Raw genomic sequence first — 48,979 nt, forward strand, 5'->3', positions numbered from 1 at the left:
AAAAATTGGATTGTGCTGCCTAGATACGGATTGAATTGCTTGGCGTGAAATGCCGTGATTTCAGCGGTTTATCTTAGCTAGGAGCTTATCGATTCTAGGGGATTGAAGACGAAGATATTCTTAAAAAGGGTTTTTTTGAAAAAAGTTTAGCCTGTCAAGAAAAAATACTTTACATTCACTTGAATGACTGGTATATTATTAGCTGTTAGAAAAAATCAAGGAGGTGTGAATCAATGTCAGTAAAGATCCGTTTAAAGCGTATGGGTTCTAAGAAGCGCCCATTCTACCGTATCGTGGTTGCCGACTCACGTTCACCACGTGATGGCCGTTTCATCACGACGCTGGGTACTTACAACCCACTGACCACTCCAAAGGAAGTTAAGTTCGACGAAGACGCCGTTATGGACTGGCTGCAAAAGGGTGCCCAACCTTCAGATACTGTTCGCAACATGTTCCAAAAAGCTGGTATCATGAAGAAGCTCCACGAAGCCAAGTACGCTTCCAAGAAGTAGTGGTAAATAGTCATGACTGAGACAAATCTAGAGACACTGATTCGTACCCTGGTCACGCCGTTGGTCAAGCATCCGGATGCGGTTCGCATCACCGAATCAGAGACTGATCGGTATCACCGGTACGTCCTCGACGTTCATCCGGCTGACGTCGGTCGCGTGATTGGTCGGCAGGGACATGTTGCTTCCGCGCTGCGTACCGTAGTCGAAGGCATGCGTTCTAAGCGGCCCAACTCTAAGAAAGTCCGGTTGGTGATTAATGACCATCGACATTAAATAAAAACTCCCACACCAACTCTGTGGGAGTTTTTCTATTATTCGGAGGATTTTTAAATGCAATATTATAATGTTGGTAAAATCGTCAATACGCATGGAATTCGCGGCGAGGTTCGCGTGATTGCCACGACTGATTTTCCTCAAGAGCGTTTCCAAAATGGCGCGGTCCTTTATCTAAAGCAGTCTGCCGGTGAGCCATTACGCCTGGAAGTTGCCGGCGCGCGTCAGCATAAGGGAATGTGGCTGGTTAAGTTTAAAGGCTATGACAATATCAATGACGTGCAGAGCTTCCGTGACCACGAATTAATGGTAACTGAAGACGAACAGCAGCCCTTAGAAGAGGGTCAGTACTACTACCATCAAATCATTGGCTTGACGGTTAAGACGCTGGAAGGACGCGAATTGGGCGTAATCAAAGAGATTCTTTCGCCAGGTGCCAATGACGTCTGGGTCGTCAAACGAACCGGTCAAAGCGATCTTTTATTGCCGGTAATTGATGATGTTGTCAAAAACGTTGATCTGGACAAGGGCGAAGTCGACGTTGAATTAATGGAAGGACTGGAATAATGCGAATTGATGTTTTAAGTCTGTTTCCGGACATGTTTAAGCCAACGCTGGGTCAGTCAATCGTGGGGCGGGCTCAGGATGATGGTTTTTTGGATATTCATGTAACTGATTTTCGTCATTTTACAACCGACAAGCACAATCATGTCGATGACGCGCCGTTTGGTGGTGGTGCCGGCATGCTGCTGCAGGCTCAGCCGATTTTTGATGCGATGGCGGCAATTGATGAGGAAGCTCAAAAAGAAAACTATCCGAAAGGCCGTGTCATCTTAATGGATCCAGCGGGGCGCAAGTTCGATCAAGACTACGCTCAGGAACTGGCCCAAGAAGAACACTTGACGTTTATCTGCGGTCACTATGAAGGCTATGATGAACGAATTCGCCAGCTGGTAACCGATGAAGCCTCGCTAGGTGACTACGTGCTGACCGGTGGTGAATTGGCGGCCATGGTTATGATTGATGCCACGGTGCGATTCGTGCCAGGTGTCTTGGGCAATATGTCTTCTTCAATGGGCGACTCGTTCAGCAATGGGCTGCTGGAATATCCTCAATACACGCGGCCAGCTGAGTTTCGCGGGATGAAGGTGCCAGAAGTGCTGACCAGCGGCAATCATGAAAAAATTCGACAGTGGCGGATGTATCAATCGTTAAAGCGCACCTGGGAACGCCGCCCCGATCTGCTTGAACAGGCCAAACTGTCCCGTGAGCAGCAGATTATGCTGCAAGACATTAAATTGGGTGAAGACCCAACAATGCAGTAGGCGACGCGCATGATCAAGAATAAGTTTTTAAAACGACTGCTGGCAAAAGAAGATCCGACCGTCTATCAGCTCAAGGATGCCTCGCTGGAGCCTTCATTGACGACTTTGGATCTGATCGGTCTGGGGACGGGGATGGTCGTGGGGACGGCGATCTTTACCCTGCCAGGGATCGTAGCTGCTGAACATACCGGACCAGCCGTGCCATTGGCGTTTATCGTGGCGGCGATCGGAGCGGGGCTTTCTGCCTTGGCCTACGCAGAAACGGCCTCAGTGCTGCCGTTTGCCGGTTCGGCGTTTTCTTGGATGAACGTTTTGTTTGGTGAGTTTTTTGGCTGGATCGCGGGCTGGGCGCTGCTGGCGGAATATTTTATCTCCGTAGCGTTCGTTGCCTCGGGCTGGTCGGCGTATATGCAGGGCTTTTTGGGCAGTTTCGGCGTTAAATTGCCAGTTGCCCTGACTGGTGGCTTTAATCCAGCTAAGGGCTCGTATGTCGATATTTTGGCGGCGGTGGCGATACTGATCGTTGGCTGCTTGATCGCGCGTGGCATTCATCAGGTCAGCCGCGTCGAGAATACGATCGTGGCCGTCAAGCTGATCGTGATTATCATGTTTGTCGTAATTGGCGCGACTGCCATTCATCCGCAAAACTATGTACCGTTTATCCCCGCACACCAGCCAGGAACGACTTTCGGGGGCTGGCAGGGGATCTTGGCTGGCTCTTCGCAGATTTTCATCGCCTATGTGGGCTTTGATGCAATTGCGGCCAATACTGCTGAAACCAAGGATCCTCAGCATACGATGCCCAAAGGATTGATTGGCACGCTGCTGTTGGGAACAGGCTTTTTTATTGCCGTTTCGCTGGTTTTAGTGGGGATGTTTAAATACAGCCGCTATGCCAATAATGCCGAACCGGCTGCCTGGGCACTGCGGCATTCAGGTCATTATTTAACGGCCAACCTGCTTTCGGTGGTAGCCTTGATTGGGATTTTTTCAGCTTTGATCGCAATACTGCTGGCCTCATCGCGTCTGATTTATGCGTTCGGACGGGATGGTCTGCTGCCAAGCCGTTTGGGGCACATTGACGATAAGCACGTTCCCGATCACGCATTGTGGCTGATCACGGTTCTGGCGATGATTCTCGGTTCTGTATTCCCATTTACGTTTTTGGCGACGCTGGTTTCGGCCGGGACCTTGATTGCCTTTATCTTTGTCTCGTTGGGAATCTATGCGTTAAGGAAACGGGAAGGCGTCGACCTGCCGGAAGCCAAGTTTAAGATGCCAGGCTATCCGATTTTGCCAGCCATCTCGGTTGTCTATTCAATCGTTATTTTTGTTGGCTTGAATATTGATGCCAAACTGTTGATGATTGGCTGGTTCGTCATTGGCTTGATAATCTACTTTGCCTATGGAATCAAGCATTCGAATCTGAATCAGCAGCTTAAAAAGGTTGTCAAGTAAATTACCCTTGCAGTCGCTGGGGGAATATGTTATATTATGTCTTGGCTTTTTATGGCCATAACAACGGTATTCCGCTGCTGAAATCGGGCAAGAATATCGACGAAAGGAAAAAATATTATGCGTCAAAACCAATTGATTGAAAAGATCACCGCCAGCCAACTGCGCGATGACATTCCAGAATTCCGCGCCGGTGACACGGTTCGCGTCCACGCCAAGATCGTTGAAGGTACGCGTGAACGTATCCAGATCTTCCAAGGTGTCGTTATCAAGCGTCACGGTGCAGGCATTTCTGCTACTTACACTGTTCGTAAGATTAGTAACGGTGTCGGTGTTGAACGTACTTTCCCAGTTCACTCCCCACGTGTTGCTAAGATCGAAGTTGTCCGTTACGGTCGCGTTCGTCGTGCTAAGCTGTACTACCTGCGTGAACGTACTGGTAAGTCCGCTCGTATTCCTGAACGCCGTCGCGACGTTAAGTAGTCGAGTGTCGACCAAAACCCTTGCTATGCAAGGGTTTTTCTTTTTGCCTAATTTTTAAAATGCTGATTGAGTTTGTGAATTTTTGCCAATTATTTGCTTGTGGTAGCAAAATGGTAGCAAACTGGTCACAAATTTTCCAATTGACCACGATTTTTCACAAGCGCTTCGTGAGTAACGTGTGTGTAGATTTCTTGAGTAACCCGACTGTTAGAGTGACCAACCCGCTGCTGGATTACATACATCGGCACGCCTAGCTCAGCCAGCTTAGAGATATGAGTGTGGCGAAAGATGTGTGAGCTGACTGGTTTGTCAATTTTTAGCTTTTTAGCTGCATTACGTAAAAAAGTATTGAACGCTGAAATTTGAATTGGTGTATGATGTTTGGTAGTGAATAAATAGCCGTGCCCGTCAGCATAGGCGTATCGGTCATGATATATTTCGACAGCCCGCTTGGATAGCGCCACATCGCGCATTCCGGCGGGCGTTTTTGTTTGATCGGTTTTATGCCATTCATTCATTTTAAGCTTTGTATATTCCATTGTGCCATTGACGTGAGCTACCCAGCCATCACTCGTGTTCTCAATATCTTTAACATCGAGCGCTAGTGCTTCGCCACAGCGCATTCCAGTCTGATATAGCCATTCGCAAAGCGTGGCATAGTTATGATTGTGGGCATACGCATATTCAAGCAGCTTGTTAAGTTCGTCAGTTTCCAAAAACTTGTTGCGAGTTGAGCTGCCACCTTCACTAGGACGATAGGCGATTTCCAGTTTTTCTGCAGGATTGTCGCTTAGATATGATTCTTTGACCGCAAAAGCAAACAGCTGATGCAAAAAGATTTTAAATTTAGACGCATAAGCATTCGAGATGTGTCGTGGGCCATAGATCATGTCTTCAATGGTCCGCGTTAAGATTAGCGGGGTGATTTTTTCAATCAGCGCGTCCTTATCTAATGATTTGACTAGCGATCTGCACATCATCTCGGCATTTGCGTAGGTGGAACGGCGGACACGGGGCTTGTAATTGGTTAAATAGTCATCAACTAGTTTTTGCAAGGTAATCCCATGAATCGTTTCAATATGATTAACCTGGCTCATTATCTTAGCAATCTTAGCCTGTAAGATCATTTGCGCTTGATGTTGGGCCTGTTTAGTATTTTTAGTCATTGTAACGGAGACAGCTTTGTACTTGTTGGTCAGGGGATCACGATAGCGCTCAAAGAATCTATATTTTTGGTTTCTTTCTTCAACATACATGGTATCCTTCCTTTACTATTAAACGTATGTTCGATTAATGTGCAAAAATTAAGCTCGGCGCTGTGCCGGGCTTTTTTTAGAAGTTAATGTTCATATCATAAGTATGATATTGGTTATCATCGTCAACATTATCGGTATCGTAGTTTGCATCAAATTTAGCGCGAACGGAATTTACGCCTGAAACTTTCTGAACGGGTATCGATACCCAACCACTCTTCTTGACATGAGATGAAATTGATCCGTCCCAGTTTTCAAGACTATCAGCTTGGTGTTGTTCTCCATTGCTAAAAGAGTAAGTACCTTGAGTAGGATAAATATTTACGTCCTTACTTCCGGTCTGAATTACATAGTGCAATCTGATGAAACCGTTAATTTTAAATTTGCCATCATTTGCTGAATTATATTTATATTTTTTTGCTAGCTTAACGACTTGAATTTTGTTGACTTTTACATTTACACCAGACCAACTGCTGTCAGATGCGTTTGTTTTATAAGTCTTAATTGACTTTGCGTTATAGGTATCGTAATCAAGGGTAAATTTTTTTGCAGATGCAGGTGAGACTGTAAAAATAAAAATTGAAACAAATGCAAGAATTGGTAGTAGAAACTTACCTATTTTTTTCATAGTTATTCCTCCCAATGGTAACTTTTAACGTCGATCACGCTTGGACGTAATTCTATAAATAACGCGCATGGTCAGCTGATTTTAAATGCTATAATTAAAGAAACTAATGTTCGAGGTGTAAAAATGTCTGAGAAAAATCCGTTTGAAATTGTTGATGGGCAGGTTATATTACATGACGAATTTCAAGGAATCGATAAGACAATTCTGAATTATGAACAGGTAGCTGCGATTAAGCTGCTCATTCAAAAATGCAGTGGCAAAGAGAAGAGCCAAACGAATTAAGTTTCAAATAACATTTATTTAGTTTGAAGTTTTCATTTTCGCCTAAACTTATATCAACTTTTTGTTTAAGAATATTTTCTAAGGCTTGATAACGAGATTCATATATAGGTGAAAAAAGCCAACTATCTTGCTTGTCGGGACTCTATGATTCCTAATGAATTAAAGATGTCAATAGTTTCATCTTTTCCAAACAGATATGATTCATCGTCAGTGCTGCATAAACAATTTGTTATTTTTCTGGTGGTAGCATTCTTATCGTTTTTAATAACAAGATATCCGAATGGCATTTGTTGTAGTTGCTGTTGATAGATTATTTTGAGAAATTCAGCTTCTTTTTGGCCAAATTGTGCAACAATTAATTGTTGCTTTTTCGATTGACAATAAAATGCCAAATAAAGAACATTACCCCAATAATCAAAATGAGCCATGCCCATATTTGAAGATCTTTGTAGATTCCAACATTAAAAGCGCCAAGCATCCATGCAATGATGGCAATTACTAAACCAGCAATATCACCACCCATTTTTGGACTCTTACGAGTTGCTAAATAAACAATTCCGATAACAATATATAGAATGGCAACAAAGACTCCAGCAGAGCCGCTGTGCGAATTGCTGTTAGCAAGAGCATTGCCGACACCGGCAAGCATGGATTGAAAGAAAATAATAACGCCTAATACAATCATGATGATTCCAGAAACTAATTTTGTGGTTTTCATGATTTCCTCCTAATAGCTTTTAACGTCGATCACGCTTGGACGTATTATTAGTATCTGTTTGAAATATAATAGTTGTGCACTTCTTCCCTGACTACATTGTCAAGGTAGCTTGGCACTTCGTATGATTCCATAAAATCGTATACGTTTATGGTTTCTTTTGGCACGCCTTGGCAATAAAAAGGAACCATAAGCTTAACTGCGCCAGTGTTTGCTTTATATTCAACGGAGTGTTTGCCTGTGAAGGTAGCGTGGTAGAAGCAAATGTCGGTTTCATCACCATTTAAGATGTGTGAAATTTCGTGAGCAAGCTGAAACGAAATTTCAGCAGGGTGATGCCAGTTAAGGTTCATGACAATGCTGCGGTAATGGAGCGAACAGCCAGGCGGAGTTTCAGGGGCTAACTTATCGGTCCAGACAATATTAATATTATGGTTAAGGGCTACCTTTTCCAGATAGCTGCTAATCTCGGTCATTTTTACCACCTCGATTCTGATAGAAGAAATAGAATGCTAAAAGCAAAGATACTTATTTAAAGTAAGTCAAATTTGACTTTACATAGGATAATGTGGATAATAATTGTAAGATAACTTGCGAAGGATTAACACTGAGTTCCCGAATGGGAGTAAGGCATTGGCCGAGAATTCTCATGTGCCTGGGGTTATCTTTATTTTTTTGCCTTCAATAATTCTTGCTTGATATGTTGGATTACTGATGGATCTTTTTCAATTTCTTTAGCTATAAGATCAACTACTTTTTGAGAGTATCCATATCGGTTTCCCAAACTATAGTGATAACACATCGTTGCATCATTTTTGATCTGATAAAATTTAATGAACAATTGAAAATCATTTGAGGTGAACTTGTCTTTGACTGGTTCGCCTTTTTTGATTTTGTCTAAAAGAATCCCTTTTTTCTTAAGCCTTCTGTTCACAAAACTTATAACTTTATTCTGCGTGTAAGCGAAAACTGAATTAGGATCCTTCATTTCACGTACTATAGCTATATTATTGTCAGAGTTTTTAGAAATGTTAACGGAAAAATCGGCTTTATTAGGGTCTTTAGTAATAACCATTTTAGTTTCAACGGGAACTGAATATCTAATGCCCTCTGTCTGACGTTCGCCATCCACTTCGTTACGCTTTCGTATCATAAGCTCAGCAACAGCTACAGAGTAATTAGCTTTTAGAGCTTTATCTGAAATATCAGAAATGTTAACACTTAGGGATAAGAAACTGGGTGCTACGTTTTTTGACACGTCGATATCATGGAACTCCTGCATTTTTTCAGCATAGTTAAAAACACAGGCTTGAAAAAGCGGAGCAAATATCTGCTCATAATCTTCTGTAATAAAGTGAGTACTAGTATTTCTTAGACTAATAATTTGTTCTAGGTTCAAGCGTAAAGGGTCATGCTTATTAGTGAAGACTTTTCTAATGGTTTCTTCCAGAGATATAGTTCTGTCTACCTTATCGTGATAGTAGATGCTTGATTCTCCGTCTCTATTAATTAGATAAGCTTTAAGCATTAATTCCCACGCGTTGCAAATAAAAAAGCTAAATCCTTCAACTCGGTATCTAATAGTTGGCTTGTTGTAGATCTCAAGGCCCAAAACAAATGATTCGACACTTTTATCTACTAAACGTTTTGATAAATTTTCCATTATTAACTAACACCTCCTTATTTTCTCCCACCGCGCAGCAGCCGTTTCATGTATTCCAAGTCCTGCTCAGGGATAGGCTTGCCTTCAAAAGTGAAGATGGTGTCATCATCAGCGAGGTCAGCAGTTTTGAGATCGTCTTCCTTGTGGTCGCGGTGAGAGTTTAATGCAATATTCGGATCAAGTCGTGGATCGATGTATTCTTCACTTACGTTGAAGAAACTAGCAAGCTTAACGACATTTTCTTCTGACGGTAATCTTTTACCTCCAAAATATCCAGTTAAAGTACTGGCAGGAAGACCCGTTTGTCTTGTGATGTCTGATTTCTTCTTTCCGCTTTTAAGCAATAATTCGTTTAAGCGAGCCGATATTATTTTCTTGTATTCCATTTCTTGAGGAGTCAGCGATTTGCCAGGCATAATAGCATCTCCTTTTTTTCATTAATAATATCATTTATTTCGCATCAATATGAAAAAAATTCTAGAAAAAAGGAAAAAAGCATTGACTTACGCATTGATGAGTAATAATATAATACTCGTAAGGTTGATCAAGACCTTAACAAGAAAGGAGCATAGGATTTGTGAGTAAACAAAAAAAGCACCTCCGAATTACGGAAGTGCGAATTAACTTCAAGCTTGGCTTTCCCTATCTGATCAAGATTGAAGTTAAGGTCAGCATGAAGCTGATCTAATATAAACCCAAAGAGTGAGGCTTAGCCTCCTCCTCTTTGGTGTATAGTTTACCACAGATCGAAATTATTATGGACTGGAAAAAGATTTTAATTGGCTCACTCAGCCACACAAAGGAACAGCATGGCGATGAAGTTAGCCACACGTTTGATGGCAATATCGGGCTAATCCCGGTTGCTGTCGTAGTAGGAGTAATCGTATGGCTCTGCGTTCACTAGGAGATGATAAGTTGACTATGACGATCAAAGCAGCTCGAGTTAATGCTGGGTTAACTCAAAGAGAAGCTGCGGAAAAGCTGGGTATCTCGTACCAGACGTTGAGCAGATACGAGAACAATCCAGGACAGATGCCAGTTAAGATGGTCCTAGATATGTGTGATCTATATCACATCAATGTGGACTCTCTTTTTTTACATTAAAATTACGCATTGATGAGTAAGAAGAGGTGTAGATAATGCAAAACGTAAATACAGAATCAGTGATTCGCTATGTTGACGAATCCAAACAACAAGTGATCGATAGTCGGGATGTTGCCAAGATGATTGGCAAGACTCACAAGAACCTAATGCGTGACATTCGCAGTTATATCAATGATTTAGAGCCCGGCTCAAAATTGAGCCCGGTTAAATTCTTCATCGAATCTACGTACGTTGATCAGAATAACCAAGAACGTCCATGCTATCTGCTAACGAAAAAAGGCTGCGAATTCGTGGCCAATAAGCTGACTGGGCGCAAAGGAACGATCTTCACCGCAACGTACGTATCACTGTTCAACGAATACGAAGCAGAGCATAACGGCAAAGTAGCAGCTATTGATAACGGGCTTGAGCATGAAAAGCTCGCATACAAGCGAGAATGGCTGATTGAAATGCGAAAACAGAACGTCAACAAGGCACACGAGCTGCGCAATCAAGACGTCAAGCTGTATCTGGAGCTTGGCAAAGTTGCTGACGATTACCAGCGACCACATATGGCAGTTGATTTCCGTAATGAAGCCATTCGTGCCATGCAAGCATTGCCAGTTGGTGCACGCCGCGAATACTCGGCTACTGAGATTGGCAACATGATTGGCGTGTCGCCGATTGCTATTGGCAAATGGGCCAACAAGCTTGGTGTCAAGCGTGATGCTGACATGAGCTACCGTGATCACGATGGAGCTTGGCGATACTTTCCTGAAGCGTTGAAGGTATTTCAAGACAACGCACTGGAGATTCAAGACGACGACTTAGGGCTGTAGGAGGTGAACAATGAGGCTACAGCATAAACTTTCTGAACTGCAAAAAAAGTACCCGCAACATAAATTACGGGCACTAGTAATTGAAGATAGCAACTTAAATTTTGCTATCACTGGTAGAAAAGAGGTAGGCGTATTAACTATTGAAAGCAATGTCTATAAGGGTATTTGGTGGCAACAAATCACCCAAGACAAAACGGCTCAAAACGATCATTCGGCCTTAAGGGTTGAATTAATCGTTGACGAGCAAGAGTTTATGCTTTCTTCTAGTCGGTCACTATACCTTATTCGGGAATACGGAATTTGATGTAAATTCCGTCATTTTGATATGAAAGGCCCTTGTTATTGGCAAATTGAATAATATGTTGCCGATATTCAGGACTGCTGGGACTAGAAAGGGAGGAAATAACGATGATGAAAATTAAGAAGGGTAATGCGGGATTAAATTTAAGCATAAAAAAAGGGTTATCTCAATCAACGATCAAGATAACCGCTAAAGGCTTAGAAGCTACAGTTAGGCGTCAACCAAGTGTAGATTCCCATCATCACCAGGTTTGAACTCACGATTAGTTCTGATAACAGTTCTACCAGGGTAGACATCTACAAAAACTACAAGGCCTGTACTGTATACGAGCATAGTTACGGTGTGGCTATCAAATTTTGCTGTGTACGTAGTTACATTAACTGATTGATCGTAACCAGTAACTAGGTTTTTAGTAACTTCAGCACCTGGAAAACCATTATTTGAATAATCGTATTCCAAATTAACATGTTCAAACATGATGTTCACCTCCTTTCATTAGGAGATGAATCAAGTATACAACTGGAAAGGAGGGAGCATAGCTATGAGAACTGTTGAAGAATTTGAGAAGGCAACTGCTAAGTGCCAAAAGCCAATGTCCGATTACTCACGGATCATTGTTGAGACAGACGAAAAAAGCCCCAAGACCTTGGCGGTGATCACAGATGACGACTGCGAAACCGTAGAAGGCCTCAGGGTGCGGTTTATGCCGGTTTATAAAGATTAGTCCTTTGTAGCAGAAAGGGGATGCAGGAATGAGCCCGTATCGGTATCAGCTGAACAAAGCAGAGTTCATGTCTGAATGGCATGACAGCAATGGTCAGCCAATGTCTGAGTCAACGTATCAGCGAAGGCGGCGAGAAGCAACTGACTATCCAGACGGATGGCGTGTTTTCCTGCCAGATGGTCGCGTTGATATTCAAGAGTATCAACGCTTTATGACCTGGTTGGCAAAGAAGAAACACGATAAGAAGCAAGACCCTCGCTTAGTCGCATATCAGAAGTATTAGGAGGAACGATGATGGACTTGTTTGGGCCAATTTTTGGGATCCTACTGGTAGCTCTGCTGCTAGTGGACCACAGCATCTTAGCTAATCGCATCGCTAAATTAGAAAAGGAGTTGAAGCGCTATGAGCAACGTTACCCGGATTAACTGGTTTGTACTTGTCTACCTGACCATCTGGTGCTGGGTAGACGGTTTCACTACGACCGCCTTTGGATTAACGGTTCTAGTGCTCACTGAAGCACTGTGGAAGCCGTTCATCAAGTCAAAGCTGGCAATCAAGCTCTTTGGGGCTGACACGATGGCAGAAGTTTTAGGACAACAAAAAAGCGCAACTAGCCGCCACTAGTTACGCATCAATCTAAAAAGCTTACAGGAGAAATTATATATGAATGACAAGCAATTGGAAACATTATTAGCCATTTTACCTATCGGTGTAATGGCTGACAATCCGGACATCGCTAATTGGCTCTTTAATGAGGAGGATTTGCGCAAGATGCGCAATAGTAATCCAGATCTCATTTTTGAGCCGGAGATTGGATTTGACTCATGGCCGAAGTAACGCACTGCAAATGGTGTGGCAAGCCATGCATCAAGCCTATCTATCTGCCACATGGCGGGGCTTGTTGCAGTTTAAACCACGCTATCTTTTACCAACGATTATTAGTAGCTAATGAAATCAGGAGGGCTAGACATGACTGAAGAAGCACAAGAACAACAGACCCAAGACGGGCGTATTCAGAACGAAGATGAACTATACAAGAAGCTCTACTACTTGCGCTGCTTAAAGAAAGAGCAGCAACAAGCTGATGAACGGCGTGATCGTGAGCTGGCTGAAACTGATGCTTGGTACAAGCCAGACAAAGAAACACGCAGCATGCAGATTGCTAACGTAGAAGCGCTGATCAGCGACTTCTACATGCGCCAATACGAGCAGAACCCGCATTACCGGTTCAAGAGCCGGAATGGGAACGTCTCCAAGCGGAAGAGTACGGATTATGACCGTGATGATGCCAAGCTGCTTGAGATGGTCGATGACAAATATGTTAAGACCACCAAGAAGCTAGACTGGTCGGCTTACAAGAAAACACTGACCGTTATGGACGATGGCCGTTGCGTCAATGAGGACGGCGAGATTGTTCCAGTTACGGCACATGAAGTAATCAAAGTCATGATCAAGACACCAAAGGAAGATGATGAATGATGAAATTCTACGAAAGCGGAAAGATTCCGCCTATACCGCATATGTACTTCATCTACGGTGATGGTGGGACGGGAAAGACGAGTCTTTTTAAGGACTTTCCTGGCAAGAAGCTGCTATTCAGTTTCGACCTGTCAACCAACGTTTTGATTGGCGATGAATCGATTGATGTGTTCAAGTTGGAGGAACGTGACATGCCGATCATGCAACAAGAGCTAGGCGACCTGTTAAGCCGAGCGATTGGTTCTGGACGCTATCAAGCGATCTGTTTGGACAACGTTACCGCATTGCAGAACATGGTGCTGGAGAACATTGACGGAGCGTCTAAGGATAATCGCCAAAATTACCAAAAATTGCAACTATGGTTCCGCCAATTAGGGACCTATCTGCGTGACTGTGGGCTGACTGTCTATGCAACGGCTCATCAGGTCGACAACGGGCCAGACAAGATGCAAGGCCGGTTTGCAGCCGATATGAACGAGAAGACGTTCAACGCCTTCACGTCAATGTTTGACCTGGTTGGCCGAATCTATGTAAAAGACGGAGAGCGGCTCATCGATCTGGATCCTGAGCAGGGCAACCACGCGAAAAACCGGATCGATGACAGGAAGCTGATTAAAGCTAACGAACTGATTAAGAAAGAAGAGGACTAAGCATGTTATTTACTACCGATGAAAACAATGTTTTTGGCAAGAGTTTGAAGGAAGCTGGCACGTACAACGTGCGCGTCACCAACGCAGAAGCCAAGAACAGCAAGAGCGGAAACCCAATGGTCGAATTCAACTATGAAGTACTGGACGGACAATATGCAGGTGCGCCAATCCGCTATGACTATGCTGTCTGGAATGACGATGAAGATCACTTTGACTTATCGGTCCGCCGGTTCAACACGATCATGATTGCATCTGGCATTCCTAGCGGTAAGGCGGTCGATAATCTGCCACAGGTAGCCAGTGTCATGAAGAACCGCAAGCTTGCGGTGAGCGTTGACTGGGAGGAGTCACAAAACGGCAACTGGTATCTGCGGGTAAAGAGCTACCACAAGCTACTGCAAGAAGGCAGTCAGCCAAACGGCAAGACGCGGCCAGAATCCGGCCAAAATAAGCGTCAGAGCAACTTTGGCAACAGCCGTAATCAATCAGCTGGATATCGTCAACAAGCCCCACAGGCTCAAAACAACGGCTTTAACAGCCAAGCCAACTTCAATGCGGCTATGCCTACCAATGGTCAACCGCAACAACCACAACAACCACAGCAACCAAACGCAGATGATCTGCCGTTTTAACTAATCATTAGTCGTCAGTGAACGTAGAACACCGAGTGGCTGGAAGGGCCATTAATAAGGAGACGATTTTATGGAAATTTGGAAAGATATTCCTGGTTTTAATAGATATCAAATTTCTTCTTATGGACGCGTCAAATCGCTAAAAAAACGCATATTACAGAAGAACGGTCATCCGATGACTTTTCCTGAAAAAATATTGAAACCGACTGTTTCTGACGGTGGATATCTTTATGTGACGTTGACAAACAACGGAAAACATAAAGCAATAAAAATCCACCGATTAGTAGCGAACCAGTTTCTTTACCGGCGGAAAGGGACGAGCGTGATTCACCATATAGATCATGATAAAACCAACAATCGAGTTTCTAATCTCATCTGGACTACTCAGCAAGAAAATATGAAGTTCGAAAGAATCAATTGGGATTTTGTTAAACGAGATAAAAATGGAAGATTCACGTCTTAGCTTTGAAACTAGAAAGGAGCAGAGAAATGAGCAACCTTCTACTAGATGAACGACCGCTAATTGTCTTGCCAAGCTTAGCTGCAGGATTACAAAGCTTAGATGAAGCAGTGATCTTACAGCAGATTCACTACTGGATCGAAAAAAAGCAAAACTATCGTGAAGGCCGATACTGGGTCTACAACTCAATGGAAAACTGGATGCAGCAGTTTCCTTGGATTAAATCCAGAACCACGCTTACTAGATACTTTAACAACCTAGAGAAAAAAGGACTGCTTATCACTGGGAACTACAACAAAGCTGGCTTCGATAAAACCAAATGGTACACGATTGACTATTCTGCGTTGTCGAATTTTGAACAACGATTGTACAGAACCTGTACAACGAGTGACCAGAATCTGGTCAATGGAACGTACAGATCCTGTACAACCAATACCATAGACTACCAGGAGAATACTACACAGACTACAACACCAGCTAGCTGGCCGGCTGGTCAATCGAATGCAGTATCTCAGCAATCAGATGATGGCAGTAAAGTGCTCCGAAATACTCCTGAAGGCATGGATGAAGTCTTTAATTCCTGGACAAATGCATGGGGATGGCCGAACGGTATCATCACCACTGATCTGACAGAGTGGGTGCATAAGTATGGTGCAGACATTGTGCAGCATGCAATTAAGCAAGCAGCAGAAACAACAGGGCTGAAGAAGCCGTCTAAGTATGTGGCCAGTATCTTAGACCGATACGAAAGAGAACATCTACTTACGATTGATGACATCAAAGCAGATGAGCAACGATATAAGCAGCCTAAACAAGGCAGAAAGAAGCAACCGCCTGTCGATCCAGACTGGCAGTTGATCGATCATTTCAGCTAAGGAGGAAAGCAGCATGAAGAAACTAAAAGCACTGGTTAACTTTTTAGCCATTAAGAAGGCCTACAAGGACAAATGGGGAGAAGACATCCCGTTTGATCTATCCGACCAAGACTGGTGTAAGAACTATCTTGCTGAAGAAAATAAAAAACGCACGACAGCAGATAATGCCGTCATGCGTAAACGAAATAAATACCGCTACTATAATAACTCACTTTGGAGCGGTGATCCAGTGAAGTTTACATTTGCTGACTGGGACGTACACAAACAGCCTGACATTGAATTAGCGAAGCTTACCTGCACAAAGGCACACGCATTAACAGAAGAAATCGCTAAAAAGCCAATCAACGTGTTAATGCTTGGTAATCCAGGCACAGGCAAGACATCACTGGCAGTAGCGATGATGCACAGACTGCAAGAAGAATTTGACATGACGACAATGCTTGTCTCTACGGATTCCATGAGCCGGATGTTTAGCCATATGTATGATGCACCAGATGCTGCCAAAACCAAGTATCGGATGAAACTGTTGATCAAAGCGATGATTGAAGTAGATGTGCTGGTATTGGACGATTTTGGCACGGAAGGTGGGATGCGTGGCGCAATCCGTGAAGTGCGCAAAGACATGCAGGAACGTCTGTATGACGTAGCCGATGCACGTTTCGGCAAGAAGTCAACCATTGTCACCAGCAACAACACCACTGCTGAACTGGCGCAGATGTACAACGCAAAACTGCTCAGCCGTCTGCTAACCAGGAACGATGACCACAAGATCACATTTGATGGCATGGAAGACGTGCGGGCAAGCATGATTTAAAGGAGAATGGCAACAATGACTAATCAAGAATTTATTAACAAGTGCAAATGGCGCGTATCCGACTATCTCAACAAGCTGGTCGGAAAGGAAACGGCCTGCAAGCCGGAAAACGTGTTTGTCGTGTGGCAAGCTAAGGCTCTGCAGAATCACAAGGCCATGCTTGCAGCACCGGGCAGATACAACGACAAGGACTACTACTTCGAGTTTACCTATAATGGCAATCTCAACGAAACATACATGGACGTGTACACGAAAGACAAAAACGTTCTGTTTAAGGAGGCACGCGATGGTCAAGACAAAAATGTTTACCGATCTGGTCAACGATATTGATCCCAGCGTGCAGATCAATCGTTGGCTAGACAAACATCCCGACTATATCGTTATGGACGTCAAACTGTCGACTGATTTTATCGAGGAAGACAATCAGTTATGCTGCACGGCGTTGGTCATCTACAGGGAGTATGAAAATGTGTGAATTTTGCGAAAAACATAAAGCACTGCTGTCTTGCCGGTTTGACGGCATCGGTGTGACGGTTAAGATCATCAACCACACGCAGCTCGATGCGATGGCGAAGGTCAAACGTGGCGAAAGTGTGATCAGCGTCGGGCAGTCTAATCGCATCAAGTACTGCCCGGTGTGTGGAAAGGAACTGAAAGATTGAAAAACTACTATGGCAAGAAGGTTAAGCTGGACGGCTACACGTTTGACTCAAGAAAAGAGGCGTCTTTTTACGCAGCTTATATCAAGAGCTGTGGCAAGAAGTACCAGGTGCATCCCCAGTACGAGTTGTTACCAATCTATGATGCCGGCGAAGTCCGCGTTGGTGGAATTTACTATCGTCCTGACTTTGTTGTGTATGGTGTTGACGGGGCCATAGAGCACGTTTACGACGTTAAAACGGGAATTGCCTATCGAGCAACCGACACGAGTGCGCAGCTAAGATTTAAGCTGTTCTGGCGCAAGTATGGCATCCCGGTTGAGGTGGTGACGCCGTTCAGGAGCTACTTTAAAGTCAAGATCTTAGGCACGACCACCAAAACACAGCCGATGCATCAGCGCATCAAGCGTGACGGGACGATCGTCAAGGACTACTACGACATCAAAACTTCAATTGATTACAAAGTAGAAGAATTACTGGAAGGAGAAAGAGATGGAAAGCAAAGAGGTTGAGCGGGCATTCCGTAACAGCAGAGCAGTGACACTTGGTGACTCAAAACTGTACCTGATCATTGAAGCTAATCACATTAACGAAACGGTCATGTTAGATGAGGTATACCAGGACGGGCAGAGCTACGTATCAAAGAAGCTGCCGAGAATCGGGGCAAGGTTTGATATGCTGCGAAAGCCAACGTTATACAGGTGACCACAATGAAAAGAAAGTGGAATGGATTAGGGATGACGGTAATGGTTTGCCTGCTGTTTTGGGCAGTCGTGATTGTGTTGCTAGCACGCGTGTTGGGAGGATAGATATGCGTAAGGAAACGGTATTGGGAACACTGGTGGTTGGATTTAAGTATACGGCGATCGCATCAATTACTATTGCAGTGATCATGACGGTTAAAAGTGCATGGATTAAGTTCCTATGCTTCTGGCTTAGCCTTTGCTTTCTATGAGGCAGTCTGATGGCAGTAAAAAAGAGCCGCACCACGATGGCACGACCCTCTAATGAATCAACACCATCAATTATAGCAGAGGAGAGTGGCATTGTGGTTCAGCAGCAGACGATAAATGACAGTGAATTCCGTCCCATTGACCGTGCAGCAACGGTACAGGCCGTTAAGTCCTTTTTTAGCGATCGAGAATGTTATGATGGCTATAATTATCAAGAACTGAAACGGATGTCTGGGGCGTGGGGAGAACTGAAATCGCCAGCTCTCAGCGCAACTGGTGGCGGTAGCGGTATTGATAATGGAGTTGAGCAGCGTTTTATCAAACATGCTGAGTGTTTAAGAGCCGTTCAAGCAGTTAACCATGCATTAGAGGGATGTGACCGTATGTGCCGTGATATTCTGGTGCAACACTATATCAAAAATGAGCCAGTTCGAAACGTACGGGATGCACTGCATATTTCAGGCAACGCAACCTGGTCGAATCTTGATAAGCGAGCCTGTTATCAATTTGCTCAATGCATGGAATATGCAATTGATTTGTACAAGGTTAATCGTGGCCTGGTTCCGCCATTACAGATATTTTTATAGCAAAAAAACCGACAGTTTATGCCGGTTTTTTGTTGTTCTGTTTTGTTTGTGCGTATGTTAGGCGTATAATATAGATATTCTAATAGAAAGGAGGCCTGCCTATGGTAGAACATAAAGCGGGCGATGTTGTGAAGATGCTTCGTGAGTTGCATTACGAAGAAATCCGTATCAGCGGAGACCATCACATGTTTCGCGGACCAAAGGGAAATTTAATCCCAGTTGCGTATTCTAGCAGAAAAACGCTAATTCCCGTTGGTACTTACAAACATATTCTACACCAGGTAGAAGAACATCGCTAGCTAATAGCAAAAGGCGCCAAGAATTATCTTGACGTCTTTTATTTACTTTATACGTATAAAGGCGTATTATTTAAGAGAAATAAAGGTATGTTTAGGGAGTGTAATTATGGGAAAGTACAAAAAGAATGCAGTTGTCTATCCTGCTATTCTAGATGACAGTGAAAATGGCAAAGGAATTTATACAGTATCATTCCCAGATGTTCCAGAAGCATTCACGAGTGGTACTGGAATGGCAGAAGCGATTCTTATGGGCTCTGAGGTTTTGGGTGCTGTTCTGGTACTGCACGATAAATTACCTAAACCATCTGACTGGAAGACCGTTCAAAGCAAAAACATAGATAAAACTGTTATTCCAATTGCTGTTAATTTAGACGAAGCCAAAGCTAAGTCTAAGCCTGCTAAAGTAAAGAAAAATACTACTATTCCAGGAGATGTAGCACGTAAGGCTGAAGATGCTGGTATCAACTTTTCTCAAACTTTAACTGAGGCTCTAGAAGCTAAATTAGCAAAAATGTAAATTGCGATACACCGTACATTATTCCAAGTACAGTGTATCGTTTTTTATTTTACTGCAATCAAAACTAGGGGATTTCTAGGGTCAAACTAGGTAACTGCTAGGCTCTAACCGGTGCGATAATAATAGAGTGATATTGTATCACGAAGCCTAATTACTCGGTTTTTTCAAAGGGTGTCTTTCCTACTGGAATTGATTAGAACTTCTTCCAAAACAGGCGCTACGGCGTCTGCTTATGCATCATCACCGGGAACGCAGCTTTTATGCCAATTTTGCCAAGACGATATTACATCAGTGAAACAACCGCGATGAAGGCTAACGATTAGTTCAATTCAATCCATATGTCATATGGAACCTCCTTTCAAGTATTGTAGGAACAAACGAGTGAATGATTAATGTGCGTTTCAAATACGGCTGCGAGTGGGTCCGACTCCCACATGATGCTTTCCCGTTAATGCGGGAACCTTTTCCCAACCATAAGCTAGGCACCGCAAACGGTTCGAATCCTGCTGCTTCCGTTGAGAGTAGCGCAATTCACTCTCTTGTCTTTCGATCGATTTAGGCTTTAGACGAAAGACAGACGGCACGGTCATCCCTGTACTTCCGATAGGGATGCCACGGTTCGACTCCGTGAGCCGTCATCCCGCTAGTGGTCAGCGGTGTGCACGCATCATTTCAAATAAAAATATGCTTGCATTAGCTCAGCTTTGGCTGGGCTTTTTATTTTGCTAGGGAGGTGACTTGATGAGAGTGTACAGAGACTGGGGCATCTGCTCATACGAAGAACATAAGATGCTAGTGTTAGCTGATAAGGTCTATCGCAAACAGCATCCAGAACGAGTCAAAGACAAACCGGCTGAGTACTCTATCAAGCCACCTGTCTTAAAGGCTAGACATCCCCATAGAAAGGTGGTGTGGTGAGATGCCATGAGTAAGAAGCAAGATGAAGCAATAAACGATCCTTTTTCAAGGCTGACAAAAGCTCAGCAAACCCTTGTCAGGCTTGACTTTGAAGGTGGACATAGCAATAAAGAAATTGCTCCTAAGATTGGCTTGAAGAATGAAACCACTGTTTCACATTGGCGCAAGCGCTCATGGTATGAGCCAGCCTTTAATGCTTATGCTTCCAAAGCAATTAAGGGGAAGTACAAGAGCCTGGCACTTAGGACATTAATTGATTTATTGAACGCCAAATCTGAAATGGTTCAGCTACAATCAGCAACCACCATTCTGAAAATGGCTGGTATGCTGTCTGATAATGATACGCCTGAACTTACACAGGCTAAGGTTCGTAAAGCAAACGCTGATGCGCGAGTAGCAGAAGCAAGAGCTAAAGCAATGGAAGATGGCTCCAACGATGCTGTATCCTTACTTGATCGATTCTTGGATAAATTGGAAGAGGGTGACCATCATGGTAGCTAATCTTGCTAATCTAATGACACCAAAACAACGAGAAGTTTGGCATTCATATCTTAACGATGACTGGAAGTACCTTATCAACTCCGGTGCTGTCCGTGCTGGTAAAACCTATATCGATAACATCATCTTTTTAGCTGAGATTCGTCGAGTAAAAGAAATGGCTGCTAAGCGTTATGATAAACAGCCTAAGTATATCTTGGCTGGATTCAGTTCTAATTCCATTTACGACAACGTTATTAGTGAGCTGTATACAACTTTTGGCCTTAACATCCCCATTGATAGACATGGCCATTATCACTTGTTTGGTGTTGAAATTATTCCAGCCTATACGGGTACCAAGCGTGGTATCGGTACGATTCGTGGTATGACTAGCTATGGCGCTTACGTTAACGAAGCTTCACTATCCACACAAGAAGTTTTCCAAGAAATTATTCAGCGTTGTTCAATTGAGGGCGCGCGAATTATTGCAGATACCAATCCTGATAATCCAGAGCATTGGCTGAAAAAGGACTATATCGACAAAGCTGGTAAAGAAACAGGCATTGATGCGTTTCATTTTACTTTAGATGACAATACGTGGCTGTCACATGACTATATTGATCATCTAAAGGCTATTACACCATCGGGGATGTACTATGACCGTTCAATTTTAGGACTTTGGGTTTCAGGCGAAGGGGCTGTCTATCGCGACTTTGATGAGCGAAAGATGGTTAAACAGGCCGATGAGGTACCGATTCATTTTGACAAGATTGTTGCTGGCGTTGACTGGGGCTATGAACATGCTTGTTCCATCACGGTTTGGGGGCTTAGCGATGAAGACTGGTGGCTGTTAGAAGAACACACGGAACAGTATCGTGAGATTGACTACTGGACTGATGTAGCGCACCAAATACAAAAGAAATACGGCCAAAACATTCCGTTCTATGCCGATTCGGCACGTCCGGAGCATTGTGATCATTTCAAGCATGCGGGCATAAATTGCCAGTATGGCTGGAAATCAGTCGTGCCAGGAATTGAAGAAGTGGCTAAGTTAATGAAGACTGGCCATTTTTTTATTTCTAAAGATGCACCAGTAGATTTCATGAATGAGATTTACAACTATCGTTGGGACGATAAAGCAGAAGATAAGCCTATTAAGGAAGCAGACCACGTAATGGACAGCATGCGTTATGCATTGGCTTCATACATTCACGTGCAAGATCAAAAGAAATATTATCCAAAGCCAGATCGTAAGAGCATTCTTGCTGGCATGCGTCGCTTTGGCTTGTAAAGGAGGAGAAAAGATGGCACTTGATACACAAGATTTATACAATCGTTCATTGCTGAATGGCCATCATTGGAGTTCATTAGCCAACAAAATCTACGTAATGCCACGTGAGGACTTTGATAATAGCTTTGGCTCAAATGATTTGCAAAGTATTACTGACATTGTCAGCTATTTTGTCATGCAGCATTACACAATTGATGCACCACGAATCACCAAGCTTCAACGATATTACTTGGGTGATAACGATATTCACTATTGGGCTAATACCAAGCAGGCACGTGGCAAGGCTGATAATCGTATTGCATCTGGTTTTGCTAAGTTCATCACCAACATGCGAGTAGGTTACATGTTGGGCAAGCCAATTCAATTCAAACGTAATGATGAAGATGACAGTCATGATTATGACAAGGCAGAAGAATTGTTGGATGATTTTAATGATACAAATGATGAGGCCTATCATGAAAAAGTTATGAAAACCAATCTTTCTACCACCGGACGTGCTTATGAGTTGCTATACGCGGGGCAGGTAACCGAAGATGGTGATGGCCATGCTCAAACTCCAGATGTGAAGATGCGGGCTATTGACCCGGCAACCGCATTTGTTGTTTATGATACGAGCATTGACCGCCATTCATTGTTTGGCGTGCGCTATTACACAGTTGATACGTTAGGCTATTCTGGCAAGTCTATCAGCTATGTGGATGTATATACGTCAGATGCGGTATACCATTTCAAGACAGAAGATGGTGTCAATGATCGTTCTGCTGACTACCAATTGATTGGGCAGGAAAGTACAAGCTTTGGCGCAGTACCGCTTACTGAGTATATTAACAACGAAAACCGTACAGGCGATTGGGAAAGCAAGCTGGATGAAATTGATGCCTATGATTTAGCAATGTCTGATATGGCTAATAGTGAAGAAGACTTTGCCAACGCTAAATTGATGATCAATGGTGACTTTGATTTTTCAGACAATATGAAGACATTAATTGGACCTGATGGCAATCCATTAACAGATAAGGATGGAGAGCCTATTAAAGTACCTAATATCAGTGCTGATGATCCGTTTATTTGGTTAAAGCCTTCTATCACTCCACAACCATCTGGCGGCAACACAATTATTCCAGCAAGTGCTGGTTATTTAACTAAAGAGCTAAATGAGACGGGTTGGCAAATCTATATTAAACAGCTGGCCAGTGATATTCATAAGGATACCAATACGCCAGACATGACTGATGAGGCGTTTTCTGGTCAATCATCAGGCGTAGCTTTGATGTATAAGCTGTTTGGTGAGGACCAAGAACGATCGATGCAAGAATCACTTTATTCGCGAGGGCTAAATCGCCGGCTACGCTTGTTGGGAAAATTTTGGTCCAAGAATATGGAAATTGGAAGTTCGGACGTTATGAACGCATTTAAACCGGTTTATCAACCTAACTTGCCAAAGAACAATAGTGAAATTACGTCCATGTTAGTTCAATTATCCAATACCAGCCTGTTCAGTGAAGAAACACTGCGCGAGATCGCCGCACAGGTCACTGGTGTTTCGGCAGACGCTGAAGCTAAACGAGTTGAAGAAGAGCAGCAGAGCGATCCAGACAATCCTTATGAATTTGATGGCAGTCCTTTGCAAGAAGCTAATCCGCAAGAAGTGAACGCCGCTAAACAAAAGCTGGGTTTGAGTGACAATCCTCAACCAGTTAGCCCACAGAACCTATTCACTCAATTGCGTGGTGGTAAGTGATGCTGTCTAATAAGCAAATGCGCCAGCTGATTCAAAAGGTATATGGTGTAAGCAATCAGTATGGAAAGGAAATAACTAAACTATATAAACGCGCTAGTCGGCAAATTAAAGCCGAAATTAGCGCGTTTATTCAGTCAAAAGCTAATTGGTCTGGAATACCATCAAAGGACGTTCTTGACGAAGTGAGAGAGCAACTGGAAAGCCTACAACAAGACAATCCAATTGCGCCATTAGCATCTGTTTACTTAGCGCCATTACTCGATAGCCCAGTTAACGGAGATTTGATATCAGCTCAGATAGCTTTACCAATGATTAAATTAGCCAAAGAGCAACAGCAACGTGTTCAGAAATTGAATAATGACATTCCTCGCCATCTACAAAGGGCTAATCACGAGCGCAATCAACAAGTCCCTAGTCGACACCAGATTCCGTTTGATTATGATAACTGGGTTCATGATTATGTAACTCAAAACAGTTCACAGGCTGATCAGGTATCCAATACCATCAATCGAAATATTCAGCAGACAATTGACAGACTAACAAGCGTCATTAAAGAAGCAGCGATGTCCAATGATGCCAGTATCGACTACACCAAGAAGGTTGATCGCATTCTAACCGGAAATCACATTCATAAGGGTGCAGCAGGCCATGCTAATACTATTTTGCGTACTCAGGCTTGTCATGTGTTGAATGGCAGTACAATTGAAGACTTCAAGGCACGGGGTATCAAACGCTACTGCTTCATGTCATTAGAAACTGTTAAGTCTTGCAATCGCTGTACAAGTATTAACGATAAAGTGTTTGAAGTTGCAAATGCTCAAGAAGGCGTTAATTTACCACCAATGCACCCTAACTGTCAGTGTTGGATCGTTGAGCATGAAGAAGACGAACCGATGATTAGCAGGTCAGAAGTCAATGACTTTCCTATGAATTTGCAGATGTTTGCACGGCACTTTAATTTTGAAGATACTCGGTCAATACCAGCAAGCCCAAAGGATGGTGCAAAACCAAATGAAACACTTGAATTTTATCGAAATGGTAAGCTGATACAACGTCGCTATATTGGGTCTGATGGATATGCAATCAAAGACATCGACTTCACGGATCATAATAGGCCAGACAAACATCCTTATGTGCCGCATGTTCACGATTGGGTTTATAATAAAGATAAAAGCAAGAGAAAGAGAAAAGCGGGCAGAAAACCTAGGAAAGGCGAAATAGAAGGAGGCGTTGACGATGGCTGATGCTAAGGACTTAGATAAATTCAAGGAGCGTTTAGAAATATGCGATGAAATTGAGTTTGATTTGAATGGGCAATCGTGGAACCTTGAACCAGTATATAAAGGCGATGATCAGGTTGCTTGGGAGCTGTATCAACGTGATCCAAAATATGACCAAACGATTAATACAATAGATCCTAATGAAATTTTGAGGGTAAAAATTGATGGGAAACCATTGATCGATCAATGGTCAAAAGTTAAATGTTGAGCGTCTATCGAATATGATAGGCGCTTTTATTATGCCTTTTGCGGCTTGCAGGCGTAAAAGAACACGGCTAGATCTTCGTCGCCGGACGTAAAACGAGAAGGGAGCTTGTAATTATGGCAGATGAACCAAAGAATACTGAAATGCCACAAGATGAAGCAAAAAAGGATGAGGCTAAGTTTACGCGCGAAGACTTGGCAAAACTTGTTGGTGAACAGGTAGCTCAAAAGACGGCTAAGCAGGATGCCGAATGGCAAAAGAAACTTGATGAGGCAGTGAAGAAGGCTCGCCAAGATGCAATTGATGAGGCTAAGATGTCGGCCGAGGAATTGGCTGTTAAGAAGGCTAAAGATCGTGAAGATGAAATGAAAGCTCGTGAAGCGGCGCTTGATAAACGCTTTGCTGAACTTGAACGTCGTGAACGGTTAGATAGTACCAAGCACAAATTGGCCGAACTGAAATTGCCAACCAATGCTGCTGAGTGGGTTATGGGGGATGATGATGCATCTACAGACGCAAACATCAAAGCCTACCAAGAAAGTTTCAACCAAGCGGTTCGTGATGCTGTCCATCGTGAGTCAGCACAATCTGAACCAAGCAACGGTGGACAATACAAGGCTCCACAAAAGAAGCTGTCAGAAATGACGCTGGAAGAACAGACGCAACTGTATATGAACAATCAACAGCTGTATCAACAACTGTTGTCACAAGAATAAGGAGGAATGACGCATGGCTGATAACTATGCAACGCTCAAAGACACAATTATTCCCGCTGTCTTTGCTAACTACGTTTCTAATCTTTCAACGAAAACAAATCGTTTGATTAACTCTGGTATCTTAACGCCAGATCCATCGCTGGGCAGCCAATTAATGGCGCCTGGCGATTTTATTACCTTGCCGTTCGTTAATGATATTGCTGATGCAGACGATGCACAGAGTTGGGCAGATACGCAAGATATCGAAGTTGAAGGCTTGACGACTGGCTCGCAACGGGCATTCAAATTCCGTCAGGCTAAATCATTCGGTTACACGGATATTTCTCAACTGGTTTCTGGTGCACCACTGCGTGAAATGATCGCTAACCGTTTTGGAGCATACTGGAACTTCCAAGACCAAAAATTGCTGATTGATATTTTGGCTGGTGTGTTCTCTAATACCGATATTCACACGGCTAAGGCATTTGATGATACGGCTACGTTTGGTCCTAAAGGATTTCTAGCTGCAATTGGTCGTCTGGGTGATCTGCAAGACCAAACCTTCAACAAGATTATGGTCAACTCTGCTACCTACTCTGAAATGAAGTCTCAGCAGATGATTGACACGATTCAACCTAGTGAAGCTGTTAAGCCATTTGGTACTTATAACGGCATGGAAATCGTAGTTGATGATGACTTGCCGATTGATGATAACGGGGTTGCTACCTCATACATCTTTGGCAATGGTTCGGTTGGTTACTCTACCGCTACGCCAAGTAATGCCGTTGAGATTGAACGCTTGCCACGTAAAAATGGTGGTCAAACGGCCGTTATCAATCGTCGGATTGTAACGACGCATGTTTTGGGTACTTCGGTTGCTAAGAGCTTTACCCCAACAGGTCAAACTGTTACGCCACAAGAATTGGCAACTGGCTCTACTTGGGAATCCATTGTTGACCCACGCAATATCAAGATCGTGCAATACAATGCTAAGCTGGATAAGGAATTCATCCCTGAAAAAGTAAAGAAGTCCAATACTTCCGGCACTAACGCTCCAGCAAGTACCGCTACTTCTTCTACGACGCAAGGCAAGTAAATATAAGAAGGTGATTTGATGAATAATGACCAAATTCAGACGTTGCTTACATCTGTCAAGCTTGACAAGGGCATTACTGATGATTCACTGGACGATGTATTAAGTAACTTCATTAAGCAGGCTGGTGATATTGTCTGCCTTTATGTTGGCGAGGATAAATTGCCATCCCAATTGGAAACTATTGTTATTCGAATCACCGAAGCTCATTATGTGCAAGCGATGAATGATGCTGATGGTGCCAAAACTTACTCAGAGGAAGGTGCTAGTTGGTCTTTTAGCGGGACAGAATTAGATCCTTATGTCACCTTATTGGAGAAATATATTGCTAATCGTGACGGTAAGGGAATGCAAGGTGGTGTTTACTCATGGTAGAGCATCGACAGCGACCAATCTTTTTAGTCACTAAAACATTAATGCATGGTTTGCTTGATGATACTGAAAAATATTCCTTCAAGATGGTTATGGCACACGTTACCGAAGTTAATGGTGCAGAGTTGCAGACCAACTTGTTTGGCAAGCGGTATCAGAAGACATGGATTGCACGAATACGAGGCACTCAAAAGGCGGATTATGTGACGTTTCCGGATGGCAGTAAGACTCCTGATGAACTGAAACGCTATAAGATAATTCAGCTGCGTAAACATGCCATGCGTACTGACATCTACTTTGCTGATGATACGGAGACTACTGCAAATGGCTGATAATTCTCATGTTCCAGAAATACAGTTGTCCTATGACGATATGGAAGCACGAATGACAATCGCTAGAATAGCAGCTACTTTAGATTCACAACATTTTGGTGAAAGTGGACACGTATTGCGCTCCATGATGACAGCTGCTGACATTAACCTTGGCCGTGCAACCAATAAGGCTGCTAATGAAACGGTGAAAGAAGTAGCGGACTTGATGCGTATGCGACAATATCACGGAAAGTCCGGTTATGGGCCAAACAGTAAGGCCTTTCGTCATAAAGCAAACAATCAGCATATGGTTGAACGGCTAAAAGACCATGTTAATGGCCAAGAACACCGAATTTATACAGATATTAGCAACAATGGGTACAACTACTCACAAGCATTTGAATATGGATTGTTGTCAAAAAACTACCCTGCTCACCATCCGTTTGAAGACGCAGCCAATCATTTAGGAATATCACACGTTAACGGTGGAAACTTTGAGGACTATGCTGATGAAGCAATCAAAAAGGGGTTTAGCTAATGAATAATGCACCTTTTACGCTGCTTTATGGTGCAATTGCAGCAAAAGTAAATGATCTTGGTGTGCCAACTGTTTCCGCAAGCCAAGATGCTCCAGGTAAATTACCAATGGTTCGAGTTCAACTACTTAATGGGGATGCAACTGGTCGTTTTAAGAATGCTGACGAATATCAGTATGCTTTCCAGCTTGACGTTATTACTGCCCAAGACAGTCTAGAACAGGGCTTGAACTTGGCGTATAAGATACGCCAGAACTTGCCCCAAGTGGTTGTAGAGGGCTATTTAGTTAGTGAAATTGGACGACCAAGTATCACCTCAATGATAGATAGCAGCACTAATCGGATTCTTAATCGGCAGATTCTTAGAGTTAACTACACAATGATTGAACAGACAGCATTTTAGCTGTCTTTTTTATTTGAAAGGAGAATATTATGGCAAATTCACTAAAGAAAACCGTATCGGGCCATGACTCAGACAAGGTTCTGTACTACTACCGTTTGCCTTTACACTGGGCACCAATGGCTAAGTGGCAACCACTAGGCCTGAACGGTGCTACTTCAACTACTAATACTCGGACGCTTGGCACCACTCAAACAAAAGTGGCCAACATTAAAGGCGTAGGATCTATTAATCAGCAACGAGTAGTTAACGTAATTTTGACGGATCCACAGCAGGATACGACCGATGTTGCTCGGGACCTGTACAAGACTTGGGAAGACGGGGACTGGATTGAAATTGCCCGTGTTGACTGGAATACGGTTCGCGGCACAAAGGGTTCTCGCGTGGTTAATTTCGAATACTCACGATGCTACATCGCTAACTTGCCAGAAACCGAATCTCTAGGTGCTAACACGACCGAAAACGTTACGTTTGAAGTAAATGGTGTTGCACGTCGCTATGATGATAATGGTAATCCATTTACTTTGAGTGAATCGGACTTTGAATCGGGTCAATTCGATCTGGTATCCAAATTCTACAATGTTGGCGGTGTTGGCAAGACTGGTACGTCCAATGGCACCTTCGTAGATAATTCCTCTGATGATAGTGCTACTGGAGATGCAACGGGTACGAAACCATTTGACGGCAGTCAATTGACCCCGAGCGGTTCTACGACTCCCTCATCTACCGGTGGAAAGTAAGTAATAACTAGTCGCCATTGAAATACACAATACCAAGCGGGGCGGCATTTTAGTAAGGAGTGAACACTTTGATTGAAATTGATGGTACTTCATACGAAACCAAGTTTAATTATCGCTTTTACCAACGAGTAGTAGATAACTATTCAACTAAGGAACAGGATGGGTTTACTCGGCTTTTTGGTGAATTGGTCGATGCTAACCCAGACGCATTAGTAAACGGATATCGTTATGCTATTGACGCTAAGACGCTGCCTAGCACTGAAGCAGTTGCGGAGGCACTGGCTGACAGTGGTATTTATGATGCTGAAGACCCGTTTGCAGACATGTTCAAGCAAATTAAGGCTAACGGTTTTTTAGCCCTGAAATTAAAGGGCTTGATGAATATCGAAAAGAGCGGATTGAAACGAGCGCAAGAAATGCTGTCGATCATCAAAAAGAACAAAGACGCGACAGAAGAGGATATCAAGGGAGCTCAAAATCAATTACAGATGGTCGAGCTGCAGTACAAGAGCCTCGAAAAGCGCCTAAAGGATCTCAGCAAATAGTAGCTAACTTTCGTAAGCAATTACTTGAACAGCTAAAAGCTATGAATACCATCGTTGGCAAAACAATGCCTAGTGAATTATTAGATCTGACCCCACTGGAGTATGAATACATAACTGCTGGTGGGGCTCAGCGTGCATACAATCAACTCAATGATGGATTAACCGTTGCTGGCGCTGTAATGTCAGATGAGTCTGGATATGATCAGATCCTAGCTTATATGCGTAAACGTCAAAGCCGGATTGATACGATAGCTGATCAGACTAAGCAGGAGCGGCAGAAACAGCAAGCCGATCAAGCTAAACGTTTTGCGGAACTGTTTATCTTTGGAGAAAGGAGGGATGAGGTGAAATGAGTGAAGTAATTGTTCGCAAACAGATTGTTTTGGAAGCTGTGGACAGGGTAACACGGCCACTTTCTGAAATGAATGAACGCATTAGCCAGTTAGAGCAAAAAATGAGTTCTCTAGGAATGAAATTCTCTACTGGTGCTAGTGAGCAAGGCCAATTCCGCAGTGCTTTAAGCAATACTAAGGCAACGGCTGGACAAACTGCTGAATCGTTGCAGAAGTTGAACAGTGATATTGATAAGCTTAAGACTGCTAAGCCTGACATTAAGATTAGAGTCAATGACAGCCAGGCTAATGATGAATTGAATAAGCTCAAGAATAATTTTCACCAAACAGAAAATTTGGCTGAACGGTTAGGCAATTCTAACTTCATGCAAAAATTATCCAGTGGCTTAGGAAATGTTCACTCGGCTACTGAGCATACAAAGGAGTCGTTTAGCAGCTTAAAGACAACGATTGCGGGCACGGCAATTGGCCAAACTATTGCCACAGGTATTTCGGCAGCATGGCAAGGAGTTACGACTGCCATTGGCGAATCAGTTAAAGCTGGCATTAGCTACAATTTGCAAATGCAGACAATGAACGCTACTTGGACGACACTTACAGGGTCAGCAAGCAAGGCCAAGACGATGACTGACAGTATCGTTTCTCTTTCCAATGCTTTAGGCCAAGATGTTTCAGTTACAGATGAGCTGAGCCAACAGTTCTATCACGTTTTGGATAATCAGCCTAAGACTGAGAAGCTAACCAAGTCTTTCCTGACAATGGGAGATGCTATCGGTTTATCTGGTGACCGTTTGGAACAAGTTGGTATGGATTTTACTCACATGATGTCTAACGGGAAAATCCAATTAGGCGAGCTGAACCAAATTACGGATGCGTTCCCAATGTTTGGCGAGGCACTGCTTAAATATGAGCGGAAAGTTAAGAGCAACGCTAACTTAACGATGAGCCAATTGCGTGACGATATTTCAGCCGGTAAGGTCTCCTCTCAAGATGCTATCAACACCTTTAATCAGCTTGGCGATAAGTACAAAGAGGCATCTGATAATTTGATGGGGACTCTTCCTGGTATGGCTCGGCAAATTAAAGCCAAATGGTCACAGCTGATGGGTGAGGCAATGGCACCGACTACTAATGCTGCTAATCCAATTGTTAAACAAATTTCTGAATGGATTAAGGATAAACAGACGACTCATGAATTTGAAGACTTAGGCAAAGCAGTTAATAATGGCGTTGGTTCTATTATGCAGTCATTGGCAAATACTTTTGGCAATGGTTCTGTATCACGTATGCTGGACAATGCTGTCAACGGCTTGACTAAAATGACGAAAGCAGTGAGTGGTTGGACTGCTCGAAATGCTGCTAGTATTATTTCAATGCTTTCCTCATTGGGGAGAATAGCTGGTGGTATTGGTAAAGGAGCTTTCGATGCTATTGTCGAAATGCTAGGTAGTATCACACACACCAAAGGCGATGGTGTATCAACGGCTGCGGATGCACTACAAAAGATTGCTGATCATCAAAAGGCATTGGAAATGGTTGGCAAAACGCTAGCAATGTATTTTGTCGCAACTAAATTGGCAAAAGCAGCTAGCGCACTGAATCTGATTTATCGTTCATTACTAATGATCAGTACTATTGGAATGCGTAAGTCAGCTACTGGCACTTTGATTGGTGACTTGATTAATTTTGGGACTAATGGCAAGACTGCTACTGAATTAACTGGATTTGGCAAGTTAATTAGTTCTTTAGCCGAAAAATTCAGCAAAAGTGGCAAGAACTCTGGTGATGCTTTTGTTAAGGGCACCAATGAAGCTTTAAATAAAAACAAAGTAAGTCTTGGCGGCCTGAGTACTTCTGCCGAATTACAGTTGAGTGTTGCTGGTGAAACGGCTGGTGGTTCATTTATTAAACGTTTTGGTGCTCGGGCAGTCAGCGGTTTTAGCACAGTTGGGCGAACGATAGGTGGCCGTTTAGCCACTGGCATAACGGTAGCTTTAGGCGCAGTTGATATTCTGCGTGGTCTAACGGGTACACATATCCATGACCGTGCTCGTATGATAGGTGGAGGTGTAGGCACTTTAATCGGTGGCGGCATCGGTGCAGCACTTGGCGGACCTGTTGGCTTAACTATTGGATCAATGCTAGGTAATGTTCTTGGTAAAGGCGTAGGTGACTTTTTAAAGAAGTTCAAGCACATGGATTGGTCATGGGATGGTTTAAAGAACAGCTTTGCCAAAGCGTGGGATGGAGTTGTGTCTGGAGCTAAGAAAACTTGGTCAGCATTTAAAAAATGGTGGAATAATGATGACTCCGATGACAGTAAAGCTTCATCGTCTAAATCATCATCTACCGGCAATAAAGCACCATCTCAAAATGAAATTAAATCACTTGGTGGCAATCATTATTCCAAGACAGATATTGCTAACGTTAAGTCAATGAATGCTGCTATTAAGGATTACGTTGGTTCTTTGAAAGACTTGAAAAAAGCAATTAAGACCAATGACCCTACCAAAGAGCTTAATAGCATGAATAACGCCTTAAAGAAGGCTGCGTCGTATTGGGAAAAGATTGCCAAGCCATTAAAGACCTCTGCTAATTCGTTTAAAACGTTAGGCAGCTCAATGAAGTCGGTTAAAGATTCAATTAGTCAGCTAACTGGCAAAAATGGGCTCGAGACTTTTGATAAGGATTTAAAGGCACTATCAAGTGATGTGAAGAATAGTAAGATTGCTGATAATTTTAAATCTATGGCTGATCAGATTAAGAAGTCTGATCTTATTAAGCAATTTACCAAACTGACCACGACACTGAAAAATTCACTGAAATATTGGAAAGATACTTCTAAGAATATCAAAGAAGCAGCCGGCTCTTTTAAGACGTTACGCACCAGTATGGATCACATCAATTCAGCGACTAAAGGGTTAACTGGCAAAAATGGGTTGAAGGCTTTTGACTCGCAGCTTAAAGAATTGAGTAAGGATGTTAAAAGCAGTAAAATTGCTGATCATTTCAAGACGTTGTCCGACCAAATTAAGAAGTCAGACATTGTTAAACAACTGGCTCAGTTAACTAAGACCGTCAAAGAATCAGTTAAATACTGGAATAGCCTTGCAAAACCGATTAAGACTACCTCTAATTCGGTTGTTGACTTAGGAAAGAGTGTCAAAACACTTACAGACGGGCGTAATGGCTTGCCAGCTCTTGATACGAATATTAAGACTCTTGCCAACGATTTGACCAAATATAATTTCGGTAAGGAAATGCAGGAGCAAATGAATATTGCGAATAAGGCTGTTGGCGATCATGGCTTTGTTGGCGAATTTCGCAACATGGTTAATTCACTTAAAAGCTCCTTGCGGTCGTTCAAATCAACATTTAGCCGAGACTGGAAGAAGATCTGGAGTGGCCTTTCTGATAACGTCAGAGATGGTATCAAGAATGCTGAGTCAGCGGCTAAGACAGGTTTTGACGGTTTAGAAGGTAAAGAAGACTCATTTACCAGCTCTTTTCTTAAGAGTTGGCGTTCATGGGTTGATGATGTTGTCAGCTCTATGGAATCCGGCTTTAAAAAGCTTCCAAGTATTGCCAGCGATGCTATGCATGGTATTGTCAAACAGTTAAATAAAGGTATTTCTGGTGTTAATTCCGTTATTTCACAGTTTGGTGGCGATAAAAAATTATCAACAATTAGCTATGCAGAGGGTACTAAGCTACCGCATCCCGGTGGGAAGGCAGTATTAAATGATGGCAACACGCCATTCAAACAAGAATTAGTCTGGCAACCGAGTCGTGGCTGGTCCGCGCCACGTGGTCAATACACGGTCCACGACTTGGAGCCGGGATCTTTGGTTATGAATGCAAAGCAAGTTCAAGGCATGTTAAAGCATCGTTCTACGGTACCACATTATGCTGACGGTAATCTTTCCGATGATGAACTGGAGAAACTGGGCGAACAATTTGAAAAACATCCAGCACAAGCCTCCAAAGACTTGATGCTCAAATTTACTAACTGGAATGGTTCACGAATTAATCAGTCCTTAGGCAAGTCAATGGCTATCGGATTAGCAAATGGAATTGCCAATGTCTTGAAAGACTTGCTGGGTGAAGAGAAAGAGCCGGTTGATGGTAATTGGGAGCCTGTCATTCGGTCAGCATTTGCCAAGCTTGGCGTGAAAGCTACTGATGTTAAGGTCCACAAGTTGTTGCGCCAAATTCAGACTGAGTCTGGTGGAAACGAGAAAGTCCCACAAAAAGTATGGGATATCAACATGGCAAATGGTAATCCGGCTCAGGGGTTGTTACAGTTCGTTCTGTCTACATTTCGTCGATGGGCTATACCAGGTCACGGTAATATCCTCAGTGGGTTTGATCAAATTTTGGCAGCTATTAACGCACTTGAACATGGCGGCGAAGGTGGTTGGAGCAATGTTGGTCAAGGTCACGGTTGGGCTTCTGGTGGCCATATTACGGCACTATCCAGAGGCTGGATTGCCGATAATCCAGAACACGATGAATATGTCATTAATCCTTATAACGACAACGCTTTACCGTTACTGAATGAAGCATATAGCAAAGTTGCTATGCGTCGTCCGGACTTGAGAACGCATCAAAGCGATAATAGTCAAGTCATAGCTTTGCTAAAGGTTGCAGTTGATAGACTTTCAAATATCAATATGAACCCTGTTGTACGGGTACAGGATGTACGTGATGCGATTAATCAATCCAATGCAAAGAACTATGCCATGATGAAAGGAAGCATGTAATGATTCATGTATTTTCAACTCGAAAGGACAAGCCACATGCTTATGGGGTACATAAGCCAAGCGATCCGAGCCCTTATGATAATGAGTTACCATATGAACCAATTGAATTTGCAATTTCCAAAGATGGTAAGAGCTGGGTTAGTGACTTTGATGTACCAGATTTAGACGGTGTGTACTGTTATGATGCGCCAGCCGTTGTACCAGCTACACAGACTGATAATTTAACTAAGATTGGGATTCATGATGGTCAACAGCTGATTAGTTCTACGTATGAACAACGAGAAATGACAATGAGCTGTCATGTTAGCGGGATGGATGAAGCAGATGCACAACTTGCGTTTGATGCGCTACAACGCTTCCTGGTTAGCCGAGAAGGATACTGGATTGCATTTAGCAATTGGCCCCAACGAATGTATTTCGTTAAAGCAAAGCTAGCCAGTCCTGCATGGACAGGGAATGATTGGACGGTTGCCGTAACACTGACTGATTTAATTGGCTTAAGCCGCTCAATTGGTACAACTCTTGACCATGTTCAAGGGTTCGGCAATAATGAGCCATTTACAGCTGGTTATTCCTTTTCGAACAACTCATTTACGATTAATAATCTTTCAGACGTGCTCATTGATCCTGAACGACGTGGTCATCCCTTTAAAATGACGCTGAGCGGTTCTGGCAACAATACGATTGTCGCTAATAAGTCAACGGGAGACAGCATCACACGCAAAGGGGCATGGTCTGGCAAATTTGAGCTAGATGGCGTCAATCCTTATCTTAATGGGAACCATGATGGAGTTAATACAGATCACGGCATTATTACACTGCAGATTGGCGATAATCAATTTGAAGTATCTAACTTCAATGGCTCAATTCAGTTTGATTTTCCAATGTGGTGGTTATCATGAGCAAAACAGTTCTTATTCGTAGCCGTGATGGCAAGCAAGAGGAACGAGTGTCTTGGAATGACTTGAATGCAACATTTAGTCGTAACTTTCAGATTTCTAGCTCGTTTGAATTGTCATTCACGATGACATATTCTAGCGAGTTTACAAACGTCTATAATCTAGCAAAAGAAAAGGCTTTCGTGATATATGCTGGTGAAGCATATGTCATTCAACAGATTTCACCAGTTGCTAACTCGGCAGGATTATTACAAAAGCAAATTACTGCTAACCATGTAGTACTAGATAAGTTAAAAAATTTGCGAATAGATACTAATCCTGAATCAACTACGACAAATAATAGCGGAGATTCATCGAGCGATACAGCAGATGATGATACTTCAGGCACCACTGTAGTAACCAAGCCTACTGACCAAGTACAGACATATTCTTTTGAAAGCCAGCTGAAAAGGTTCTTTGACAATAATGATCAAGGAATTAGTTATGCACTGCATGGCTCTTTTCCTGACCTAGACATTCAAGCAAGTGATGGAACGGCTTTGGATTTTCTTAGCTCTAATGCTTCTAGCTATGGAGCAGTTTACGTACCACACGGAAATACGCTAGATATTTACAATTATTCAACCATTGAACGTAAGACAGACAAAACTTTTCGTTATTTATCAGATATGACTGAGGCTTCTGTATCTGTCGATGTTAATGACTTGATAAATACGCGTCAGGTATATGCTGGAAAGATGGAGACAACCACAACCATTGTTAATGGAGCAGATTCGGGACCAGTTTCTAAGGATGCTATTGGCTTTCAGTCGTACGTGCGCCAATTTGTTGGTAAACCCTATGTTTGGAGCGGAAACACTCCTAGCGGTTGGGATTGCTCAGGCTTTGTGGCTTATGTATATAACCATTTTGGTATTGCAATGCATCAGCCAACGACATACGAGGAGACACAGGGGACGGTGGTTGGGCCACCTTATCAGACTGGTGATATGCTGTTTTGGGGTTCGCGTGGTTCGACTACTCATGTGGCTTTGGCATTGAATTCTATTCAGATGATTATGGCAGCCAATGAATCACAAGGAACCATAATCGAAAATATTAATGCTTGGCCACCATCTTTTGGTGTACGTAATGCACAAATGTATTCAATGGTTGGTAGTGGGAATGGTACTTCATCTGAAGACAGCTCTACAACCACAACCACTGCTGATTATTATCAAATAAAGTTTGAATATCGGGATGAAGAATCGATTGCCACGTATGGTTTGCATCGGGGATCCCCGTTGATACTAGATTCAGTTTATGACGATGATAATGCTCGTAAGGCAGCCCGCTTACAGACACAATCTAATCCTTCGGTTTCATTATCATTACAGCTGACGGGAGAAGATGGCCAACTAGGTGATGCTATTTATGCAATCGTTCCGGAGATGAATATTTCAACTTATGTAATGCTGGTAGGAATTTCAGGAAATGATCTAGCTTTTAATTCTGGTGCCAATATTGAATTGACTTTTAACAATAATAATGATGCGTTAAAAGATGTTAACCATGCTCTGTTTCAAGACATTCATGAGCTTAAAAATAGTTTTAACTCAGTGAATAATCAAATTGCTAATCTTGGCAGTCGAAATGAAAACCATTTTGGGCATATCGTGATTACGCAGAAGGAGGCGAGCGAGATTGAGCAATACGTCGACAAGCAACGACAAGACAGTGGGGGATGATGCTAAAGTCAAACTGATCATTGGCGAAATCGGCCGTGATACTAAGACCGGCATCATCGGTCGTGGCTACTCGTTTGACAACGGGAATACCTTCCACGTGACAGATACTATCTTTGGTCGTCTGTATGATGATAGAGATGCCGATGGGATCTGGAACAACGGTATGCACGAGAAGGTTAAGGAAAAAGTCAATCAAGAAATAACCAATACCGTTGAACCGGCAATTAAGCAGGCTGACAGTGCCGTAGCATATGCCAACGATGCAATCGAAAAGTCACGAGTTAACAGCCAAGCGATTGAGGACATCAATGCAGCCTTGAGTGATGCCGTGTCAGACGCTGCGGTTGCGCGGAGCGATGGCTTGCGAGCATGGAATGCAGCGCAGTCCAATGTTGACTTGATCGATCAAAACTATGCGTCCGCTAGTGCGGCGATCTCAAGTGCTCGGACTGAGGCGATTGCGGCGGCTGATGAGGCTAAGGCGTCGGCAAGTGCAGCACAGGCTGATATCGTTGCCGTACGGTCGGACGTAGCCGCAGTGCAAGCAGACGTAACGGCCAACAAGTCTGACATAGCGGTGGCTAAGAATGATATTGCCGTTGTCAAAACTGATCTCGCCAGTCAAGCAACGAGTCTATCGTCTTATGCAGCACAAGCAAGTGCTGCAGGCAAAGATATCACCGTGCTTAAGAGCCAAGCTGGACAGCTTGAGCAGGATATGGCGGACACCAAAGGCGACGTCAGCCAGCTCAAAGTATCGGCAAGCTCGGCGAGTGCGGCCTTGTCCGATGCGGCTGGCGACATCTCCAATCTGCAGGCTAGCGCCAAGTCATACAGTGCCGCTTTATCGGATACCAACAGCAACGTGGCTACCGTAACCGCTACTGCAAGCGAACTTGAAACTAAATACGCTGATGTGGCGGGTGATATCAACCAGCTCCAGACGGACGCTAAGGGCACGACTCAGACGTTAGCTGATGCACAAGGCGATATCGCTAAGCTTAAGACCAGAGCAGACGGTTTTGATACAGAGTTTGCAAGTACCAACGGTGATATCAGCAAACTTCAGACGGACGCAAGCGGGACAAAGCAGACACTGACCAATGCCAAAAGCGACATTGCAGTCCTGCAGTCACGAGCTGACGGTTTTGACACCAAGTATGCTAATGTGGCTGGCGATATCAACAAACTGCAAGTTGATGCCAGTGGCATGAAACAGACACTGACTGATGCACAGGGTAACATCTCCACGCTCCAGGCTACGGCGACTGGCTTTAAAAATACGTTGACTGATGCGCAAGGCAACATTTCTACGCTCCAGTCGGACGTGGCGGGACTCAAGAAAACGACCAGCGACCATGCGGGCAACATCGCCACACTGCAGGCTGATGCCAAGACACTGACCAGTCAGATGGCCGATGCGCAGGGCGACATCAGCACGCTCCAGCAAACTGCATCTGGTTTCAGCTCAAAAGTCAGTGGCATGGAAACGAGCTTAGCCAACGCTAACAGCAAGCTAAACGACATCACCAGTAACGGTGGTGGACGGAACTTGGCTATTGGTACTGGTGCGGAATATACAATGGGTTATGGGATTCCTAATACAACATGGAAAGATGGCTATGCTTATTTGAAATTACCATCAAATACCACTAGTAGCGAAGTTCTCCCACAGGGTTCACATACCTTTTTCCATGTTCTGACTAAAGGGACAACCTATACTCAAATAATATGGCTTGAGACTGATGCAAAACTCATAAGTAGCAGCATACAAATTACATGGTTTACCAGTGCAGGGCACGACCCCCAACCGGCAACGTTGATTAATCTTGGCGAAAATGAATATAAGCTCTACTCGACTTATATGTGGCCTGGCAAGAGCGACAATAGTGTGCGATTGTTTGATACTTTTGGCTTAGATTATGCTTTTGATCTAAGTACAGGAACGTATTTTAAGTTCGGCAAGCTGATGCTTGAGACAGGTGCAGTGGCTCACGATTGGTCGCCATCTCCCGAAGATACCGATGCGAAAATCACGACCAACTCGACGGCCATCGAGCAGAACAAAAAAGCCATTGCGCTCAAGGCTGACCAGACAACGGTTGACAAAGCCAACGGTGACGTGGCACTGCTTAAAGCACAGCTTAAGGTACAGGCTGACCAGATTGCAACTAAGGTGTCGAGCAGTGACTTGCCTAACCTAGTCGGCAAAGGTGGGAGAAATCTGTTGACGGGCACTAGCGGTGATTGGGTGACTAAGACTGCTAGTGGTTGGATGAACGTTACCACTGCTAAAAGCAATAAGACTAGCGTTGCAGACTATCATACTGGCGACAAGTTTACGTACTCGGCAACGGTAACTAACAAGAGTAACACCAATGTTAGGTTGGAAATGTTCTGCTGTGATAAGAATGGCGCACGAATACCAGCTAACGGCGGTCGTGTCGCATCTCCAGCTGTTGCACCTAACACGACTGCCAAAAGAATCAGCTGTACTATTTCGATTAACGATAACACTTGGTTTATCGAACATACTCTGATTGCCGATGGTGGGACGAGTACGTCTAAGACGGTACAGATTAAAGGCGAAATGTTTGAGACTGGTGCGATCGCTCACGACTGGTCGCCAGCGCCAGAAGATACGCAAACATACACGCAGACGCAAATTAAGCAGACGGCTGACAGCTGGAACGCCAACCTGACGTCAGTCAAGAACGGCTTGACGGACAAGTATACCAACCTGCACGCTACTGTGGACGGTATCCAGGCGCAGGTCTACAACTCTGATGGCTCGAGTAAAATCACTCAGCTGTCCAACTTGATTGCGACTAAGGTATCGAGTGGCGACTACAACTCACAGATCACTCAGCTTAAAAATGATATCAATCTGCGAGTTGCTAAGGGCAACGTTGTCAGCCAAATCAATCAAGAGGCGGGTGGCAACACGTTGATACAGGTATCTGGTGGCAAAGGTAAACTGGCGCTTAATGCCAGCTCGGTTGTTTTTTCCGGATCAGCCTTTATCCCCGATGCCTATATCACCACACTTAATGCTGACAAGCTAAGATTCTACGATAGCTCGGGAAACGTGGCTACCATGTCGGCGGGGCTTGAACAGTACGATGATGATAAAGCTAATAAAACGATTGTTCTCCAGTATTCTGGCGGATATGAAGTCCACGCATCCAATCTGCTCGGCTCAATCCTGACCATGCACGACAACACGATCCGACTGGCGGTCAAAGCTAACGGTATGAGCAGTAGTGGTAGCAACAATCAGTACAGTGGTGTATACGTGATGCAACACTACGCTCAGCTTTCTAACTACCGCTCCAACGGCTCATCGCCTGGCATCTATATCACTGATGATGGCTATACGATCAAAGGTGACGATAGTGGTAGCGGTACTAAGTGGGGTGATCTTAACATCACGTCACCACAGATTTACCTGACTGGTACTACTAAGTGCCAGATAAACGGAGGCAATTCGCAGGTAACAATGGCCAACAACTGGAGCACGGTGCACGCCAACGATGACTTATGGTTGGAAACTAAGAACTCGCAAATCCACTTAGGCGACAATGTCGTTGACATTGCTAACAAAAACAACGGTGACGCCAACAACTATGACGTGCACCTAACTCTGCGGGGTTATGTAAATATGACTGGCTGGCTCACGTGCATGGGGCTGACGCAGACGTCACGCTTAAGCACCAAGACGCGCATCGAACCGCTGGATACTGCTAAGGCGCTTGAACTTATCAACTCAGCTGATGTAGCGACTTACCAGTACAAGCAAGAGGTGGCTCATGGTGGCACTAAGCGTCATGCGTCAGTCATTATCGATGACGTACATGACGTGGTTCAGTATCAGACACCAGACGAATTTATTTCAGAAGACCGTTCTGGTCGTAGCGATGGTGATATCGTGGGCTACTTGATGGGCGCCGTACAGGAACTGACCAAAAAATTTAAGACATTAGAATCTAAAGTCGGTTAGTACCGGCTTTTTTTGTTGGAGGCAATCATGGGAAAAGAGCTTATACAAAAAATTAATGTTTCGCCAGAAAAAATAGAAACATTTATGGGCATGAAAGAAAAGCAGTCCGTTAAACCTTGGACGAGAGTAACACAGACTGCTAAAGGGTTCACTATTGAGCTTCATTCATGATGGTTAAGCCTTGAATTGTAAACGAAAGGAACAATTGTATGAACATCGATCTACAAAAACTGCAAAACAGCTACGCAAGCAAACTCGGCGCGCTGGAAGCCAACAACACACTGCAAGAAGTGCAAATTGACCAGCTAACCAAAGAAAACGCTGATTTGAAGAAGCAACTGGAAGATTTAAAGGCTAAGCAAGCAGATACTGCTAAGGAGGACTAACTATGCAAGTAAATGTATCTAACATCGTTTTTAACTTCTCAACCACGACGCCTGGCCAAGTTGACTCGGCCAACTTCACGTTCTACGGCTCGGACGCTCAAACGGGCGAGTTTTTAAACAACACGGTCCGAGTAGACAAGACCGAATTGCCAGAAGGTACGACGTTCTTCACGGGCTTAGACAAGGCCCAAACGATCGCACGACAGAAACTGCTCAAGTATCTGGCACTGCCTACTGACTAAGGATTTGTTAGGTTTAGTCATTTAAAATGACAAAACTGCTTAAGAATTAAGGAGATGGTTTGAGTGACCAAGATGATTGTGCTTGGTGACTCGATCATGTGGGGTCTAACTGGTTTCGGGAGTAATCATCCCCGTGCCAATCCAACGATCCCACAAGCGATCGGGGACCAGTTAGGGTGGGAAGTCGACAATGAAGCGATCAGCGGTACTAAGTACGCTGACAACCGAGATGGTCAAGACTTTATCCCACAGGTCAACAAGTTTAACTTTAAAAACTATGATGTTGTCTTACTCGGCTATGGCATCAACGACTTTGACGATCAGCCGTATGCGTCAACAACACAAGTCCAGGATGCGATGACTAAAGGTATCGCCAAAATCCGGTCGGACAATCCGACAATCCATATCTACGTGGAACTGCCAACGCCAAGCTATGTCTATGGCGCTGATGATGGTGCAGTCAACGGTGGTGGTATCAGTCAACGGACGATGTACGATGCGATCAAGCAGTGTGCTAAGGACAACCATTGCCCTGTCTATGACTGGCGCGACAATCCGCTGATCACGTATGCCAACCGCAATCAGACGCTGGGTGACGGTCAAATCCATCCAGTACAGGCAGTACAAACACAGATGGCGCAATGCTTGGCTACGTGGATTGCTGAAGAAGAAAAACAACAGCAACAACCTATCACGCCGAGCAAGCCAGTCACGCCAGCCAATCCGAGTACACCGTCAATCCCAGATATCGTTATCCCAGACCAAGTACCAGCTCCCACACCAACGCCTAAACCAGTCGAGACCATCAGTCTTAACACTAACGTTGGTAATGGGAGCTTTATTGATAACGTTAATGGCAATTTTAAAAAGATTTGGTCGGCGTTACAAAAAGTAAGCGGTGATGATGCAACGGATTTTCCGATTGAAACGTTTAGCAGCTACTCGCGCAACTTGCGTATGTATCTGGCTAAATCAGTCAGCATCATCACTGGATACGCTCAACGCAGTCTAGGATCAACGGAAACAGCTGACAGTGACGGTCGGTCGGTATCCGTAGAAGGGTATGTACTGACTAAATCATTACTAATCAAAGATTTAATTGATTCGCTGAACGGCTGGTTTAAAGATTGCCAGGTAGCAATCAATGCAATGCTTAAAAACTTATAGGAGATGATTATAGATGGCATCTACTACTTATGCGGGACATACGTATACGCAAGTCGACACGACCTTTAACGGCGATGTGGCAGTCAAGATTGACGAGCTATCAGGCCGACAAGGCGACAACATGCGTCCAGTCTATCTGCAACTGGTGCAAACGAGCGGTGGCGTAACAACTCCCTGGAACTTGTCTAACCGCAGTGTCGAGCTTGGCGGTAAGGACTATCAAGGGCGCGTCAAGCTGACCAATACGGCAACGGTAACCAATGCTGCTAAGGGCATGATTCTGCTGTCAGTGCCAGGCGCTTTTTATCAAACAGTCGGTGACTACCAGTCAGCCTACCTGCGGATCATGCAGGGCTCAACGGTAGTATCCACGATTAACGTTGCCTTTACCGTCTATCAAGACGGGCTGGCAATGACTACTGGCGACAGTGTGACCTATATCGGCCAAATCAGTCAGTTGGTCGCACAAGCTAATGCGCTGGTTGACCCACTAACCATCAAGATCAACAGTGCGTCAAGCGCAGCCGATGCAGTGTCTACGGCAGTTAAGGCTTATCAAAACGAAGTAGCATCAACCGGAGTTGCCAAGACTGGCACCAACAACACGTTTACTGGCACGCAGACGTTTGACCAGATCAACGCCAGTTCGATTGGCGGTGATGCTTGGGGAAAGATTCAAGCGCTAGTCAACAGCAAGTTTAGTAACACTGGTAACTCGACCAAAGGTATTGAGTACGTCAACGGTGCTAGCGGTGATTTGACCAAGCAGCTTGTACAAATCGGACCTATTCACATGCTTGCTATCTCTGGCGGTATGCGAACGCCACGTAAGCTGGCGCCTTGGGGTGACCGCGTTGAAGTCGTTAAGTTTACCGATCTTGACGGTGTGCAGAATCCAATGATGATGATGCGCGAAACGCCGGCTGATTTGGGTATCACGCTCTGGAACCAAATGAACGGTTCAACCATGTCAATCCAAAACATCACGCAGAATGGTCAAACCGCCAACGCCAACTGGTACTTCCAACTCAATCAAATGTTTATCTGGTAGGTGATATAGATGCGCAAACTAGACTACGTTAATGCGGCTAACGATGAGTATAAGTTTGGCGACACATCGGCGGTGCTGACGTATACCGCATATGATGATGACACCAAAGTTGCCATGACTGGTAAGACGCTGCAGTTTAAGGTCAAGGACGACACATCCTACGTTGCAAGTGCTCCAGGTCAGCTTAACAGTGATGGCACGGTCAGCCTTAAGACGGCAGATATCAAGGATTTAACGCCTGGCACTTATTTCGTTGAGCTTTGGATCAGCGCTGGCGATACAACTGCTATCTACCCGTCTAAGGGTTTTGTATCCTTTACGGTCAATGAAAGCACGCAGACGGTTACCAATAAGTACAGTTTCTTAACGCTAACCGAACTGATCAACAACTTTAACAAGGCGGTTGCGGACGTTAAAACTGGGCCAGCTGGTGCTGATGGTAAAGATGGCGCCACGCCAGAGATCGACAAGGCCACCAAGCACTGGTTGATCAATGGCACGGATACCGGCTATGTTGCAGAAGGCTCTGCAGGCACTCCGGGCAAGGACGGCACAAACGGTGCTGATGGTGCGCCAGGTAAGGACGGGGTCAGCCCTACAATTACGATTAACTCCGTCAAGACGCTGGACGCTGGGCAGAGCGCTACGGTAACCAACTCTGGCGACAGCACCAACGTCAAACTCGACATTGGCATTCCTAAAGGCGAACCAGGTCCACAAGGGATTCAAGGTGCGCCAGGCGAGACGGCACTGTCGCTTAAGCTCGGCACGGTAACTACCGGTGACACTGGCACGATTACCAACGTCGGTACGGATTCAGCTCAGGTCTGGAACGTCGTGCTGCCAAAAGCTAAAGATGGTGTGGATGGCAAGAACGGTATTGATGCAACAGTTGCAATTGGCAAAGTCACGACTGGCACAACAGCCAGCGTAACCAATTCGGGCACGGCAACTAACGCAATCCTTGACTTCGTTCTTCCGCAGCCAGATATGAGCAAGTACATGCTTGCATCTGACGTTAACAAAAATCTGGCGCTCAAAGTCGATAAGTCCTCGCTATCCAGCTACTACACGGCCACGCAGATTGATACCATGATTGCCAACAAGGCTGATGTATCCGTGTTGGCAACATATGCGTCTAAGAGTGCACTCGATGCGCTGACTGAGCGTGTTAAAAAGCTGGAAACAGCATCAACAGCAGTTTCAACTGCTAAATAATAGAAGCATTGGAATTAGGAAAGTGAGGTGGGCTATGGGACACAGACGATTTTTGGTCGTGACCGGATTTGAAACACTGGCAACCGGTATTTTCATGTCTGCTCAGCAACACTTCATGCGTGACGACCCACATGCCCGAGTCGTGCACGTGGTGCATCATTTGGGCGACCCCAATTGGACATTGATTTTGTCGATCGTAGGGGTCTGCGCAATTATGGCTGGTGCGTGCAGGTACAGTGAGCGTGCCCAGAAGTGGGCATTGATTGCATTAGGTGCGCTCTGGTGTGCCTATCTGTTTGCTTTTGCTGTGCAAGACTTCCATTTTCAAGGACGCATCGGCATCAACACGCTGTTTACACTCTTTATCTTTATCAGCGTTTTGGTTGAGGCTGTCTCAGATGGTGGAGGTGGCCGTTGATGCATGTATTGGCGAACATTTTAAGTGCTGTGCTTGGTGGAGGAACGGTCGCGGCAGTTATCAACTACGCCAGTTCGAAAAGCTCAGATAGCGTCAAGCGAGAAGATGTATATGCTGACCACACGCAAGAGCTTTTTGAACGTCTTGACAAGCTAACCGACGAGCGAGATGAGCTCAAGGATCAAGTGCTAGAGCAGTCCAAGACAATCGACACACTCAACACTCAGATCAAGCAGTTACGTCAAGATAACGACCGACTGATCGACCAGGTGCATAAGCTGACTGAGAAGGTCAATGAGTTGGTTAAGGCAGACACTAATCTTAAAGGAGCGAGTAAATGATGAAAACAGTAAATGATATTGTTGAGTGGCTGATTCAGTCAGGCACGCTGGCAGTCTTGGTGGCCTTTTTGTGGGCTTATGCTAAGCCACTGCTGACGGCTAAGGCTAAGACGGCGAAAACGGAACAGTCACGTCAACTCTGGACGCTGGCTGAACAGGTAGCAGAAGCGGCCGTCAACACGATGGCTAGCCGGTCCATGTCTGGTTCGGAGAAGTACGCTAAGGCTGTCGACATGGTGCAAACGTCACTGGCTCAATCTGGCCACCATATCGCACCAGAGGACGCAGAAGCCGTTGTGCAATCTGCTTATGAGAAGTCAGGGTTAGGCGACAAGAAGCAAAAAAGCACTGACAACGTAAATGACACGCAGCCAGTGCTTAGTAAGTAAGGGGTGATATTATGACAATTAAAGTAGTAGATGTATACTCTGGCTCGCCACGTAGCTATGCTACTGATCCTAACGCACAAGGTGTCATTGTAAAGGCTACGCAAGGTACTGGCTATGTCAATCCATTCTGTGACACAGATTACCAAGCAGCTAAAAACGCAGGCAAACTGCTAGGCGTATATCACTATGCCGGCGGTGGTGACCCGGTAGCGGAAGCCAAGTATTTTCTTGCCAACGTTAAAAACTACATTGGTGAAGCAATTCTTGGCTTAGACTGGGAAGCAGGCCAAAATGCCAGCTGGGGTAATGCTAACTGGTGTCGGACGTTTGTTGACTATGTACATAGCCAGACTGGCGTCTATCCAATTATTTATGTACAATTCAGTGCTGTTTGGCAAGTAGCCAACTGCTCCAACTCTTGTGGCTTGTGGGGGGCTGGTTATCCTACCTATGCTAACAGCTGGGCAGTGCCAGCATTCCTGAGTTCGTATAAGTTTGCTCCTTGGTCTAATCTGACTGGCTGGCAGTATACCGGCAACACGATGGACCGCTCTGAGTTTTATCTTGATGCAGACGGCTGGCACAAGCTGGCCAAAGGGGATGGCACGGTTCAGCCAACGACTCAGCCACAACCACAGCAAGATAAGAAAGCTGCTGCAGAGTCTACATCAGCCGGCACTACTTGGCGGGACAGCTTGGGAGTTACCTGGCATGCCGAAAATGGTAAGTTCACGGTAGGCTCTGGCTATGTCCTGCATCTGCGCTGGGGTGCTACGCCTTCTAGCTCCGTGATCGCCGTATTATATGGCGGATCAGTGGTTAAGTATGATGCATGGGCACGGACCAATGGCTTTGTCTATCTACGCCAGCCACGAGCTAACGGCCAGTACGGCTACGTTGCTTGTCGAGATGCACGCACTAATGAAGCATATGGATTGTTTGAATAATATCTACAATTAAATATATAAGGCAAAGCCCTACACATGGCACCAAACTATACTAAAAAGAAAAGAGGTGAGTCCTCTCCTTTTTTGAACACCGCCGTGTGTAGGGCTTTTTCTCTTATTAAGAAAGCATGAGTCGTTACTACAGAAGGCGTGGAAGCCGTAACCGGCGTTAAGGATCCAATAAAAAAATTTGAATTTAAAAAATAGCAATGTTAGAATCTGACTGTAAAGAAAAAACACACCACAAATTTGTGGCGTGTTTAAACTAGTTAAGGCTTGTCCTAGACCTTGCTATACTATCTATACTAGTGTCAGCTTAAAAAGCTCTGTTCCCAGCAGGGCTTTTTTTTAATGAAAGATAACAGCCATTAAAGCACAAAATGCGATAAATGCAGTTACGAGCAAAACGCCAAACTGCACAGGCTGTGATAATCCATGCATAGCTTCAATGACCTTAGCTAATCCGTTGAACATATAGAACAACAGCAGCATGCTCCTTTATAGACTCGAAGCATGCGTTTTAAATAGCACAACTTCGGCATAAGAACCACCTCACTTTCTGACTCATTCAAAGTGAGCATAGCAAGGTGCATGCCTTAACAGACTGATTATACTATAAAAGAACATAAAATTCAGATTGAAAATTCGTCTAGCTTTATTCCTGAAAAGTAATATACTATAAGAGAAAATAGCTAGTCATTCTAAGGGATCTAGTTATAGTGCACACGATAAAAGCCCTTCTTAGCATATCGCTGAGTGGGGCATTTTTATGGTACTAAAGATAGACTTGTGAAGTAGTCACTTGGTAGCCATTAGGTAGCAAAAATGTGAAAGTATAGTGATACAATATTGAATGTATTTACTAACTTAGATAAAGACGAAATAGGCAATGACATGGCATTAACACCACTATGAGATGTTAGTGAATGCCGCCATTAATTCCGTGAACGTACTGGTAAGTCCGCTCGTATTCCTGAACGCCGTCGCGACGTTAAGTAGTCGAGTGTCGACC

General features: G+C 44.1%; 64 protein-coding genes. 57 read left to right on the top strand and 7 right to left on the bottom strand.

What is annotated here, in order from left to right; translation table 11 throughout:
* Positions 1–233 precede the first annotated feature (233 nt).
* The 6 genes from rpsP to rplS all read left to right on the top strand — a co-directional run bounded on the left by rpsP (position 234) and on the right by rplS (position 4,048).
* Positions 234–512, top strand: a complete 279-nt coding sequence (rpsP, locus tag ACLUWI_RS03045; RefSeq protein WP_033935155.1) for a 30S ribosomal protein S16 — start codon at positions 234–236, stop codon at positions 510–512.
* Between the two features lie 12 nt (positions 513–524).
* Complete coding sequence (locus ACLUWI_RS03050) at positions 525–785, top strand: KH domain-containing protein (RefSeq protein ID WP_033935154.1); 261 nt, start codon at positions 525–527, stop codon at positions 783–785.
* Between the two features lie 57 nt (positions 786–842).
* The gene (rimM, locus tag ACLUWI_RS03055) at positions 843–1,352 is read left to right on the top strand and encodes a ribosome maturation factor RimM (protein WP_006499629.1); all 510 of its coding nucleotides are present in this window, start codon (positions 843–845) and stop codon (positions 1,350–1,352) included.
* The gene (gene trmD, locus ACLUWI_RS03060) at positions 1,352–2,110 is read left to right on the top strand and encodes a tRNA (guanosine(37)-N1)-methyltransferase TrmD (protein ID WP_169462151.1); all 759 of its coding nucleotides are present in this window, start codon (positions 1,352–1,354) and stop codon (positions 2,108–2,110) included. The genes rimM and trmD overlap by 1 nt, the downstream gene beginning before the upstream one ends.
* A 9-nt stretch (positions 2,111–2,119) precedes the next feature.
* The gene (locus tag ACLUWI_RS03065; RefSeq protein WP_412146119.1) at positions 2,120–3,568 is read left to right on the top strand and encodes an APC family permease; all 1,449 of its coding nucleotides are present in this window, start codon (positions 2,120–2,122) and stop codon (positions 3,566–3,568) included.
* 117 nt (positions 3,569–3,685) lie between these two features.
* Complete coding sequence (rplS, locus tag ACLUWI_RS03070; protein ID WP_006499633.1) at positions 3,686–4,048, top strand: 50S ribosomal protein L19; 363 nt, start codon at positions 3,686–3,688, stop codon at positions 4,046–4,048.
* 125 nt (positions 4,049–4,173) lie between these two features.
* Here rplS and ACLUWI_RS03075 read toward each other — a convergent pair whose 3' ends face one another.
* Positions 4,174–5,304 carry a tyrosine-type recombinase/integrase gene (locus tag ACLUWI_RS03075; RefSeq protein WP_412146120.1) on the bottom strand — a complete coding sequence of 377 codons (1,131 nt, stop codon included), beginning with the start codon at positions 5,302–5,304 and terminating at the stop codon, positions 4,174–4,176.
* Between the two features lie 76 nt (positions 5,305–5,380).
* Positions 5,381–5,929, bottom strand: coding sequence for a hypothetical protein (locus tag ACLUWI_RS03080; RefSeq protein WP_270359719.1), 549 nt, complete (start codon positions 5,927–5,929; stop codon positions 5,381–5,383).
* A 123-nt stretch (positions 5,930–6,052) separates the two neighbouring features.
* On the opposite strand from ACLUWI_RS03080, the gene ACLUWI_RS03085 reads away from it, so the two are divergent.
* The gene (locus tag ACLUWI_RS03085; RefSeq protein ID WP_270359721.1) at positions 6,053–6,211 is read left to right on the top strand and encodes a hypothetical protein; all 159 of its coding nucleotides are present in this window, start codon (positions 6,053–6,055) and stop codon (positions 6,209–6,211) included.
* Positions 6,212–6,566: 355 nt separating this feature from the next.
* Here the strand turns inward: ACLUWI_RS03085 and ACLUWI_RS03090 are convergent, their stop codons facing one another.
* The 4 genes from ACLUWI_RS03090 to ACLUWI_RS03105 form a co-directional block, all read right to left on the bottom strand.
* Positions 6,567–6,929 (bottom strand): hypothetical protein, encoded by a 363-nt coding sequence (locus ACLUWI_RS03090; protein WP_270359722.1) that lies wholly within the window; start codon positions 6,927–6,929, stop codon positions 6,567–6,569.
* 47 nt (positions 6,930–6,976) lie between these two features.
* A complete protein-coding gene (locus ACLUWI_RS03095) occupies positions 6,977–7,402 on the bottom strand; it encodes an ImmA/IrrE family metallo-endopeptidase (RefSeq protein WP_412146121.1) in 426 nt (141 codons plus the stop codon).
* A gap of 191 nt (positions 7,403–7,593) precedes the next feature.
* Positions 7,594–8,589: a DUF3644 domain-containing protein gene (locus tag ACLUWI_RS03100; RefSeq protein ID WP_412146122.1), complete on the bottom strand. Its 996-nt coding sequence runs from the start codon at positions 8,587–8,589 to the stop codon at positions 7,594–7,596.
* Between the two features lie 17 nt (positions 8,590–8,606).
* Positions 8,607–9,005, bottom strand: a complete 399-nt coding sequence (locus ACLUWI_RS03105) for a helix-turn-helix domain-containing protein (RefSeq protein ID WP_412146123.1) — start codon at positions 9,003–9,005, stop codon at positions 8,607–8,609.
* Positions 9,006–9,346: 341 nt separating this feature from the next.
* Between ACLUWI_RS03105 and ACLUWI_RS03110 the strand changes: the two genes are divergently transcribed.
* From ACLUWI_RS03110 to ACLUWI_RS03125, 4 genes are read left to right on the top strand one after another with little or no spacing between them, the layout of a single operon-like run.
* Entirely contained in the window at positions 9,347–9,493 is a 147-nt protein-coding gene (locus tag ACLUWI_RS03110) for a hypothetical protein (protein WP_412146152.1), read from the top strand.
* A gap of 17 nt (positions 9,494–9,510) precedes the next feature.
* Positions 9,511–9,693, top strand: a complete 183-nt coding sequence (locus tag ACLUWI_RS03115) for a helix-turn-helix domain-containing protein (RefSeq protein ID WP_412146149.1) — start codon at positions 9,511–9,513, stop codon at positions 9,691–9,693.
* Positions 9,694–9,728: 35 nt separating this feature from the next.
* Positions 9,729–10,511, top strand: coding sequence for a Rha family transcriptional regulator (locus ACLUWI_RS03120; protein ID WP_412146124.1), 783 nt, complete (start codon positions 9,729–9,731; stop codon positions 10,509–10,511).
* 10 nt (positions 10,512–10,521) lie between these two features.
* Positions 10,522–10,815, top strand: a complete 294-nt coding sequence (locus tag ACLUWI_RS03125) for a hypothetical protein (protein ID WP_302145091.1) — start codon at positions 10,522–10,524, stop codon at positions 10,813–10,815.
* A 207-nt stretch (positions 10,816–11,022) separates the two neighbouring features.
* On the opposite strand, the gene ACLUWI_RS03130 is transcribed toward ACLUWI_RS03125, so the two are convergent.
* Positions 11,023–11,289 carry a hypothetical protein gene (locus ACLUWI_RS03130; protein WP_412146125.1) on the bottom strand — a complete coding sequence of 89 codons (267 nt, stop codon included), beginning with the start codon at positions 11,287–11,289 and terminating at the stop codon, positions 11,023–11,025.
* Positions 11,290–11,353: 64 nt separating this feature from the next.
* Between ACLUWI_RS03130 and ACLUWI_RS03135 the strand changes: the two genes are divergently transcribed.
* From ACLUWI_RS03135 to ACLUWI_RS03360, 46 genes are all read left to right on the top strand, one after another.
* Complete coding sequence (locus ACLUWI_RS03135; RefSeq protein WP_034540196.1) at positions 11,354–11,536, top strand: hypothetical protein; 183 nt, start codon at positions 11,354–11,356, stop codon at positions 11,534–11,536.
* Positions 11,537–11,564: 28 nt separating this feature from the next.
* Positions 11,565–11,819, top strand: a complete 255-nt coding sequence (locus tag ACLUWI_RS03140) for a hypothetical protein (protein ID WP_180304498.1) — start codon at positions 11,565–11,567, stop codon at positions 11,817–11,819.
* Between the two features lie 120 nt (positions 11,820–11,939).
* Positions 11,940–12,161: a hypothetical protein gene (locus ACLUWI_RS03145; RefSeq protein ID WP_412146126.1), complete on the top strand. Its 222-nt coding sequence runs from the start codon at positions 11,940–11,942 to the stop codon at positions 12,159–12,161.
* 39 nt (positions 12,162–12,200) lie between these two features.
* Positions 12,201–12,374, top strand: a complete 174-nt coding sequence (locus ACLUWI_RS03150) for a hypothetical protein (protein WP_412133976.1) — start codon at positions 12,201–12,203, stop codon at positions 12,372–12,374.
* A 132-nt stretch (positions 12,375–12,506) separates the two neighbouring features.
* Complete coding sequence (locus ACLUWI_RS03155; RefSeq protein ID WP_412146127.1) at positions 12,507–13,016, top strand: host-nuclease inhibitor Gam family protein; 510 nt, start codon at positions 12,507–12,509, stop codon at positions 13,014–13,016.
* Entirely contained in the window at positions 13,016–13,666 is a 651-nt protein-coding gene (locus tag ACLUWI_RS03160; RefSeq protein WP_412146150.1) for an AAA family ATPase, read from the top strand. Before ACLUWI_RS03155 ends, ACLUWI_RS03160 begins: the two co-directional genes overlap by 1 nt.
* Positions 13,667–13,668: 2 nt before the next feature.
* On the top strand, positions 13,669–14,298 hold the full coding sequence (locus tag ACLUWI_RS03165; protein ID WP_412146128.1) for a DUF669 domain-containing protein: 630 nt from the start codon (positions 13,669–13,671) through the stop codon (positions 14,296–14,298).
* 70 nt (positions 14,299–14,368) lie between these two features.
* The gene (locus ACLUWI_RS03170) at positions 14,369–14,761 is read left to right on the top strand and encodes an NUMOD4 motif-containing HNH endonuclease (RefSeq protein WP_412146129.1); all 393 of its coding nucleotides are present in this window, start codon (positions 14,369–14,371) and stop codon (positions 14,759–14,761) included.
* 26 nt (positions 14,762–14,787) lie between these two features.
* Entirely contained in the window at positions 14,788–15,633 is an 846-nt protein-coding gene (locus ACLUWI_RS03175) for a hypothetical protein (protein ID WP_412146130.1), read from the top strand.
* A gap of 13 nt (positions 15,634–15,646) precedes the next feature.
* A complete protein-coding gene (locus ACLUWI_RS03180) occupies positions 15,647–16,447 on the top strand; it encodes an ATP-binding protein (protein ID WP_412146131.1) in 801 nt (266 codons plus the stop codon).
* Positions 16,448–16,462: 15 nt separating this feature from the next.
* Positions 16,463–16,777, top strand: coding sequence for a DUF6275 family protein (locus ACLUWI_RS03185; protein WP_052133632.1), 315 nt, complete (start codon positions 16,463–16,465; stop codon positions 16,775–16,777).
* A complete protein-coding gene (locus ACLUWI_RS03190; protein ID WP_152602671.1) occupies positions 16,734–16,922 on the top strand; it encodes a sporulation protein Cse60 in 189 nt (62 codons plus the stop codon). The genes ACLUWI_RS03185 and ACLUWI_RS03190 overlap by 44 nt, the downstream gene beginning before the upstream one ends.
* The gene (locus tag ACLUWI_RS03195) at positions 16,915–17,109 is read left to right on the top strand and encodes a hypothetical protein (RefSeq protein ID WP_242074931.1); all 195 of its coding nucleotides are present in this window, start codon (positions 16,915–16,917) and stop codon (positions 17,107–17,109) included. The genes ACLUWI_RS03190 and ACLUWI_RS03195 overlap by 8 nt, the downstream gene beginning before the upstream one ends.
* On the top strand, positions 17,106–17,618 hold the full coding sequence (locus ACLUWI_RS03200; protein WP_412146132.1) for a DUF1064 domain-containing protein: 513 nt from the start codon (positions 17,106–17,108) through the stop codon (positions 17,616–17,618). Before ACLUWI_RS03195 ends, ACLUWI_RS03200 begins: the two co-directional genes overlap by 4 nt.
* 452 nt (positions 17,619–18,070) lie before the next feature.
* Complete coding sequence (locus ACLUWI_RS03205; RefSeq protein WP_412146133.1) at positions 18,071–18,646, top strand: hypothetical protein; 576 nt, start codon at positions 18,071–18,073, stop codon at positions 18,644–18,646.
* Between the two features lie 101 nt (positions 18,647–18,747).
* Positions 18,748–18,945: a type II toxin-antitoxin system HicA family toxin gene (locus ACLUWI_RS03210; RefSeq protein WP_287676877.1), complete on the top strand. Its 198-nt coding sequence runs from the start codon at positions 18,748–18,750 to the stop codon at positions 18,943–18,945.
* 106 nt (positions 18,946–19,051) lie between these two features.
* A complete protein-coding gene (locus ACLUWI_RS03215; RefSeq protein WP_412146134.1) occupies positions 19,052–19,462 on the top strand; it encodes a type II toxin-antitoxin system HicB family antitoxin in 411 nt (136 codons plus the stop codon).
* A gap of 741 nt (positions 19,463–20,203) precedes the next feature.
* The gene (locus ACLUWI_RS03220; protein WP_412146135.1) at positions 20,204–20,380 is read left to right on the top strand and encodes a hypothetical protein; all 177 of its coding nucleotides are present in this window, start codon (positions 20,204–20,206) and stop codon (positions 20,378–20,380) included.
* 6 nt (positions 20,381–20,386) lie between these two features.
* Positions 20,387–20,881: a helix-turn-helix domain-containing protein gene (locus ACLUWI_RS03225; protein ID WP_412146136.1), complete on the top strand. Its 495-nt coding sequence runs from the start codon at positions 20,387–20,389 to the stop codon at positions 20,879–20,881.
* Positions 20,871–22,148, top strand: a complete 1,278-nt coding sequence (locus ACLUWI_RS03230; RefSeq protein ID WP_412146137.1) for a PBSX family phage terminase large subunit — start codon at positions 20,871–20,873, stop codon at positions 22,146–22,148. The genes ACLUWI_RS03225 and ACLUWI_RS03230 overlap by 11 nt, the downstream gene beginning before the upstream one ends.
* A 13-nt stretch (positions 22,149–22,161) precedes the next feature.
* Positions 22,162–23,889, top strand: a complete 1,728-nt coding sequence (locus ACLUWI_RS03235) for a phage portal protein (protein ID WP_302145070.1) — start codon at positions 22,162–22,164, stop codon at positions 23,887–23,889.
* Positions 23,889–25,133: a minor capsid protein gene (locus ACLUWI_RS03240; protein ID WP_302145069.1), complete on the top strand. Its 1,245-nt coding sequence runs from the start codon at positions 23,889–23,891 to the stop codon at positions 25,131–25,133. The genes ACLUWI_RS03235 and ACLUWI_RS03240 overlap by 1 nt, the downstream gene beginning before the upstream one ends.
* Positions 25,126–25,377: a hypothetical protein gene (locus ACLUWI_RS03245; RefSeq protein ID WP_270642173.1), complete on the top strand. Its 252-nt coding sequence runs from the start codon at positions 25,126–25,128 to the stop codon at positions 25,375–25,377. The genes ACLUWI_RS03240 and ACLUWI_RS03245 overlap by 8 nt, the downstream gene beginning before the upstream one ends.
* A gap of 113 nt (positions 25,378–25,490) precedes the next feature.
* Positions 25,491–26,090 carry a DUF4355 domain-containing protein gene (locus ACLUWI_RS03250; protein WP_302145068.1) on the top strand — a complete coding sequence of 200 codons (600 nt, stop codon included), beginning with the start codon at positions 25,491–25,493 and terminating at the stop codon, positions 26,088–26,090.
* 13 nt (positions 26,091–26,103) lie between these two features.
* Positions 26,104–27,165, top strand: coding sequence for a replication protein (locus ACLUWI_RS03255; protein WP_302145067.1), 1,062 nt, complete (start codon positions 26,104–26,106; stop codon positions 27,163–27,165).
* Between the two features lie 18 nt (positions 27,166–27,183).
* The gene (locus tag ACLUWI_RS03260) at positions 27,184–27,537 is read left to right on the top strand and encodes a phage head-tail connector protein (RefSeq protein WP_302145065.1); all 354 of its coding nucleotides are present in this window, start codon (positions 27,184–27,186) and stop codon (positions 27,535–27,537) included.
* The gene (locus ACLUWI_RS03265) at positions 27,531–27,866 is read left to right on the top strand and encodes a hypothetical protein (RefSeq protein ID WP_302145063.1); all 336 of its coding nucleotides are present in this window, start codon (positions 27,531–27,533) and stop codon (positions 27,864–27,866) included. The genes ACLUWI_RS03260 and ACLUWI_RS03265 overlap by 7 nt, the downstream gene beginning before the upstream one ends.
* A complete protein-coding gene (locus tag ACLUWI_RS03270) occupies positions 27,859–28,383 on the top strand; it encodes a hypothetical protein (RefSeq protein ID WP_302145062.1) in 525 nt (174 codons plus the stop codon). Before ACLUWI_RS03265 ends, ACLUWI_RS03270 begins: the two co-directional genes overlap by 8 nt.
* On the top strand, positions 28,383–28,784 hold the full coding sequence (locus ACLUWI_RS03275) for a hypothetical protein (RefSeq protein ID WP_302145061.1): 402 nt from the start codon (positions 28,383–28,385) through the stop codon (positions 28,782–28,784). Before ACLUWI_RS03270 ends, ACLUWI_RS03275 begins: the two co-directional genes overlap by 1 nt.
* Before the next feature lie 29 nt (positions 28,785–28,813).
* On the top strand, positions 28,814–29,521 hold the full coding sequence (locus tag ACLUWI_RS03280; RefSeq protein WP_302145059.1) for a hypothetical protein: 708 nt from the start codon (positions 28,814–28,816) through the stop codon (positions 29,519–29,521).
* Between the two features lie 68 nt (positions 29,522–29,589).
* Positions 29,590–30,066 (top strand): tail assembly chaperone, encoded by a 477-nt coding sequence (locus tag ACLUWI_RS03285; RefSeq protein WP_302145057.1) that lies wholly within the window; start codon positions 29,590–29,592, stop codon positions 30,064–30,066.
* Between the two features lie 41 nt (positions 30,067–30,107).
* On the top strand, positions 30,108–30,419 hold the full coding sequence (locus tag ACLUWI_RS03290; protein ID WP_302145056.1) for a hypothetical protein: 312 nt from the start codon (positions 30,108–30,110) through the stop codon (positions 30,417–30,419).
* The gene (locus ACLUWI_RS03295; protein ID WP_412146138.1) at positions 30,416–35,182 is read left to right on the top strand and encodes a tape measure protein; all 4,767 of its coding nucleotides are present in this window, start codon (positions 30,416–30,418) and stop codon (positions 35,180–35,182) included. The genes ACLUWI_RS03290 and ACLUWI_RS03295 overlap by 4 nt, the downstream gene beginning before the upstream one ends.
* Positions 35,182–36,084 (top strand): phage tail domain-containing protein, encoded by a 903-nt coding sequence (locus tag ACLUWI_RS03300; RefSeq protein WP_412144697.1) that lies wholly within the window; start codon positions 35,182–35,184, stop codon positions 36,082–36,084. The genes ACLUWI_RS03295 and ACLUWI_RS03300 overlap by 1 nt, the downstream gene beginning before the upstream one ends.
* Positions 36,081–37,808: a phage tail protein gene (locus ACLUWI_RS03305; protein ID WP_412146139.1), complete on the top strand. Its 1,728-nt coding sequence runs from the start codon at positions 36,081–36,083 to the stop codon at positions 37,806–37,808. Before ACLUWI_RS03300 ends, ACLUWI_RS03305 begins: the two co-directional genes overlap by 4 nt.
* A complete protein-coding gene (locus tag ACLUWI_RS03310; RefSeq protein ID WP_412146140.1) occupies positions 37,765–41,808 on the top strand; it encodes a tail fiber domain-containing protein in 4,044 nt (1,347 codons plus the stop codon). Before ACLUWI_RS03305 ends, ACLUWI_RS03310 begins: the two co-directional genes overlap by 44 nt.
* Before the next feature lie 27 nt (positions 41,809–41,835).
* A complete protein-coding gene (locus ACLUWI_RS03315) occupies positions 41,836–41,979 on the top strand; it encodes a hypothetical protein (protein WP_412146141.1) in 144 nt (47 codons plus the stop codon).
* Between the two features lie 38 nt (positions 41,980–42,017).
* Entirely contained in the window at positions 42,018–42,194 is a 177-nt protein-coding gene (locus ACLUWI_RS03320) for a hypothetical protein (protein WP_302145048.1), read from the top strand.
* A gap of 2 nt (positions 42,195–42,196) precedes the next feature.
* A complete protein-coding gene (locus ACLUWI_RS03325; RefSeq protein ID WP_412146142.1) occupies positions 42,197–42,436 on the top strand; it encodes a hypothetical protein in 240 nt (79 codons plus the stop codon).
* Positions 42,437–42,508: 72 nt separating this feature from the next.
* Positions 42,509–43,603, top strand: coding sequence for a GDSL-type esterase/lipase family protein (locus tag ACLUWI_RS03330; RefSeq protein WP_412146151.1), 1,095 nt, complete (start codon positions 42,509–42,511; stop codon positions 43,601–43,603).
* A 13-nt stretch (positions 43,604–43,616) separates the two neighbouring features.
* Entirely contained in the window at positions 43,617–44,654 is a 1,038-nt protein-coding gene (locus ACLUWI_RS03335) for a BppU family phage baseplate upper protein (protein ID WP_412146143.1), read from the top strand.
* 9 nt (positions 44,655–44,663) lie between these two features.
* The gene (locus ACLUWI_RS03340; protein ID WP_412146144.1) at positions 44,664–45,872 is read left to right on the top strand and encodes a hypothetical protein; all 1,209 of its coding nucleotides are present in this window, start codon (positions 44,664–44,666) and stop codon (positions 45,870–45,872) included.
* Positions 45,873–45,906: 34 nt separating this feature from the next.
* Positions 45,907–46,290, top strand: coding sequence for a hypothetical protein (locus ACLUWI_RS03345; RefSeq protein ID WP_412146145.1), 384 nt, complete (start codon positions 45,907–45,909; stop codon positions 46,288–46,290).
* Positions 46,290–46,631 (top strand): hypothetical protein, encoded by a 342-nt coding sequence (locus tag ACLUWI_RS03350; RefSeq protein ID WP_128513219.1) that lies wholly within the window; start codon positions 46,290–46,292, stop codon positions 46,629–46,631. The genes ACLUWI_RS03345 and ACLUWI_RS03350 overlap by 1 nt, the downstream gene beginning before the upstream one ends.
* Positions 46,628–47,020, top strand: a complete 393-nt coding sequence (locus ACLUWI_RS03355) for a phage holin, LLH family (RefSeq protein WP_412146146.1) — start codon at positions 46,628–46,630, stop codon at positions 47,018–47,020. The genes ACLUWI_RS03350 and ACLUWI_RS03355 overlap by 4 nt, the downstream gene beginning before the upstream one ends.
* A gap of 11 nt (positions 47,021–47,031) precedes the next feature.
* Positions 47,032–47,967, top strand: coding sequence for a GH25 family lysozyme (locus ACLUWI_RS03360; RefSeq protein WP_412146147.1), 936 nt, complete (start codon positions 47,032–47,034; stop codon positions 47,965–47,967).
* The last annotated feature ends 1,012 nt before the right edge of the window (positions 47,968–48,979 follow it).

Origin of the sequence: Limosilactobacillus mucosae (assembly GCF_046939755.1) — a bacterium.
GTDB classification, from domain to species: Bacteria; Bacillota; Bacilli; order Lactobacillales; family Lactobacillaceae; genus Limosilactobacillus; species Limosilactobacillus mucosae_A.

Excerpts from the sequence above, each read along its gene's own strand:
- ACLUWI_RS03195 (WP_242074931.1), top strand. The coding sequence starts at position 16,915 with ATGTGTGAATTTTGCGAAAAACATAAAGCACTGCTGTCTTGCCGGTTT.
- ACLUWI_RS03230 (WP_412146137.1), top strand. The coding sequence starts at position 20,871 with ATGGTAGCTAATCTTGCTAATCTAATGACACCAAAACAACGAGAAGTT.
- ACLUWI_RS03090 (WP_270359722.1), bottom strand. The coding sequence starts at position 6,929 with ATGAAAACCACAAAATTAGTTTCTGGAATCATCATGATTGTATTAGGC.
- ACLUWI_RS03245 (WP_270642173.1), top strand. The coding sequence starts at position 25,126 with ATGGCTGATGCTAAGGACTTAGATAAATTCAAGGAGCGTTTAGAAATA.
- ACLUWI_RS03280 (WP_302145059.1), top strand. The coding sequence starts at position 28,814 with ATGGCAAATTCACTAAAGAAAACCGTATCGGGCCATGACTCAGACAAG.
- ACLUWI_RS03155 (WP_412146127.1), top strand. The coding sequence starts at position 12,507 with ATGACTGAAGAAGCACAAGAACAACAGACCCAAGACGGGCGTATTCAG.
- ACLUWI_RS03325 (WP_412146142.1), top strand. The coding sequence starts at position 42,197 with ATGCAAGTAAATGTATCTAACATCGTTTTTAACTTCTCAACCACGACG.
- ACLUWI_RS03205 (WP_412146133.1), top strand. The coding sequence starts at position 18,071 with ATGGCAGTAAAAAAGAGCCGCACCACGATGGCACGACCCTCTAATGAA.
- rimM (WP_006499629.1), top strand. The coding sequence starts at position 843 with ATGCAATATTATAATGTTGGTAAAATCGTCAATACGCATGGAATTCGC.
- ACLUWI_RS03215 (WP_412146134.1), top strand. The coding sequence starts at position 19,052 with ATGGGAAAGTACAAAAAGAATGCAGTTGTCTATCCTGCTATTCTAGAT.
- ACLUWI_RS03295 (WP_412146138.1), top strand. The coding sequence starts at position 30,416 with ATGAGTGAAGTAATTGTTCGCAAACAGATTGTTTTGGAAGCTGTGGAC.
- ACLUWI_RS03140 (WP_180304498.1), top strand. The coding sequence starts at position 11,565 with ATGAGCCCGTATCGGTATCAGCTGAACAAAGCAGAGTTCATGTCTGAA.
- ACLUWI_RS03075 (WP_412146120.1), bottom strand. The coding sequence starts at position 5,304 with ATGTATGTTGAAGAAAGAAACCAAAAATATAGATTCTTTGAGCGCTAT.
- ACLUWI_RS03250 (WP_302145068.1), top strand. The coding sequence starts at position 25,491 with ATGGCAGATGAACCAAAGAATACTGAAATGCCACAAGATGAAGCAAAA.
- ACLUWI_RS03350 (WP_128513219.1), top strand. The coding sequence starts at position 46,290 with ATGCATGTATTGGCGAACATTTTAAGTGCTGTGCTTGGTGGAGGAACG.
- ACLUWI_RS03235 (WP_302145070.1), top strand. The coding sequence starts at position 22,162 with ATGGCACTTGATACACAAGATTTATACAATCGTTCATTGCTGAATGGC.
- ACLUWI_RS03150 (WP_412133976.1), top strand. The coding sequence starts at position 12,201 with ATGAATGACAAGCAATTGGAAACATTATTAGCCATTTTACCTATCGGT.
- ACLUWI_RS03180 (WP_412146131.1), top strand. The coding sequence starts at position 15,647 with ATGAAGAAACTAAAAGCACTGGTTAACTTTTTAGCCATTAAGAAGGCC.
- ACLUWI_RS03110 (WP_412146152.1), top strand. The coding sequence starts at position 9,347 with ATGGACTGGAAAAAGATTTTAATTGGCTCACTCAGCCACACAAAGGAA.
- ACLUWI_RS03175 (WP_412146130.1), top strand. The coding sequence starts at position 14,788 with ATGAGCAACCTTCTACTAGATGAACGACCGCTAATTGTCTTGCCAAGC.
- ACLUWI_RS03130 (WP_412146125.1), bottom strand. The coding sequence starts at position 11,289 with ATGTTTGAACATGTTAATTTGGAATACGATTATTCAAATAATGGTTTT.
- ACLUWI_RS03160 (WP_412146150.1), top strand. The coding sequence starts at position 13,016 with ATGAAATTCTACGAAAGCGGAAAGATTCCGCCTATACCGCATATGTAC.
- rplS (WP_006499633.1), top strand. The coding sequence starts at position 3,686 with ATGCGTCAAAACCAATTGATTGAAAAGATCACCGCCAGCCAACTGCGC.
- rpsP (WP_033935155.1), top strand. The coding sequence starts at position 234 with ATGTCAGTAAAGATCCGTTTAAAGCGTATGGGTTCTAAGAAGCGCCCA.
- ACLUWI_RS03190 (WP_152602671.1), top strand. The coding sequence starts at position 16,734 with ATGGTCAAGACAAAAATGTTTACCGATCTGGTCAACGATATTGATCCC.
- ACLUWI_RS03270 (WP_302145062.1), top strand. The coding sequence starts at position 27,859 with ATGGCTGATAATTCTCATGTTCCAGAAATACAGTTGTCCTATGACGAT.
- ACLUWI_RS03355 (WP_412146146.1), top strand. The coding sequence starts at position 46,628 with ATGATGAAAACAGTAAATGATATTGTTGAGTGGCTGATTCAGTCAGGC.
- ACLUWI_RS03315 (WP_412146141.1), top strand. The coding sequence starts at position 41,836 with ATGGGAAAAGAGCTTATACAAAAAATTAATGTTTCGCCAGAAAAAATA.
- ACLUWI_RS03265 (WP_302145063.1), top strand. The coding sequence starts at position 27,531 with ATGGTAGAGCATCGACAGCGACCAATCTTTTTAGTCACTAAAACATTA.
- ACLUWI_RS03080 (WP_270359719.1), bottom strand. The coding sequence starts at position 5,929 with ATGAAAAAAATAGGTAAGTTTCTACTACCAATTCTTGCATTTGTTTCA.
- ACLUWI_RS03085 (WP_270359721.1), top strand. The coding sequence starts at position 6,053 with ATGTCTGAGAAAAATCCGTTTGAAATTGTTGATGGGCAGGTTATATTA.
- ACLUWI_RS03335 (WP_412146143.1), top strand. The coding sequence starts at position 43,617 with ATGGCATCTACTACTTATGCGGGACATACGTATACGCAAGTCGACACG.
- ACLUWI_RS03125 (WP_302145091.1), top strand. The coding sequence starts at position 10,522 with ATGAGGCTACAGCATAAACTTTCTGAACTGCAAAAAAAGTACCCGCAA.
- ACLUWI_RS03220 (WP_412146135.1), top strand. The coding sequence starts at position 20,204 with ATGAGAGTGTACAGAGACTGGGGCATCTGCTCATACGAAGAACATAAG.
- ACLUWI_RS03100 (WP_412146122.1), bottom strand. The coding sequence starts at position 8,589 with ATGGAAAATTTATCAAAACGTTTAGTAGATAAAAGTGTCGAATCATTT.
- ACLUWI_RS03095 (WP_412146121.1), bottom strand. The coding sequence starts at position 7,402 with ATGACCGAGATTAGCAGCTATCTGGAAAAGGTAGCCCTTAACCATAAT.
- ACLUWI_RS03185 (WP_052133632.1), top strand. The coding sequence starts at position 16,463 with ATGACTAATCAAGAATTTATTAACAAGTGCAAATGGCGCGTATCCGAC.
- trmD (WP_169462151.1), top strand. The coding sequence starts at position 1,352 with ATGCGAATTGATGTTTTAAGTCTGTTTCCGGACATGTTTAAGCCAACG.
- ACLUWI_RS03255 (WP_302145067.1), top strand. The coding sequence starts at position 26,104 with ATGGCTGATAACTATGCAACGCTCAAAGACACAATTATTCCCGCTGTC.
- ACLUWI_RS03345 (WP_412146145.1), top strand. The coding sequence starts at position 45,907 with ATGGGACACAGACGATTTTTGGTCGTGACCGGATTTGAAACACTGGCA.
- ACLUWI_RS03300 (WP_412144697.1), top strand. The coding sequence starts at position 35,182 with ATGATTCATGTATTTTCAACTCGAAAGGACAAGCCACATGCTTATGGG.
- ACLUWI_RS03340 (WP_412146144.1), top strand. The coding sequence starts at position 44,664 with ATGCGCAAACTAGACTACGTTAATGCGGCTAACGATGAGTATAAGTTT.
- ACLUWI_RS03360 (WP_412146147.1), top strand. The coding sequence starts at position 47,032 with ATGACAATTAAAGTAGTAGATGTATACTCTGGCTCGCCACGTAGCTAT.
- ACLUWI_RS03210 (WP_287676877.1), top strand. The coding sequence starts at position 18,748 with ATGGTAGAACATAAAGCGGGCGATGTTGTGAAGATGCTTCGTGAGTTG.
- ACLUWI_RS03145 (WP_412146126.1), top strand. The coding sequence starts at position 11,940 with ATGAGCAACGTTACCCGGATTAACTGGTTTGTACTTGTCTACCTGACC.
- ACLUWI_RS03240 (WP_302145069.1), top strand. The coding sequence starts at position 23,889 with ATGCTGTCTAATAAGCAAATGCGCCAGCTGATTCAAAAGGTATATGGT.
- ACLUWI_RS03305 (WP_412146139.1), top strand. The coding sequence starts at position 36,081 with ATGAGCAAAACAGTTCTTATTCGTAGCCGTGATGGCAAGCAAGAGGAA.
- ACLUWI_RS03165 (WP_412146128.1), top strand. The coding sequence starts at position 13,669 with ATGTTATTTACTACCGATGAAAACAATGTTTTTGGCAAGAGTTTGAAG.
- ACLUWI_RS03260 (WP_302145065.1), top strand. The coding sequence starts at position 27,184 with ATGAATAATGACCAAATTCAGACGTTGCTTACATCTGTCAAGCTTGAC.
- ACLUWI_RS03120 (WP_412146124.1), top strand. The coding sequence starts at position 9,729 with ATGCAAAACGTAAATACAGAATCAGTGATTCGCTATGTTGACGAATCC.
- ACLUWI_RS03225 (WP_412146136.1), top strand. The coding sequence starts at position 20,387 with ATGAGTAAGAAGCAAGATGAAGCAATAAACGATCCTTTTTCAAGGCTG.
- ACLUWI_RS03275 (WP_302145061.1), top strand. The coding sequence starts at position 28,383 with ATGAATAATGCACCTTTTACGCTGCTTTATGGTGCAATTGCAGCAAAA.
- ACLUWI_RS03115 (WP_412146149.1), top strand. The coding sequence starts at position 9,511 with ATGACGATCAAAGCAGCTCGAGTTAATGCTGGGTTAACTCAAAGAGAA.
- ACLUWI_RS03290 (WP_302145056.1), top strand. The coding sequence starts at position 30,108 with ATGAATACCATCGTTGGCAAAACAATGCCTAGTGAATTATTAGATCTG.
- ACLUWI_RS03170 (WP_412146129.1), top strand. The coding sequence starts at position 14,369 with ATGGAAATTTGGAAAGATATTCCTGGTTTTAATAGATATCAAATTTCT.
- ACLUWI_RS03135 (WP_034540196.1), top strand. The coding sequence starts at position 11,354 with ATGAGAACTGTTGAAGAATTTGAGAAGGCAACTGCTAAGTGCCAAAAG.
- ACLUWI_RS03330 (WP_412146151.1), top strand. The coding sequence starts at position 42,509 with ATGATTGTGCTTGGTGACTCGATCATGTGGGGTCTAACTGGTTTCGGG.
- ACLUWI_RS03065 (WP_412146119.1), top strand. The coding sequence starts at position 2,120 with ATGATCAAGAATAAGTTTTTAAAACGACTGCTGGCAAAAGAAGATCCG.
- ACLUWI_RS03320 (WP_302145048.1), top strand. The coding sequence starts at position 42,018 with ATGAACATCGATCTACAAAAACTGCAAAACAGCTACGCAAGCAAACTC.
- ACLUWI_RS03050 (WP_033935154.1), top strand. The coding sequence starts at position 525 with ATGACTGAGACAAATCTAGAGACACTGATTCGTACCCTGGTCACGCCG.
- ACLUWI_RS03105 (WP_412146123.1), bottom strand. The coding sequence starts at position 9,005 with ATGCCTGGCAAATCGCTGACTCCTCAAGAAATGGAATACAAGAAAATA.